General features: G+C 57.1%; 55 protein-coding genes and 1 pseudogene (2 of these 56 cut by a window edge). 27 read left to right on the plus strand and 29 right to left on the minus strand.

Annotated elements, in window-relative coordinates:
- The 4 genes from AC4LF3_RS03070 to AC4LF3_RS03085 form a co-directional block, all read right to left on the minus strand.
- Positions 1-836, minus strand: the 5' portion of a protein-coding gene (locus tag AC4LF3_RS03070; protein WP_491834747.1) for a complex I 51 kDa subunit family protein. Its footprint begins 409 nt before the window's first position; only the first 836 of its 1,245 coding nucleotides appear in the window; the start codon lies at positions 834-836; its stop codon lies beyond the left edge, outside the window.
- Positions 837-847: 11 nt separating this feature from the next.
- Positions 848-2,503: an FAD-binding protein gene (locus tag AC4LF3_RS03075; RefSeq protein ID WP_491834748.1), complete on the minus strand. Its 1,656-nt coding sequence runs from the start codon at positions 2,501-2,503 to the stop codon at positions 848-850.
- A gap of 10 nt (positions 2,504-2,513) precedes the next feature.
- Complete coding sequence (locus AC4LF3_RS03080; protein WP_491834749.1) at positions 2,514-3,149, minus strand: 4Fe-4S dicluster domain-containing protein; 636 nt, start codon at positions 3,147-3,149, stop codon at positions 2,514-2,516.
- 175 nt (positions 3,150-3,324) lie between these two features.
- Positions 3,325-4,587, minus strand: coding sequence for a cation:proton antiporter (locus AC4LF3_RS03085; RefSeq protein WP_312270567.1), 1,263 nt, complete (start codon positions 4,585-4,587; stop codon positions 3,325-3,327).
- Positions 4,588-4,866: 279 nt separating this feature from the next.
- On the opposite strand from AC4LF3_RS03085, the gene AC4LF3_RS03090 reads away from it, so the two are divergent.
- The gene (locus AC4LF3_RS03090) at positions 4,867-5,253 is read left to right on the plus strand and encodes an MAPEG family protein (RefSeq protein ID WP_010796965.1); all 387 of its coding nucleotides are present in this window, start codon (positions 4,867-4,869) and stop codon (positions 5,251-5,253) included.
- Between the two features lie 62 nt (positions 5,254-5,315).
- On the opposite strand, the gene AC4LF3_RS03095 is transcribed toward AC4LF3_RS03090, so the two are convergent.
- The 5 genes from AC4LF3_RS03095 to AC4LF3_RS03115 all read right to left on the minus strand — a co-directional run bounded on the left by AC4LF3_RS03095 (position 5,316) and on the right by AC4LF3_RS03115 (position 10,770).
- Entirely contained in the window at positions 5,316-6,845 is a 1,530-nt protein-coding gene (locus AC4LF3_RS03095) for a DHA2 family efflux MFS transporter permease subunit (RefSeq protein WP_491834750.1), read from the minus strand.
- Between the two features lie 11 nt (positions 6,846-6,856).
- Positions 6,857-8,056, minus strand: coding sequence for an HlyD family secretion protein (locus AC4LF3_RS03100; protein WP_491834751.1), 1,200 nt, complete (start codon positions 8,054-8,056; stop codon positions 6,857-6,859).
- Between the two features lie 10 nt (positions 8,057-8,066).
- The gene (locus tag AC4LF3_RS03105) at positions 8,067-9,533 is read right to left on the minus strand and encodes an efflux transporter outer membrane subunit (protein ID WP_150348070.1); all 1,467 of its coding nucleotides are present in this window, start codon (positions 9,531-9,533) and stop codon (positions 8,067-8,069) included.
- A 4-nt stretch (positions 9,534-9,537) separates the two neighbouring features.
- Positions 9,538-10,008, minus strand: a complete 471-nt coding sequence (locus tag AC4LF3_RS03110) for a MarR family transcriptional regulator (protein WP_491834752.1) — start codon at positions 10,006-10,008, stop codon at positions 9,538-9,540.
- Positions 10,009-10,200: 192 nt separating this feature from the next.
- Complete coding sequence (locus tag AC4LF3_RS03115; RefSeq protein ID WP_010796970.1) at positions 10,201-10,770, minus strand: DUF6436 domain-containing protein; 570 nt, start codon at positions 10,768-10,770, stop codon at positions 10,201-10,203.
- A gap of 114 nt (positions 10,771-10,884) precedes the next feature.
- On the opposite strand from AC4LF3_RS03115, the gene bipL reads away from it, so the two are divergent.
- Positions 10,885-11,829, plus strand: coding sequence for a phospholipase BipL (gene bipL / locus AC4LF3_RS03120; protein WP_491834753.1), 945 nt, complete (start codon positions 10,885-10,887; stop codon positions 11,827-11,829).
- Between the two features lie 9 nt (positions 11,830-11,838).
- Here bipL and AC4LF3_RS03125 read toward each other — a convergent pair whose 3' ends face one another.
- The gene (locus AC4LF3_RS03125; protein ID WP_312270563.1) at positions 11,839-12,570 is read right to left on the minus strand and encodes a DUF2059 domain-containing protein; all 732 of its coding nucleotides are present in this window, start codon (positions 12,568-12,570) and stop codon (positions 11,839-11,841) included.
- A 215-nt stretch (positions 12,571-12,785) separates the two neighbouring features.
- On the opposite strand from AC4LF3_RS03125, the gene AC4LF3_RS03130 reads away from it, so the two are divergent.
- Both AC4LF3_RS03130 and AC4LF3_RS03135 read left to right on the plus strand, forming a co-directional pair.
- The gene (locus AC4LF3_RS03130; protein WP_491834754.1) at positions 12,786-13,424 is read left to right on the plus strand and encodes a 2OG-Fe(II) oxygenase; all 639 of its coding nucleotides are present in this window, start codon (positions 12,786-12,788) and stop codon (positions 13,422-13,424) included.
- On the plus strand, positions 13,425-13,916 hold the full coding sequence (locus AC4LF3_RS03135) for a 2-thiouracil desulfurase family protein (RefSeq protein ID WP_312270562.1): 492 nt from the start codon (positions 13,425-13,427) through the stop codon (positions 13,914-13,916).
- A 55-nt stretch (positions 13,917-13,971) separates the two neighbouring features.
- Here AC4LF3_RS03135 and serA read toward each other — a convergent pair whose 3' ends face one another.
- Entirely contained in the window at positions 13,972-15,201 is a 1,230-nt protein-coding gene (serA, locus tag AC4LF3_RS03140; protein WP_037030737.1) for a phosphoglycerate dehydrogenase, read from the minus strand.
- A 153-nt stretch (positions 15,202-15,354) separates the two neighbouring features.
- Between serA and AC4LF3_RS03145 the strand changes: the two genes are divergently transcribed.
- The 4 genes from AC4LF3_RS03145 to AC4LF3_RS03160 all read left to right on the plus strand — a co-directional run bounded on the left by AC4LF3_RS03145 (position 15,355) and on the right by AC4LF3_RS03160 (position 19,532).
- Positions 15,355-16,746 carry an FAD-binding oxidoreductase gene (locus tag AC4LF3_RS03145; protein ID WP_219650829.1) on the plus strand — a complete coding sequence of 464 codons (1,392 nt, stop codon included), beginning with the start codon at positions 15,355-15,357 and terminating at the stop codon, positions 16,744-16,746.
- Between the two features lie 148 nt (positions 16,747-16,894).
- Positions 16,895-17,560, plus strand: a complete 666-nt coding sequence (locus AC4LF3_RS03150) for a fumarylacetoacetate hydrolase family protein (protein WP_491834755.1) — start codon at positions 16,895-16,897, stop codon at positions 17,558-17,560.
- Positions 17,561-17,630: 70 nt separating this feature from the next.
- Positions 17,631-18,530 carry an SdiA-regulated domain-containing protein gene (locus AC4LF3_RS03155; RefSeq protein ID WP_312270560.1) on the plus strand — a complete coding sequence of 300 codons (900 nt, stop codon included), beginning with the start codon at positions 17,631-17,633 and terminating at the stop codon, positions 18,528-18,530.
- Between the two features lie 84 nt (positions 18,531-18,614).
- Positions 18,615-19,532: an SdiA-regulated domain-containing protein gene (locus AC4LF3_RS03160; protein ID WP_407363340.1), complete on the plus strand. Its 918-nt coding sequence runs from the start codon at positions 18,615-18,617 to the stop codon at positions 19,530-19,532.
- A gap of 15 nt (positions 19,533-19,547) precedes the next feature.
- Here AC4LF3_RS03160 and AC4LF3_RS03165 read toward each other — a convergent pair whose 3' ends face one another.
- Together AC4LF3_RS03165 and rpiA are read right to left on the minus strand one after the other, a co-directional pair.
- A complete protein-coding gene (locus AC4LF3_RS03165) occupies positions 19,548-21,485 on the minus strand; it encodes an autotransporter outer membrane beta-barrel domain-containing protein (protein ID WP_491834756.1) in 1,938 nt (645 codons plus the stop codon).
- 227 nt (positions 21,486-21,712) lie between these two features.
- Positions 21,713-22,384: a ribose-5-phosphate isomerase RpiA gene (gene rpiA, locus AC4LF3_RS03170; protein WP_010796981.1), complete on the minus strand. Its 672-nt coding sequence runs from the start codon at positions 22,382-22,384 to the stop codon at positions 21,713-21,715.
- Between the two features lie 136 nt (positions 22,385-22,520).
- Here rpiA and ilvA point away from each other — a divergent pair.
- The 4 genes and pseudogenes from ilvA to ptsP all read left to right on the plus strand — a co-directional run.
- Positions 22,521-24,053 (plus strand): annotated as a pseudogene (ilvA, locus tag AC4LF3_RS03175) (threonine ammonia-lyase, biosynthetic); the annotation flags it as partial.
- 112 nt (positions 24,054-24,165) lie between these two features.
- The gene (locus tag AC4LF3_RS03180) at positions 24,166-25,680 is read left to right on the plus strand and encodes an MFS transporter (RefSeq protein ID WP_491834757.1); all 1,515 of its coding nucleotides are present in this window, start codon (positions 24,166-24,168) and stop codon (positions 25,678-25,680) included.
- Positions 25,681-25,956: 276 nt separating this feature from the next.
- Positions 25,957-26,430, plus strand: coding sequence for an RNA pyrophosphohydrolase (locus AC4LF3_RS03185; RefSeq protein WP_010796984.1), 474 nt, complete (start codon positions 25,957-25,959; stop codon positions 26,428-26,430).
- A 294-nt stretch (positions 26,431-26,724) separates the two neighbouring features.
- Positions 26,725-29,004, plus strand: coding sequence for a phosphoenolpyruvate--protein phosphotransferase (gene ptsP / locus AC4LF3_RS03190; protein ID WP_074823217.1), 2,280 nt, complete (start codon positions 26,725-26,727; stop codon positions 29,002-29,004).
- Positions 29,005-29,016: 12 nt separating this feature from the next.
- On the opposite strand, the gene AC4LF3_RS03195 is transcribed toward ptsP, so the two are convergent.
- Complete coding sequence (locus AC4LF3_RS03195; RefSeq protein ID WP_491834758.1) at positions 29,017-29,763, minus strand: NRDE family protein; 747 nt, start codon at positions 29,761-29,763, stop codon at positions 29,017-29,019.
- A gap of 94 nt (positions 29,764-29,857) precedes the next feature.
- Here AC4LF3_RS03195 and AC4LF3_RS03200 point away from each other — a divergent pair, with 94 nt between their 5' ends.
- The 3 genes from AC4LF3_RS03200 (at position 29,858) to AC4LF3_RS03210 (ending at position 31,928) form a co-directional block, all read left to right on the plus strand.
- Positions 29,858-30,640 carry a sulfite exporter TauE/SafE family protein gene (locus tag AC4LF3_RS03200; RefSeq protein ID WP_074823211.1) on the plus strand — a complete coding sequence of 261 codons (783 nt, stop codon included), beginning with the start codon at positions 29,858-29,860 and terminating at the stop codon, positions 30,638-30,640.
- Positions 30,641-30,664: 24 nt separating this feature from the next.
- On the plus strand, positions 30,665-31,477 hold the full coding sequence (gene lgt / locus AC4LF3_RS03205) for a prolipoprotein diacylglyceryl transferase (RefSeq protein ID WP_010796988.1): 813 nt from the start codon (positions 30,665-30,667) through the stop codon (positions 31,475-31,477).
- A gap of 88 nt (positions 31,478-31,565) precedes the next feature.
- Complete coding sequence (locus AC4LF3_RS03210) at positions 31,566-31,928, plus strand: multidrug transporter (protein ID WP_074823208.1); 363 nt, start codon at positions 31,566-31,568, stop codon at positions 31,926-31,928.
- Between the two features lie 84 nt (positions 31,929-32,012).
- On the opposite strand, the gene AC4LF3_RS03215 is transcribed toward AC4LF3_RS03210, so the two are convergent.
- The 6 genes from AC4LF3_RS03215 to AC4LF3_RS03240 all read right to left on the minus strand — a co-directional run bounded on the left by AC4LF3_RS03215 (position 32,013) and on the right by AC4LF3_RS03240 (position 37,511).
- Positions 32,013-32,264, minus strand: coding sequence for a YfhL family 4Fe-4S dicluster ferredoxin (locus AC4LF3_RS03215; RefSeq protein WP_010796990.1), 252 nt, complete (start codon positions 32,262-32,264; stop codon positions 32,013-32,015).
- Between the two features lie 116 nt (positions 32,265-32,380).
- Entirely contained in the window at positions 32,381-32,866 is a 486-nt protein-coding gene (gene coaD, locus AC4LF3_RS03220) for a pantetheine-phosphate adenylyltransferase (protein ID WP_010796991.1), read from the minus strand.
- 212 nt (positions 32,867-33,078) lie between these two features.
- The gene (locus tag AC4LF3_RS03225; protein ID WP_491834759.1) at positions 33,079-34,104 is read right to left on the minus strand and encodes a hydrolase; all 1,026 of its coding nucleotides are present in this window, start codon (positions 34,102-34,104) and stop codon (positions 33,079-33,081) included.
- Between the two features lie 10 nt (positions 34,105-34,114).
- Positions 34,115-34,687: a 16S rRNA (guanine(966)-N(2))-methyltransferase RsmD gene (gene rsmD / locus AC4LF3_RS03230; protein ID WP_197872131.1), complete on the minus strand. Its 573-nt coding sequence runs from the start codon at positions 34,685-34,687 to the stop codon at positions 34,115-34,117.
- A 2-nt stretch (positions 34,688-34,689) separates the two neighbouring features.
- Positions 34,690-36,147: a M16 family metallopeptidase gene (locus AC4LF3_RS03235; RefSeq protein WP_491834760.1), complete on the minus strand. Its 1,458-nt coding sequence runs from the start codon at positions 36,145-36,147 to the stop codon at positions 34,690-34,692.
- Complete coding sequence (locus AC4LF3_RS03240) at positions 36,144-37,511, minus strand: M16 family metallopeptidase (RefSeq protein WP_491834761.1); 1,368 nt, start codon at positions 37,509-37,511, stop codon at positions 36,144-36,146. The genes AC4LF3_RS03235 and AC4LF3_RS03240 overlap by 4 nt, the downstream gene beginning before the upstream one ends.
- Positions 37,512-37,663: 152 nt before the next feature.
- On the opposite strand from AC4LF3_RS03240, the gene ftsY reads away from it, so the two are divergent.
- From ftsY to AC4LF3_RS03280, 8 genes are all read left to right on the plus strand, one after another.
- Entirely contained in the window at positions 37,664-39,115 is a 1,452-nt protein-coding gene (ftsY, locus tag AC4LF3_RS03245; RefSeq protein ID WP_491834762.1) for a signal recognition particle-docking protein FtsY, read from the plus strand.
- Positions 39,112-39,783 carry a cell division ATP-binding protein FtsE gene (ftsE, locus tag AC4LF3_RS03250; protein WP_239381985.1) on the plus strand — a complete coding sequence of 224 codons (672 nt, stop codon included), beginning with the start codon at positions 39,112-39,114 and terminating at the stop codon, positions 39,781-39,783. Before ftsY ends, ftsE begins: the two co-directional genes overlap by 4 nt.
- Positions 39,780-40,790 carry a permease-like cell division protein FtsX gene (gene ftsX, locus AC4LF3_RS03255; RefSeq protein WP_010796998.1) on the plus strand — a complete coding sequence of 337 codons (1,011 nt, stop codon included), beginning with the start codon at positions 39,780-39,782 and terminating at the stop codon, positions 40,788-40,790. Before ftsE ends, ftsX begins: the two co-directional genes overlap by 4 nt.
- A 189-nt stretch (positions 40,791-40,979) precedes the next feature.
- The gene (rpoH, locus tag AC4LF3_RS03260) at positions 40,980-41,834 is read left to right on the plus strand and encodes an RNA polymerase sigma factor RpoH (protein WP_010796999.1); all 855 of its coding nucleotides are present in this window, start codon (positions 40,980-40,982) and stop codon (positions 41,832-41,834) included.
- Positions 41,835-41,947: 113 nt separating this feature from the next.
- The gene (locus AC4LF3_RS03265; protein WP_239381983.1) at positions 41,948-42,244 is read left to right on the plus strand and encodes a hypothetical protein; all 297 of its coding nucleotides are present in this window, start codon (positions 41,948-41,950) and stop codon (positions 42,242-42,244) included.
- A gap of 38 nt (positions 42,245-42,282) precedes the next feature.
- Positions 42,283-42,540 (plus strand): hypothetical protein, encoded by a 258-nt coding sequence (locus AC4LF3_RS03270; RefSeq protein ID WP_019363965.1) that lies wholly within the window; start codon positions 42,283-42,285, stop codon positions 42,538-42,540.
- Positions 42,537-43,094, plus strand: a complete 558-nt coding sequence (locus AC4LF3_RS03275; RefSeq protein WP_491834763.1) for a lipocalin family protein — start codon at positions 42,537-42,539, stop codon at positions 43,092-43,094. The genes AC4LF3_RS03270 and AC4LF3_RS03275 overlap by 4 nt, the downstream gene beginning before the upstream one ends.
- 11 nt (positions 43,095-43,105) lie before the next feature.
- Positions 43,106-43,615, plus strand: a complete 510-nt coding sequence (locus tag AC4LF3_RS03280; RefSeq protein ID WP_239381979.1) for a YbhB/YbcL family Raf kinase inhibitor-like protein — start codon at positions 43,106-43,108, stop codon at positions 43,613-43,615.
- Between the two features lie 47 nt (positions 43,616-43,662).
- Here AC4LF3_RS03280 and AC4LF3_RS03285 read toward each other — a convergent pair whose 3' ends face one another.
- Positions 43,663-44,487 (minus strand): cysteine hydrolase family protein, encoded by an 825-nt coding sequence (locus AC4LF3_RS03285; protein ID WP_491834764.1) that lies wholly within the window; start codon positions 44,485-44,487, stop codon positions 43,663-43,665.
- Between the two features lie 67 nt (positions 44,488-44,554).
- Positions 44,555-44,980, minus strand: a complete 426-nt coding sequence (locus tag AC4LF3_RS03290) for a type 1 periplasmic-binding domain-containing protein (protein ID WP_010797005.1) — start codon at positions 44,978-44,980, stop codon at positions 44,555-44,557.
- A 102-nt stretch (positions 44,981-45,082) separates the two neighbouring features.
- Here AC4LF3_RS03290 and pip point away from each other — a divergent pair, with 102 nt between their 5' ends.
- The 4 genes from pip (at position 45,083) to mdoH (ending at position 50,806) form a co-directional block, all read left to right on the plus strand.
- On the plus strand, positions 45,083-46,048 hold the full coding sequence (gene pip / locus AC4LF3_RS03295; RefSeq protein ID WP_010797006.1) for a prolyl aminopeptidase: 966 nt from the start codon (positions 45,083-45,085) through the stop codon (positions 46,046-46,048).
- On the plus strand, positions 46,045-46,482 hold the full coding sequence (dtd, locus tag AC4LF3_RS03300) for a D-aminoacyl-tRNA deacylase (RefSeq protein WP_010797007.1): 438 nt from the start codon (positions 46,045-46,047) through the stop codon (positions 46,480-46,482). Before pip ends, dtd begins: the two co-directional genes overlap by 4 nt.
- Positions 46,483-46,713: 231 nt before the next feature.
- Positions 46,714-48,213 (plus strand): glucan biosynthesis protein G, encoded by a 1,500-nt coding sequence (locus AC4LF3_RS03305; RefSeq protein ID WP_100217696.1) that lies wholly within the window; start codon positions 46,714-46,716, stop codon positions 48,211-48,213.
- Positions 48,206-50,806 (plus strand): glucans biosynthesis glucosyltransferase MdoH, encoded by a 2,601-nt coding sequence (mdoH, locus tag AC4LF3_RS03310; protein WP_491834765.1) that lies wholly within the window; start codon positions 48,206-48,208, stop codon positions 50,804-50,806. Before AC4LF3_RS03305 ends, mdoH begins: the two co-directional genes overlap by 8 nt.
- A 66-nt stretch (positions 50,807-50,872) precedes the next feature.
- Here mdoH and AC4LF3_RS03315 read toward each other — a convergent pair whose 3' ends face one another.
- The 7 genes in view from AC4LF3_RS03315 to ubiB are tightly spaced (at most 55 nt apart) and all read right to left on the minus strand, a layout consistent with a single transcriptional unit that may run on beyond the window.
- Positions 50,873-51,580, minus strand: a complete 708-nt coding sequence (locus tag AC4LF3_RS03315; RefSeq protein WP_491834766.1) for a 16S rRNA (uracil(1498)-N(3))-methyltransferase — start codon at positions 51,578-51,580, stop codon at positions 50,873-50,875.
- Complete coding sequence (gene tatC / locus AC4LF3_RS03320; RefSeq protein ID WP_010797011.1) at positions 51,577-52,368, minus strand: twin-arginine translocase subunit TatC; 792 nt, start codon at positions 52,366-52,368, stop codon at positions 51,577-51,579. The genes AC4LF3_RS03315 and tatC overlap by 4 nt, the downstream gene beginning before the upstream one ends.
- Positions 52,365-52,766 carry a Sec-independent protein translocase protein TatB gene (gene tatB / locus AC4LF3_RS03325; RefSeq protein ID WP_019363974.1) on the minus strand — a complete coding sequence of 134 codons (402 nt, stop codon included), beginning with the start codon at positions 52,764-52,766 and terminating at the stop codon, positions 52,365-52,367. Before tatB ends, tatC begins: the two co-directional genes overlap by 4 nt.
- Before the next feature lie 9 nt (positions 52,767-52,775).
- On the minus strand, positions 52,776-53,018 hold the full coding sequence (locus AC4LF3_RS03330; RefSeq protein ID WP_019363975.1) for a twin-arginine translocase TatA/TatE family subunit: 243 nt from the start codon (positions 53,016-53,018) through the stop codon (positions 52,776-52,778).
- Between the two features lie 19 nt (positions 53,019-53,037).
- Positions 53,038-53,370 carry a phosphoribosyl-ATP diphosphatase gene (locus tag AC4LF3_RS03335; RefSeq protein WP_010797014.1) on the minus strand — a complete coding sequence of 111 codons (333 nt, stop codon included), beginning with the start codon at positions 53,368-53,370 and terminating at the stop codon, positions 53,038-53,040.
- The gene (gene hisI, locus AC4LF3_RS03340) at positions 53,363-53,764 is read right to left on the minus strand and encodes a phosphoribosyl-AMP cyclohydrolase (RefSeq protein ID WP_122043480.1); all 402 of its coding nucleotides are present in this window, start codon (positions 53,762-53,764) and stop codon (positions 53,363-53,365) included. The genes AC4LF3_RS03335 and hisI overlap by 8 nt, the downstream gene beginning before the upstream one ends.
- Positions 53,765-53,819: 55 nt before the next feature.
- Positions 53,820-55,287, minus strand: the 3' portion of a protein-coding gene (gene ubiB / locus AC4LF3_RS03345) for a ubiquinone biosynthesis regulatory protein kinase UbiB (RefSeq protein ID WP_010797016.1). 131 nt of this gene lie beyond the right edge of the window; 1,468 of the gene's 1,599 nt are visible here — the last part of the coding sequence; its start codon lies beyond the right edge, outside the window; it ends in the stop codon at positions 53,820-53,822.

Consider the following 55,287-nt stretch of genomic DNA (forward strand, 5'->3'; position numbering starts at 1 on the left):
GCCTTGAAGGCGCGGCCCTGCAGCATGCCGCCGCCGTGCTCGAAAATGAGCGCGCGCAGCGACGTACCCATCGGCAGTTCGTACAGCCCCGGCTTGAGCACATCGCCGGAAAGCGAGTAGAGCTTGGTACCTGCAGCGCTGCCCATACCCAGATGGCGATACCAGTCTGCACCGTGCCGCAGAATATGCGGGACGTTGGCCAGCGTCTCGGTGTTGTTGATAAGGGTAGGCTTGTTATCCACCCCGCACTCGGCCGGGTAGGGTGGCTTGCGATGGGGGAAGGGAAAGCCTCCATCGAGGGTGGCAATGACGGCTGTTTCCTCGCCTCCAATGTACAGCCCCGAGCTTTCCACTACGCGCAGGTCGATTGGTCGACCCTGCAGGGCTGCCAGCTCTTGAAAGAGCGGCTCTGTCTGCCATTGCTGTACGGCCTGTCTCAATGACGCGACGGACGCGTTCTGATGGGGATTCACATAGAGCAGTACATGGTTGGCCCCAATGGCCGTGGCGGCAATCAGCGCACCTTCGATAACTTGATGCGGAGATTTTTCCAGCAGTACGCGATCCTTGAAGGTGCCGGGCTCATCTTCATTGCCGTTGCAGACGACGTATTTATCCAGGTATGACGGTTGCGCAGCCGCAGGTGCCCATTTGCGATGGGTAGGAAAGCCGGCACCTCCCATACCCCTTAGGCCGGCTTCCTCCAGAAGGGGGATGATGGCGTGTGGCGCGGCCAGTGCCTGACGTAATCCCTGGCCGCCGCCCTGAGCAAACCAGGCTTGCAGATTGGCTCCGACCTGGGCTGAGGGTGAGAGCAGAACAGGTGTGAAACTCATGACGGTACTCCTCAGGACGGCGTCATGCCGGCCAGCATGGCCTGAACGGCACCGGGTGCGCTGGCACGCAGGGCCACATCGCGGCGCAGATCGAAATTGCCGTAATCAGGAAACAGACAGGGGCCGCAGACATGGGTGGGCAGCCCTGCCAATGTGATTTGCCGCTGCCAGTCGTACAGGTGATACAGACCTACCTTGGGGGCGGGTTTCGGACTGGCTGTCGCGCCTGCATGCTGCCCCGCCCGGCGGCCGAACGCGATGATTTCCAGCAAGGCATTGCCCATCATGCGGTTACGGCCGTGGATGCCACCGCTGATTTCGCCTGCGCAATACAGGCCGGGTATGGCTGTCGCGCCGTGTTCGTCGATTTCCACACCGCCGTTCTGGTAGTGCAGGGTAGGCCGTACCATCATGGGCTCGATCTTGGGATCGATTCCGCAGCGATGGGCCAGATGCCCCAGACTGACCAGTCGCTCTTCCAGGATGCCCGGATGCCTGCGCTCAAGACCGGGGGTATCCAGGAAGACGCCCAGATTACCGTCACGCTCCACCCCACGGCCCTCTGCGCACTCCTTGAGAATGGCAGCGGCCACTACATCGCGTGGTTGCAGCTCATCAACAAAGCGCCTGCCTTCACCATTGATCAGCCAGGCGCCAGCAGAGCGCGCCGCCTCGGAAATCAAGCCGCCAACCAGGTGCGAAGGCCAGGCCAGGCCGGTCGGGTGGTACTGGAACGAATCCAGCTCCCGCAGTCGAGCGCCCATCCTATAGGCGAGCACCAGTCCGTCTGCGGTTGCACCGTAGTGGTTGGATGTTGGGAAGTCGTTCAGGTGCAGCCGTCCCGCGCCGCCTGTCGCCAGGATTACCCGGCTGGCGCGTACCAGAATGAACCCATGCCAGTCGAGGTTGTACAGCACGGCTCCTACGCATTGGCCGCTCTCGTCGGAGAGCAGCTCTACCAGCGGGCAGCGATTCCACAGCGAGATACGGTCATCCAGCTCCACGGCCTCACGCAGGACGCGCATCAGCTCAAGGCCGGTATAGTCGCGGTAGGAAAGGATGCGGGCGCATGTTGCACCGCCGGGTTTCTTACGTAAGAGTTTGCCACCTACCGGGCTGCCTTCGGCCAGGTCGAACAGCATGCCGCGGCTAATCAGCCAACGAATGCAATCAGGTCCCGACTCTGCCAGGCGAGCCACCAGCGTACGGTCTGCACACAGGTGGCCGGCGCGCAGGGTGTCCTCGAAGTGACGCTGCAGGCTGTCCTCTTCACCGACAGCGGCCTGGATCCCGCCTTCCGCCATGACGGTATTGCTGTCACCCAGGCGTAGCTTGGTCGCCAGGATGACGCGTCGCCCCTGTTCGGCGGCTGTCAGCGCGGCCGCACAGCCCGCACCGCCGCCTCCGATGACCAGTACTTCGGTATTGATGACCGGTGCACCTGCCAGATCGGCATCACTGATCTGCGCATTGCTCTGCAGTAGGGCGGCCAGCCGGGAGGGGCATTCATCACCGCGGTTGGCCCCGATGCTCAGGCGAGTACGAGTACCCTCCTGGTAATCCGGGTGATAGCGTTGCAACAATGGTGTTTTGTCCACTGCCGGGGGCGCCATGCCGTCGCACCGGCTCAGGTTCGCCAGGGCAAGTTCGTAGGCAATTCCGCTCATGGCCAAATCCTCAGGTGAGCTCGACGTTTGGATCGACCGGCATGACGCCCAGGTCGATCTGACGTAGTCGCAGCAGCAGGTCGGAAGGACGCAACATCACGGATGCCGTCATCCGGCGAATGTACAGCCCCAGGTGGTTGGGCGAGATGTGTTCCGGGCAGGCAATGGTGCAGAGGTTGCACATGATGCATTCATCGAACACCTTGGTTGCGCTCAAATCGCCCGACGCGGCCAGGTTTACGCCTTTCTGGACTTCAAGATGCTTGGGACAGGCACGGTCGCATCCGCCGCAGTGCCGACAGTGGCTGGCTTCGGGAAAGGCGCTGTTGATGCGGTCCAGCAGGTTCCAGGTATCGTCCCAGTCATTGGTGGTGTAGGTGTGATGGCGGTTCATCGGCAGGTGATCCAGAAAGCTGACCTGCATGCCGTCCTCCACGGCGGTTTCACAAGCCAGGGCCGTCGTGACTTCACGCGAATCCTTGCGGCGCAGCAGCACGCGGCAGGAGCCGCATACACCTTGGCCCATGCAGCCGACACCATCGGTGAGCGGCTGTCCGGAGTCGATCACCGCCTCTAGAAGCGAGCGGCTGGTTGAAGTCTCAATACTGTGGCCGTTGATGGTCACGCGGGCGCTGAGGTCTGTCATAACACCTCCCTGACAGTCAGTGCGGGCGCGGAGTACGCCTTGATTAGCGCAAGGATAGACAGGCAGCCGTCAGTGCATACTGACCTGGCTCAATAGGCGGGAGGAATGGCTGGGTGACCGACGAAAGGCCATCCGGGCGGTGCTACGGTCAGGACGGCCGTAGCACCGGTGACGCTTAGTGCCCGTGCTGATCAGGCTCCGAGGGAGCGTTACCTGTCACGCGACGTACGACGCGTCCGATGGTCAGGCCCTGCATGAGAATCGAGAACAGCACCAATATGTAAGTGATGGTCAGGATCAGGTCCCGCTCCGGACCTACCGGTAGCGACAGGGCCAGCGCCACTGAAATCCCGCCCCGCAGTGCGCCCCAGGTCAGAATGCCCATGGTGCCCTTGGCCATGTGTCGCCAGTGCGGCGTCAGCATCACGACCGGTGTCACGCTGATCCAGCGGATAAGCAGGATGGCCAGGGTAAAGGCCACAGCGGCGGCCAGGTGCAGTCCTGTCACAGGCAGTAGCAAAAGCTCCATGCCGATGAGCACGAACAGCATGGCATTGAGGATCTCGTCGATCAGCTCCCAGAAGCCGTCCACATAGCGGCGTGTGGTATCGGACATCGCTTTTTCACGGCCACGATTGCCGATGAACAGGCCGGCCACGACCATCGCAATCGGACCGGATACATGCAGGTGGGGAGCCACGGCAGCGCCGCCAATAACCAGCGCAAGCGTCAGGAGTACCTCGATCTGGTACTGATCGATGCTTTTGAGCATCCGGTAGGTGACATAGCCGATCACCGAGCCGAACAGGATGCCGCCCAAGGCTTCCTCGACAAACAGCATGACGGCGTGCCCGGCGGAGGGTGTCTCGCCGGAGGCGAGAATGCCGAGCAGCACGGTAAACACCACAACGGCAACGCCGTCATTGAACAGGGACTCACCCACGATGGTGATTTCCAATGACTTTGGCGCCTTGGCTGAACGCAGGATTCCAAGAACGGCAATCGGGTCGGTTGGAGAAATCAGCGCGCCAAACAGTAGGCAATACACCAGGTCTACATGCCAGCCCAGCAAGGGAAAGACGTAATAGGCCGTTCCGCCGATCAGGGCGGTAGAAACGAGAACGCCCAGGGTAGCCAGAAGGCCGATCGGCCAGCGGTAGCTGCGAAGATCCTGAACATTGACGTGCAAGGCACCGGCAAACAACAGGAATGACAACATCCAGTTCATCAATAGTTCGTTGAAGTCGATTCTCTGGATCAGCTGTTCAATGGTTTCCTCCAGCATGGGAAACCCCAGCGCCGACGCAATTTGCAGCAGCACACTGAACACCAGTGCGATCACCATGACGCCGATCGTGGGCGGCAGACCGACGAACCGGTAGTTCACATAAGTGAGCAGCGCAGTAAAACAGATAAAGGCAGCGGCGAGTTCAAGCATTGAACATCCTTTCAGTACAGCGATAGAAAGTAGAGGCCATGATGGCCATTAGGTAATTCTCATTAAGAACACCTATAGACGCGGAAAGTTACAGTTTTTTAGGGCAACGGCTGCGGACAGAAGTCACAACGGTAGCCAAGGCCATGAGGGTGCCTGGATCATCTTGTTGATATGTCCGTCTCGCTGGAAAGCAGATATCAAGCGTGCAGAGTCTGGAAAAGCTCTAACCTTTGGCTTATAAACAGGTCACTATCAGGTCTGCCAATTCAAGGAATTCCCATGACGTTCGGCTACTGGTGCATCCTATTCGCCTACCTCATTCCCTATGGCGCCGCGGCGTACGCAAAATTTACCGGCAGTGGCTTTACGCCGGACAACAACCGGCATCCACGTGATTTCCTTGCCAAGCTGGAAGGGCCCCAGGCGCGTGCCAACGCAGCGCAGCAGAATGCGTTTGAAATTACACCGCTGTTTGCCGCTGCCGTGATCGTGGCGCATGTCACCGGAGGTGCGGCTCAGGGAACGATCAATTTCCTGGCGCTCCTGTTCGTAGTCAGCCGTATCATTTATACCTGGCTGTATATCAAGGACCGTGCTACCCAGCGCTCCAAGGTATGGGCCCTCGGCATGCTGTGTATTGTTTTTCTTTTCTTCGCTGCGGTCTGATTTGCGTCGACTGATCAATCGCCAAAATAAAAGGCCGGCATGTTTCCATGCCGGCCTTTTTGTCAGTGATCGCCGCCAGCAGGGGCGGCGCCCTTGGCGCCAAAGGGTGGTTTGGCCAACCAGATGATCAGGAACAGGCCCATGAACATCCAGCCGAGCAGCGTGAAATAATCAATAGTGGACAGCATATAGGCCTGACTTTCGACCACGCGATCGAGCTGGGCGTACGTGGCGTGAGAGGGGCCCCCCAGCATCGAAATGTAGTCCCGTGTCGCTGGGTCGTACACCGTTACCTGCTCGGTCAGCTGAGCATGGTGGAACGTGGCGCGGCGTGCCCAGATCCAGGTCGTCAGTGACGACGCGAAACTACCGCCCAGTACCCGTAAAAATGTCGCAAGCCCGGAGCCGTCCGCAATGTCTTTAGGCGGCAGGCTGGACAACAGAATGCTGGTCGTAGGCATGAAAAACAGCGCAATTCCCAGCCCCATGAACATCTGCACTTCGGCGATATGGCGATAATCAACCTCGGTATTGAACGTGGCACGCATGAAGCACGAGGCACCGATCACCAGGAAGGAGCCCCCGGCAAGCAGGCGTAGGTCTGTCTTATGGGCGAACCGGCCAACCAGCGGCGACAGGAACACAGGCAAAAATCCCATCGGCGCAGCGGCCAAACCTGCCCAGACCGGTGTATAACCCAACTGAGTTTGCAGCCACTGGGGCAGAAGCAGGTTGATGCCAAAGAAGCCTGAATAGCCCAGTACCAGGGCCAGCGTTCCGAATGTGAAGTTACGGTATTTGAATAGCCGCAGGTTCACGATGGGATGCTTGTCGGTCAGCTCCCAGATTACACAGGCTATCAACGCGATGACGGCAATCAAGCTACCAATGACAATGAAGTTTGATTCGAACCAGTCCAGGTCATTGCCTTTATCCAGTACAACCTGCAGGGCACCGACACCGATTACCAGAAGCGTCAGGCCGACATAGTCGATCGGCTGCCGAATGATCTGCTCCGGCTTTTTGCCCAGCTGTGCCCAAACCACCAGGGTGGCAAAGATACCGATGGGAACGTTGATAAAGAAAATCCAGGGCCAGGTGTAGTTATCCGTGATCCATCCACCGGCAATCGGGCCAATGATAGGAGCCACCACCGTGACCATGGCCAGGAGCGCCAGGGCCATCCCTCGCTTGGCGGCCGGAAAGATTGATAGCAGCAGCGTCTGGGCCATGGGATATAGCGGCCCGGCCACGAACCCTTGCAGCGCCCGGAAAAATACCAGTTGTGGCATTGATTGCGCGATGCCACACAGGAACGAAGTGATAACGAATAGCACCACCGCAGCAAGGAACAACTTTACCTCACCGAAGCGACGTGCCATCCAGCCGGTCAGGGGCAGGGCAATCGCGTTGCTGACAGCAAACGATGTGATTACCCATGTACCCTGCTCGGAGCTTACGCCTAGATTGCCTGAAATCGTGGTCAGGGCCACGTTGGCAATGGTGGTATCCAGCACCTGCATGAAGGTGGCCAGCGACAGGCCGACCGTGGCGAGCACCAGGCTCGCCGGGCGGAATGCAGAATCGCTCATGTGATCTCCGATTAGCGCTTGGCTACATCACGGGAGGCCGGGCCGTTCTCGTGGATCAGACGCTCGATCAGGCGATCGGCATCCTCCAGCTGGCGGGTATAGACGTCGGTAGCATAACGGGGCTGGGCCAGCGACTTCTGCGCCAGTACCGGGCCGTCCAAGTCATGCAGGTCGACGTCGACGTTCATCGACAGGCCAATGCGCAGCGGGTGCTTTTCCAGCGCATCCTGATCCAGGCGAATCCGCACGGGTAGGCGCTGCACGATCTTGATCCAGTTGCCGCTGGCATTCTGGGCAGGCAGCAGGGAAAACGCGCTGCCGGTGCCGACCCCCAGGCTCTCTACCGTACCGTGATACTTCACATCTTCACCGTACAGGTCGGAATGAATTTCCACCGGCTGACCGATGCGCATGTCGCTGAGCTGGGTTTCCTTGAAGTTGGCGTCGATCCAGATCTGATCCAGCGGCACCACGGCCATCAGTGCTGTGCCCGGTTGTACACGGCTGCCAACCTGTACCGAGCGCTGGGCTACATAGCCTGTCACCGGTGCAATGATGGTGCTGCGGGCATTGTTCAGATAGGCCTGACGCAGCTGGGCGGCGGCGGCTTTCACATTGGGATGTGACGCGATCACCGTATCGTCTACCAGTGCACGGCTGGTACTGAGTTGTTGCTCGGCGCTGGTCAGTGCATTTTCAGCTGCGTTCAGCGTATCACGGGCATGGGACAGTTCTTCCTGCGAGATCGCACCGCCGCGTGCCAGGTCCTGGCGACGCTTGTAGTCGGATCGTGCACGTTCCAGCTCGACCTTGCGTGAAGCTACCTGGGCCTTGTAGCTGTCCACGTTGCTGTACAGGCCGCGGACCTGACGAACCGTCTTGGCCAGATTGGCCTCAGCGCTCTGCAGCGCGACTTCGGTGTCGCTCGGGTCGAACTTCACCAGGACCTGACCCTCATGCACCAAGTCACCATCGTCAGCGGTAATGCTGACAACCGTACCGGTCACCTGCGGCATGATCTGGACAACGTTGCCGCTCACATAGGCATCATCGGTGCCCTCATGAAAACGGCCATAGAGTGTGTGATAGAAGTAAGCGCCCACTGCTCCCAGGATGACGAGCAGAAGCAGGAGCAAAAGAAAGAACTTGCGCTTGCCGGATTTGGGCTTGCTGTTCTCGTTAGTGGCGGTTTGTGCGTTTGATTCAGCCATGTCTTACGTCTCAGCGATCCGAAGTTACACGTGGGCCCGGTTGCAGCGCCGGTGTGTCAGAAGAGGGTTCAAAGCCACCGCCCAAGGCCTGCATCAGCAAAACGGAGGTATCGATACGCTCCGTCGCGAGGCTGGCCAGCTGGCGGTCTGCTTGAAGCAGTTGTTGCTCGACGCTCAGCGCGTCGAGATAACTGCCGATACCGGCGCCGTAACGCTGCATCGCGATGTCGAAAGACGCCTGAGCAATGTCGCGGGCACGCTGCTGTTCCTGAATCTGCTGATTCAGCGAGCGCAGCCGGGAAATACTGTCGCCGATATCACCAAGGGCATTGACCAGCGTCTGGTTGTACTGGGCGACAGCCAGGTCGTAATCGGCGTTGCGGCTGGCCAGGTCAGCCCGGCGGCGACCACCGTCAAAGATCGGCAGCGACAGGGCTGGACCGATATTGAAGAAGCGGCTGGGTGCTCCAAACAGGGCGTCGCCCAGCAGGGCATCGGTACCGGCCGCGGCGACCAGGTTGAGGTTTGGATAGAAATTGGTCCGGCTTGAATCAATGTCCTGCGAAGCGGCCTCCACACGCCAGCGTGCGGCTACCAGGTCGGGACGACGACCGATCAGCTCGGCAGGCAGTTGGCTGGGCAGTGCGATTGTCTTGGGTGCAATCAGTTGTGGACGACCAATGCTGGCACCCCGGTCAGGACCTTTACCCAACAGGACGGCCAGACGGATCTGCGCACTTTCTACAGACTGCTTGGCAGCGGTGAGCTGCGCCTCCGAGGCGGCCTCCAGGCTCTGGGTCTGTTGCAGCTGGAACTCACTGTCCAGGCCCGCCGAGACACGCCGCTGGGCAAGATCGAGCATGCCGCGGGTACGCTTGAGGTCTTGCTCGGCCAGGTCGAGCATGACGTAAGCCTGACCCAGTTGGTTGTAGGCGCGTGTAACGTTGGCGGCCACGGTCAGCTCAGCGGCCTTGCGGTCTACCTCGCTGGCGCGGGCGCGGCCCAAAGCGGCTTCCCAGGCGGCGCGTTGGCCACCCCAGAGGTCGAAGGTATAACTGCCGTTAATAGATAGCTCGCGCAGCGTGCTATAGCGCCCGCCCTGGCCGGTCGGATCATCGCGACGTGACAGCCGGGAGCGGGTTATCGAAGCGTTGCCATCGAGCGTCGGCTGGCGATCGGCGTTTGCCGCAATCACCGCTGCATTGGCCTGACGGGAGCGGGCATCGGCCACCTGGAGGTCCGGGCTCGATTGCAGCGCTTCACGGATGAGGCTGTCGAGTTGGCGATCTCCCAAGGTGTTCCACCAGTCGCTTTTCGGCCAGGCAGCCGGTGACAGGGCAGAACCCGCAACGGTCTGCTCGCTGTGCAGGCTCGCTGCGTCAAGCGCCCGGCCTTCTGTATGCAGGCCTGTGGGTGACGCGCAACCCGACAGCACCAAGGCAATGGCCAGGGCTGAGAGAGGGTATTTAAGGCACATGGCGTTATTGTTCTCCTTCATTGGCCGGGACCAGACCGGCCGGAACCAATATCTTCTTGAGCAGGCGCTCCAGCTCATCGGTCTCGGAATGGGTCAGCTCGCCGGTCAGGTCGTTCATGGCGTCAGCTGCAATCTGCGGGATCTGTTTGCTCAAGCTGTGGCCCTGCTCGGTGAGCTCGAGGCGAACCTGTCGTCTATCGGTGGTGCTGCGCACGCGAGCAATCAGGTCCTTGCTTTCCAGCCGGTCGATCATGCGGGTCATGGCGCCACTGTCGAGGGACAGGCAACGGCACAGCTCTGCAGGCGTATCCGCCGTATTGCGTGCCAGCATCAGCAACACCTTGAACTGGGCAGCCGTGATGTCATAAGTGACAAGGTGCTTGTCCAGCAGGCGATCCTTGAGCGAATTGACCAAGTGGATCAGATGGCCGAGCGAGTAACGCAGCGAAAAATTATCTGGTTTGAAACGTGTCATGGCAGTATCTGCCCAGGCAGCTAAGTCTGAGTAGAATACTGCCTAGGCAGCTATCTGTTTAGCAATATTTTGCAAAAGTCTATGTTGCTAAGAGCGCAACAATGATTAGAAGTGCCTGAGAGGAAGAACAGTGAAAACGAAAAGGCCGGGCAGTCGATGCGATGCCCGGCCTTTGGCGTTACTAGAAAAGGGTCAGCCCTGCCAGTTGCAATAGCAGCCTACCGACAAGGTATTGGTCGACCGTACGCTGCGCCCTGACACGAGCGCTTCGAGAATAGGCTCGATAAAGCTGTTACCAGCTGTACAGATCATGCCCTCGCTATAGGGGCCGACATAAGCCAGCTTGCCAGCATTATCCCAGATGGCCACGGCCGGGCTGGCGGGCAGCGTATCGGCTCCAGGAATCGTCGATAGGGCCTTCAGACGTCCATCCAGCATGGACGGCAGCTTTCCTTCGCTCCCTGGTTTCTGCACGCTGTAGAACTCGACGCCCCGATCACCAAAGCGCGCCGTCAGGTTACGCAGGTGCGCCTGGTTGCCTTCGTTGCATGGGCAGTCCGGGTCCCAGAAGTGCACCAGCCGGATCGGTCCCGGGCCCGCAAGCTCGGGCGGGAGTTGTAGATGACTGCCATCAAAAAAGGCGGTCTGCTCGGCAAACGACCGTAAATAGCGCAGCTCGAACCACCAGTAGGCAGCACCCGAACCAGCAATGACAAGGATGGTGAACAGGCAGAGCAGAATAGTGAATCGACGAGAGGGCATGGCATGACTGTTAATGCAAAAGAAGACATAGCTTGCCACGCCAGGGCGTGAAGCAGAACATGATTAAGTGTCCAAGCTTTACATGGGCAGGCCTCTCTTTTTAGTGTGACGACCATGACCACGCCGTTTCATCCAGAACAACTGCGACCGCTATTGGCGGAACTGTCCCTCGATCCTGGCGAGTCTGGCCCGGCCATTCTGGCGTATCAGTCCTTTTATGGACTCGACATGAGCCAGCAGCACCCAGGCGTCCAGGCTCGCCTGGGCTGCATGCGCGTGGCTGATTACGAGATCGCCGTGCAAGGGTGGTGGCATGACCAGCCGCGGGCCACGTTTCTGGTGCTCCATGGCTATTACGACCACATGGGGTTGTATCGCCATGCAATCGACTGGGCGCTGTCGATGAATTTCGCCGTGCTGTCTTGCGACCTGCCGGGGCACGGGTTATCCAGCGGTCCGCGCGCAAGTATCGATGATTTTGCCGAGTATCAAGCGGTATTAAAGGCTCTGCTCGATCAGGCCAGACGCCTTGATCTGCCGCAGCCCTGGCATCTGCTGGGGCAGAGCACGGGAGGTGCGATTGTACTGGACCATTTGTTGAACGGGCAGCCCGGTGCGGAGATAGGCGAAGCGATTCTGCTGGCGCCGCTGGTTCGCCCCTGCAGCTGGAAGATGTCTCATCTGACCTACCGGCTGGTTGGCCCCTTTGTCCGGGCATTGCCCAGGCGGTTTTCGGCCAACTCTGGTGACGAAGCGTTTCTTACCTTTCTACAGCATCATGATCTGCTGCAACCGCGCGAGCTGCCCAGTCGCTGGGTAGGAGCGCTAGCCCGCTGGATTCCACGTATTGAAAAGGCTTCGCCCAGTCTGCATCGGCCCATCATCATCCAGGGTGAGCAGGACTTCACTGTGGATTGGCGACACAATCTGCAGGTGCTGGAACAGAAGTTCGACAAGCCAGAGGTGCTGCGCCTGCCTGAAGCGCGGCACCATCTGGTCAACGAAACCGAAGCGTTACGCCAGCGCTACTTTGATTTTCTAAGGGAGCGGCTGGCGTAGAGGAAGGGTTTAGTTGCTGCCTGAGCCAAGGCCTGCTCGCAGCGCGGCCAGGGCGGCCTGGTAATAGCGATGGCCCTCAGGCGAGCTGGCAAAGTCGGCAAACTGGGTCAGCTCGTTGTCGGAAAGGGTGCGATAAACGTAGAGCAACGTGTTTTCCAGGTCGCCATTGTTCATCTGCTGCATGATGCGCTCGCGCTGCTGGCCGATCATGCCCTGCGCTTGGCCCATGAGTCCCGGCAGCATCTGACTCAGACTGTCGGCAGCAAGACCTGCCAGCGCCATGCTGACTTCGGCGCCGGCTTCACGAGCTGGAATCACTGCAGCGATTCGTTTGATCTGTGTCTGACGGGCGGCGCTGGCCTGGATCTTGGGCAGGCCACCCGAGCTGCGGGCGATCTGATCGCTACGGGTGGCGCTGACCTCCGCCGCGACGACCTTCTGGCCTACAGGCGATTGGAAAAACTGCAAGGCAGGATTGATCTCCGGCAGCGACTGGCGCAGTTGACCAATGGCACGCTGGTCGATGGCATCGGCCGAGAAGCGGCGGTTACTGTTATCCACCAGCGTCTGGTACAACGCTGGCGGCAGGCTGTTCTGGTAGCGCTGCTGTGCCGCTTGCAGCGCATCGCGGAAGTGGCTGCGCTGTTCGGGCCAGCCCGCGGTCTGGTAAAGGGTTTGATAATTATCGGCCAGCGCGGGAAGACCGATGGCGAGTAGCAGACCAGCAATAAAAACGCGCATGAACTCTCCTGCAAGGGCATGCCTTGAGCTGCAGCATGCCAGAAAAAAGACAGTATTCTGGGTAGGTATCACGTTGCTGTCGAGGTTGGAAAGGGCCGATTCGTCGGAGCGTATAAATTTGAGCAGAAGCGTTGACGACTTATTACAATGCCGACGCCGCCAGCCGCTCTTGTCTATGCTGGTTATCTCGTTGCGATGTCTCGCAGGAATTCGATATGCCCATTCGCCCTGATCATCCCTTGTTGCAGCGTATCGTCGATGATCTGGCCGATGTCGGCTGGTCCCATCAGACTGTGTTTCTACCCGATGATCTGACCCGTGCGCTGGCGCAAGAGTGCCACAAACGTGCGCAGCACGGACTGTTGGCCCCAGCCGCTATCGGGCGTGGCGACAGCCAAGTCATTCGCGAAGGTGTCCGTGGTGATCAGATTGCCTGGTTAGAGGGCGATGAGTCTTCGCCTGCTATTGCCCGCTATCTGGCGCTTATGGATGCGCTCCGGCGGGCCTTCAATCAGAGCCTCTTCATGGGTCTCGAAGACTATGAAAGCCATTTTGCAATGTATCCGCCAGGGGCTTTTTATGCCACTCACCTGGATCGCTTCAAGGATGACGACAGGCGTATGGTGTCTCTGGTGTTGTACCTGAATGAGGCGTGGCTGCCCGAGCATGGGGGCGCACTGCGCATGCACCTGCCTGACGGACAGACCCGCGATGTATTGCCGGCTGGTGGCAGCCTGGTCTGCTTCATGTCTGGCGATTTGCCCCATGAAGTCCTGCCTGCGACGCGTGAGCGTATGTCATTAACAGGCTGGTTTCGCCGGCGGGGTGAAAACGTACTGGAAAACGTTTTGTAAATGGAAAAGATACTGATCAGCCGCTGCCTGCTGGGCCACCGGGTCCGCTATGACGGGGGCGCTCATGGCCCCTATGATCAGTTGAGTTCCTGGCTGGCGGAAGGACGTATCGTCGCTGTGTGTCCGGAGGTTGCCGGTGGCCTGCCTACACCTCGGCCACCGGCTGAAATCCCTGGTGGACAAGGCGCTGCCGTACTGGACGGCTACCAGCCCGTGATGACCGATACCGGTGAGGACGTCAGTGCGGAATTTCTGGCTGGAGCCTGTCAGGCTGTTGAGCTGGTCAGGCAGCATCGTATCCAGATAGCGGTGCTCAAAGCGCGTAGCCCCTCGTGCGGTAATCATGAGAATTACGATGGCACCTTTTCCGGACGTAGAGTCTCCGGCGAGGGCGTAACGGCTGCAGCCTTGCGGCGTGCCGGTGTAAAGGTCTTCAATGAAAGCGAGCTGAACGAGGCTGTAGCCTACCTGCAGGCGCTCGAAGCGAAATAGTATTCATGTACAAAACAAAAAGGAGGCCAAAGCCTCCTTTTTGTTGGATGAACGCTTAGAACAACACGCGGCAGCGAATGGTGCCCTTGACGTTCTGCAGCTTCTCCTGAGCCATGTCAGAGTAGGCGGCATCTACGTCGACTACCACATAACCGACTTTTTCGTCCGTCTGCAGGTACTGACCGGAAATGTTGATGCCGTTTTCGGACAGCACACGGTTGATCTCAGACAGTACGCCCGGCACATTCTGGTGAATGTGCAGCAGACGATGTTTGCCCGGATGAGAGGGCAGCGCCACTTCCGGGAAGTTGACGGAGGATACGGACGTACCGTTGTCGCTGTACTTCACCAGCTTCTCGGCCACTTCCAGACCGATGTTGGCCTGGGCCTCCATAGTGGAGCCGCCTACATGCGGGGTCAGGATGACATTGTCCAGGCCGCGTAGCGGACTGACGAACTCGTCATTGTTGGAGCGCGGCTCGACCGGGAACACGTCGATGGCAGCACCCAGCAGATGTTCGTCTTTGATGGCTGCTGCCAGCGCTTCAAGATCAACTACAGTGCCACGTGCAGCGTTAAGCAGGATGCTGCCTTTTTTCATGGCGCGGATTTCACGTTCGCCAATCATCAGTTTGGTCGAGGGCGTTTCCGGTACGTGAAGCGTTACGATGTCGGCCATGCCGAGCAGCTCGGTGATGGAAGCAACCTGTTGTGCATTACCCAGCGGTAGCTTGGTGACAACGTCATAGAAGTAGACCTGCATGCCCAGGCCTTCAGCCAGAACGGACAGCTGCGTACCGATGGAGCCGTAGCCGATGATGCCCAGCTTCTTGCCGCGAATTTCAAAGGAATTGTTGGCACTCTTGAGCCAGCCGCCACGGTGGCAGGAAGCGTTCTTGGCAGGAATGCCACGCAGCAGCAGAATGGCTTCAGCCAATACCAGTTCAGCGACCGAACGGGTATTGGAGTAGGGCGCATTGAACACGACGATACCGCGTTCACGGGCGGCGTTCAGGTCCACCTGGTTGGTACCGATGCAGAAGCAGCCAACGGCGATCAGCTTCTTGGCGCAGTCGAACACTTCTTCGGTCAGTTGAGTACGGGAGCGAATGCCCACAAAGTGCGCATCGGCGATCTTCTCTTTGAGCTCAGCCTCGGGCAGCGCTTTGGAGATGTACTCGATGTTGGAGTAGCCAGCCGCTTTCAGCGTGTCTACTGCCGATTGGTGTACGCCTTCGAGAAGAAGAAATCTGATCTTGCTCTTGTCGAGTGAGGTCTTGCTCATCTGCGTTGAACCCGTAGTCCCGAGGAAGTGTGAATCGGCTGCCGGCTGGCGTCGCCGAAGGGTAGGCATATGCTAGCATGTTCTCCCTTTTCCTTGCCCGGATACGACCTGAGCGGTTCTCAGGACGACCATGAATGCCACGAGAGTTTCAACATGATTGACGCTGCTTTGATCGAATCGCTGAAAACCCTGGTCGAGCCCGGAAAGGTGCTCACGGATGCGGCCTCGCTGGAGTCTTACGGCAAGGACTGGACCAAGCACTTTGCCCCGGCACCGTCTGCCATTGTCTTTCCCAAGACGATAGAAGAAGTGCAGGCCATTGTGCGCTGGGCCAATGAACATCGGGTGGCCCTGGTGCCTTCTGGTGGCCGTACCGGTCTTTCGGCGGCAGCGGTCGCAGCTAATGGCGAAGTCGTCGTGGCATTCGATTACATGAACCGGATTCTCGACTTCAACACATTCGATCGTACCGTGGTCTGCCAGCCGGGCGTGATCACCGAGCAGTTGCAGGCCTTTGCTGAAGACAAAGGTCTCTATTACCCCGTCGACTTTGCCTCGGCCGGCTCCAGTCAGCTGGGTGGCAACATCGGTACCAATGCGGGTGGCATCAAGGTGATCCGCTACGGCATGACCCGTAACTGGGTAGCCGGCCTCAAGGTCGTGACCGGTACGGGCGAGCTGCTCGAGCTGAACAAGGGCCTGATGAAAAACGCGACCGGCTATGATTTCCGTCATCTTTTCATTGGTGCCGAAGGCACGCTGGGTTTCGTCGTCGAGGCTACGATGCGGCTGGAGCGTCAACCGACCAACCTGACGGCCCTGGTGCTCGGTACGCCGGATTTTGATTCGATCATGCCGGTACTGCATGCCTTCCAGGACAAGCTGGACCTGACGGCCTTCGAGTTCTTTTCCGACAAGGCCATGGACAAGGTCCTGGCCCGTGGTGACGTGCCTGCGCCGTTCGATACCCGCTGCCCGTTCTATGCACTGCTGGAGTTTGAAGCGACAACGGACGAGCGCGCCGATCAGGCCCTGGCTACCTTCGAGCATTGTGTCAATGAAGGCTGGGTGCTCGATGGCGTCATGAGCCAGAGCGATCAGCAGTTGCAAAACTTGTGGCGTCTGCGAGAAGACATCTCCGAGACGATTTCCCACTGGACACCCTACAAGAACGACATCTCTGTAACGGTTTCGAACGTACCATCCTTCCTGCGTGATATCGACGACATCGTGGGCGAGCACTATCCGGATTTCGAGATCATCTGGTTCGGCCATATCGGTGACGGCAACCTGCACCTGAACATTCTCAAGCCTGATGATCTCTCCAAGGATGAGTTCTTTGACAAGTGCAAGGTCGTGAACAAGTGGGTATTCGAGACCGTTGCGAAATACAACGGCTCCATTTCGGCCGAGCATGGCGTGGGCATGACCAAGCGGGATTACCTGACCTACTCCCGCTCAGAAGCCGAAATCGCCTACATGAAAGCTGTCAAGGCAGTCTTCGACCCCAATAACATCATGAATCCGGGCAAGGTCATCGCCTGATAGCCCTTGAGGATCAGGCGATAAACCGACCGTTCCGCTAACGTTCAGGTTCGTGTCGTTATGCTTGGCCGCCTGCCTTGGTAATGCGGCCAAGCTTTTGGTTATAAAGGATTAAACGGGACTTTTCCTCTTTCGGAGTCGGTTCACCATGAGCTACCAACACCAGTACGTCGATGGTACGAAGATCCACTTCCCGCTGGGCAAGGTGGTCTGTATTGGCCGCAACTATGCTGAGCATGCCAAGGAACTGAACAACCCTGTACCCACCGAGCCGCTCATCTTTATCAAACCGGCCAGTTCGGTCGTGCCGATTGAAGGTGGCTTCAGTATTCCTGAAGACCGTGGTGCGGTGCATTACGAGGCGGAAATCGCCGTATTGATCGGCAAGCCCCTGTCACGCACGCCAAGCGAAGAAGAGGTCCGGGATGCTATTTCGGGTTTCGCGCCGGCGCTGGACCTGACCTTGCGTGATGTGCAAGCCCGCTTGAAGGAAAAGGGTTATCCCTGGGAAATCGCCAAGGGGTTCGACGGCGCCTGTGTCCTGGCGCCTTTCGTGCCGGGTGATGCCTACAGCGATCTGGCTAATATCGATGTTCGCCTCACCATCAATGGCGAGGTACGCCAGGACGGTAACAGCCGTGACATGCTCAACCCGATCATCCCGTTGATCCAGCACCTGTGCACACACTTCTCCCTGCAACCCGGCGATGTGGTACTGACCGGTACGCCCAAGGGAGTCGGCGCGTTGAACAAAGGTGAGGAACTGGTCCTGGAGTTGCCTGGCAAAAGCCGCTTTACGAGTCGTGTTCTCTAACATCCACCCTTGAGTAATCCGGAAGCATCAGGCGACGGATCCAAACCGCTAAGCAGTCGAAACCGTCGTCATGGCAAAAGTATTACAACGTCGATCCCTCAAATGGTGGCTGGCCGGCTTCGTGCTGGTCGTCGCCGCCACGCTCACATACCTGTTTCACTGGGACCAGCGTGCCCGGCTCTGGTGGCAGGAACGTAACACGCCTGCCAACCAGCATGCGGACAATATCTGGCTTCCAGGCTATACCGCGGTCATTCAGGCCAAGCCCTTGCCCGGCATGGAAAAGGCCGAGGCATCGGACATCGCCTATAACCCGGCGACCGGCACCCTGTTCATTGTTATGGGCAAGGAGCCTTTGCTGGTGGAAACCAACCTGAGCGGTGATATTCTCAGGCAGATTCCCATAACCGGGCTTTCCAACCCTGAGGGCCTAGTGGTCCTGGATGGAAATCGCATGGGTATTGTCGATGAGCGTCAGCGTACGCTGGCCCTGTTCAATCTGACCCCCGAGACCCGCCAGCTGCAGCCCGCAGATTTCCAGTTTTTCGACCTGGGCTTTGCCGATGCCGGCAACAAGGGGTTCGAAGGCGTTGCTTGGGATGCACGACAGCAACGTCTACTGCTCAGCAAGGAGCGAGATCCTGCAGCACTGTTCAGCCTGTCCAGCGATGGTGATCAGATCCTGGGTGAGATGACGGATCTTCCCGATCAGCCCGACCTGATGAATGATTATTCTGCGCTAAGCGTCGATCCCCGTACCGGCCATACGCTGGTGCTCTCGGATGAGTCGCACCTGTTGCTTGAACTGGACGAAAGCGGAAAGCCGGTCAGTTTCATCAGTCTGATCGGGGGGCTCAATGGACTCAGTAAAAACATCCCTCAGGCTGAAGGTGTTGCGATTGATGAAGAAGGAACCGTTTACATCGTGAGCGAGCCTAACCTGTTCTATGTCTTCCGGAAATCTGACTGACATAAAATATCCGTAGGCTTGTCGTCGAGCGCGGGCATGCAGGTCGCCCGGATGATCGATCCCTCGACGGCAACGGGCCTACCCATGCAGCGTATCTATCCTTACCGCATTCCTCTGGCTGGCCTGCTGATGGCAGTGCTCATCGCAACCATAGCCAGCCAGCAGACCCCGCTCCTGGCGCGTCTCTGGTATGGCGTTCAGCAGCACTGGCATGCCGATGAGCGCCGTGAGGTCTCGGTTTGGCTTCCTGATTATCATGTCGATATCGAGGCCAAGCCTGTGCCAGGGCACGCGGATTTGTCGGCGCTGACCTATGACCCGAGCCGGGGCACGCTTGCGAGCCTAACCAACAAGTCATCCCATTTCATCGAGCTATCACTCGACGGTGAAATTCTTCGGCAAATCCCTATGCAGGGATTCGATGACCCCGAGGCGATTGAGTACATTCGCCCGGGCGTTTTCGTCGTGGCAGAAGAGGGCCGGCAACGGTTGGTTCAGATTCATGTCGATGACACAACGCGCGTCATCGATGCGAATGACCCTCGCAATCAGACACGTCTCTCTCTGGAATTGGCTGCGTTCGATAATCGGGGTTTCGAAGGGCTCGCCTATGACAGTCGACACAAGCGACTCTATGTAGCTAAAGAAAAGGACCCTGTGCAGATCTATGAGGTCGATGGTTTTGCCGATCCTGAGCCCGGCGCACCGGCCAATATTACAATCAGGTCCAATGTGCTGCGTGACAGGGGCCTGTTTGTCGACGATCTGTCGAGCCTCCACTTTAGTGCCAGCACGAATCACCTGCTGGCGCTCTCGGATGAGTCGAGGCTGGTTATTGAGCTGGATAGCGAGGGGAAGCCCTTGAGCACCCTGCCGCTCGATGCCGGGCGGCAGGGTCTGACGAAAAGCGTGCCGCAGGCCGAGGGCCTGGCCATGGACGACCAGGGCACGCTGTATATCGTGAGCGAACCGAACCTCTTTTATCGATTCAAGCGTAACTAAACTGCGTTATACGGATCAGAACCGCCACTGGGCACCCAGGCTGTATCCGGTCTGGCTGCCCTCGGAATGGCCCAGGCGACTGTTGACCTCGGCATAGACGCCAATCTCCGGTGTGATCGCCCACTGAGCCCCGATCTGAGCGCGGGCAAAGTGCTTGTCTACCGAGTCCAGCGCTGCCGTACGCAGCCGACCATCTCCACGGCTGATAACATCCAGCCGACTCTCGCGGCCATCACCCAGTTCTTCGACCCAGGCGACATGAGCATAGGGTTGTAGGGCCATGCCACGGCTCATGGGGAGATCGCCATAGACCCGCCAACCCAGGCTTGCCTGAATGGAGTCATAGGTCTGATCATCAAATGACATGGCGGTCCGGCGGCTGTCGTCTTCATCGAAGCTATCGATGTGGTAACGGGTATAGTCCAGTCCCAGCTGAGGACCGGTTCGCAACTGACCGACCGTCATGTCGTAGCCCCCGGTCAGGCGAGCACCGAAGAAGCGGGCCCTGGTATCGCCAGATAACGTCTGGCTCAGAAGAACCGGCCCGCCACTGGCCTGAAGGAACACGGAGCGATCCGTATCGAAGCGGGTGTGACCCGCGCTCAGCTCACCTGCAGCCCAAAGCGGCCCGCCGTTGCTGACCAGACCATACAGCCCGGCCTGCCATGTCTCGTTACGAACCTTGCCAGAATGCTCCAGGTCATCCTTGCCACGCTGAATGCTCAGGCTACCGCCTACGGTCAGCCATTCACTGGCCCGATAATCGCCAATGGCATAAGCGGTGGCCCGCTTGGAGCGCTGACTTGGATCTACATCAAATCCACGCTCAGGCTGGTACTCCCCCTCGATTCCCACGCTGCCAGTGAATTGGTTGAGTGCAAGTGGAGCGAGCTGAAGGCCCAGCCAACGGCGGTCATGCAGCCGAGTAAGGGTTTCATGCTGGCTGCGCAGGTTGTCCTCCATGGCCCGTGCCAGCGCACCGCTGGAGGCGGTGGATGCGAGCAGGTCGGCATTTGTCAGCTCCAGCAGGAGACGTGTCAGCAGACGTGAATAATCACGAAGGCGCTGCTGGATGCGCTCTGCACCCAAGGCGCCGGTCAGCACCGTCTCGTTGTCCAGTGATGGTGTATGCCAGGTGGCGCCGCCAGGAATGGCTGGATTGGTGGTCTGCTCATAGCCGTCCAACTCGCCGATTTCCCAGTTGGTCGCTTCGACGAACAGCACCGGAATACCGAGCGCCTCGAAGCTTGCTGCATCACTGCAACAGCCGGTGCCGGCAGGGTATTCCGAATTCAGCCCGGGATTCGTGCGTAGATCGATCCCCAGTTCCTGTGCGATACGAAGCGTCTGCTCGCGTATGGACGCCAGGGCGGGATTATCGACGCTGTTGGCACCGGCATGGGCATACATCAGGTCGCCCGTGATCAGGCTGTCGAGGTTGATCATGCCCAGCAGGCTGGCCCGCTCGCTATCGCTCAAGCCGGCTACATAGGCGCGTGAGCCGCGCAGGCCTTCCTCTTCAGCTCCGAAGGCAACCACATTGATACCATTTTCCAGCGCGATCCCGCTGAGGTTGCGCGTGATCTCCGTAAGGACGGCGGCACCGGAACCGTTGTCATCCAGGCCTTGGAGTGTCGGGCGGCCAAAGTAGGTATCAAAGTGTGCCCCTAGTACAAGGGTGTTGCCGCTGGTGCCTGCCAGCTGAGCCACTACGTTCTGTGAGTTCCGGTTTCCGTTCCAGGTGAAGGACTGGAGAGTGGCGTTGTTACCTATACGCTGCTGCATCCAGGCCGAGGCGCCCTCAAAACTCGTAGTGCCTCGATAACGACCCGGATACTCATTGATCAGAACGTCCAGTGTCTCGTCGGCGTATTCACCAAAATCATAGGCACCCGCGGTACCCCCTATCAAGATACAGCCGACTGCAAGCGCTAGTTTGGAAAAGGAATGCACAAGCGATCCTCATTGTTATGGTTTGTTGTGTTGTAGTTATGGGTAGTGCGGAGCTGCATGGAGCAGATAGCGTGCCGACTTGAAAAGCGGACAGGCAGGCGACGCCTGGCAGACTGACAGCGCTGCCTGGGCGTAACTATAGATGGGGATGGAAAAAATGCCGGGCAGGCTGTGCACTGTGATCGTGCACAGCCTGAAGTGCGTGTCTCGTCGTGGGACGTAGGTGCTTAACGCTTGAGCGTCTGAACGCCTTCGGCGGTTCCCAGCAGCAGGACATCCGCCGAGCGAGCCGCGAACAGGCCAACCGTGACTACGCCGACGATGTTATTGATCTTGGACTCCAGATCGATCGGGTCAAGGATATGCATGTTATGCACGTCCAGGATCACGTTGCCGTTGTCGGTTTTAACACCTTCACGGTAGACCGGATCGCCGCCCAGCTTGACCAACTCGCGGGCTACGTAGCTGCGTGCCATGGGGATGACCTCGACGGGGAGCGGAAACTCGCCCAGCACATCCACGCGTTTACTGCCGTCGGCAATGCAGATAAAGGTCTGTGCCACGGCCGCTACGATTTTTTCACGCGTCAATGCTGCACCGCCCCCTTTGATCAGTTGCAGGTGCTCATTGGCCTCGTCGGCGCCATCGATGTAGAACTCAAGATAGTTGACGCCATTGAGGTCATACACCGGAATGCCATGTTTCTTGAGTCGCTCGGCCGTTGCCTCGGAGCTGGCTACTGCGCCGTCGAATTCCATTTTGTGTTGGGCCAGCAGGTCGATGAAGAAGTTGGCGGTGGAGCCGGTGCCGACCCCAATGACGCTGTCACGCGAGAGGTGCGGGAGAATATAGTCCACCGCGGCCTGCGCCACGGCTTGCTTGAGCTGATCCTGGTTCATGATCGATTCCGGCAAAGGAGAAGTAGAGGTTCGATTATAGCCGGGCTGACCCTATCAGCGGTGAACAGGGTGGTTGACGCATTGTGGGTGGCTTGTCGTGCTGCTTGCGCAGTAGACTGACTGTTCCCCGCAAAAGCCCTGCCGAGAAAAGTCGATGCTCGAACAGTACGTCAAGAAAATGCTGACCTCGCCCGTCTACGACGTGGCCGTCGAAACACCCCTGCATCCCGCACACAGCCTGTCGGAGCGTCTGGGTAACCGGATTCTGCTCAAGCGCGAAGACCTGCAGCCCGTCTTCTCGTTCAAGATTCGGGGCGCCTACAACAAGGTGGCCCAGCTCACCGACGAGGAAAAGGCTCGCGGCGTGATCGCGGCATCCGCCGGCAACCATGCCCAAGGCCTGGCCTTAGCTGCTCAGAAGCTGGGTATCAAGGCCGTTATCGTCATGCCCAAGACGACGCCAGAAATCAAGATCAAGGCGGTACGTGCCCGCGGTGCCAAGGCTGTCCTGCACGGCGATGCCTTTCCTGAGGCGTTGGCTCATGCGCTGAAACTGGTAGAGGAAAAGGGATACACCTTTATTCACCCGTACGATGATCCGGATACGATTGCCGGGCAGGGTACTGTCGCCATGGAAATCCTGCGCCAGCAACCAGGTCAGCTGGACGCCATTTTCGTGCCGGTAGGCGGTGGAGGGCTGATCGCGGGGATCGCCGCCTACGTCAAGTACCTGCGTCCTGACATTAAGATTATTGGTGTTGAACCAGACGACTCCAATTGCCTCCAGGCCGCCATGCAGGCAGGTGACCGGGTGGTGCTGAGTCAAGTGGGTATCTTTGCCGATGGCGTGGCGGTCGGGCAGATCGGTCATCACACCTTCGAGATCTGCCGACACTATGTGGATGACGTGATTACCGTCAGCTCCGATGAGATCTGCGCAGCTATCAAGGACATCTACGACGATACGCGCTCCATCACCGAGCCGGCTGGTGCCCTAGGCGTGGCGGGGATCAAGAAGTATGTCGCTACCCGCGGCGTAAAAGGGGAGACCCTGGTAGCCATCGACTCGGGTGCCAACGTCAACTTCGACCGCCTGCGTCACGTGGCAGAGCGTGCCGAGCTGGGGGAACAGCGTGAGGCTATCATCGCCGTGACCATTCCTGAGCGTCCCGGCAGTTTCAAAGCGTTCTGCGAGGCACTGGGCAAGCGCCAGATCACCGAATTCAACTATCGCTATAACACGGATAGGGAAGCCCATATCTTTGTCGGCGTACAGACTCATCCGGAAACCGATCCACGCGGCAAGCTCATCGAAAGCCTGCGTGAGCAAGGGTTTCCCGTATTGGATCTGACCGACAATGAGCTGGCCAAGCTGCACATACGGCACACTGTAGGTGGACATGCGGCCCATGTGGATACCGAGCAGGTCTTCCGCTTCGAGTTTCCCGAGCGGCCTGGCGCATTGTTCAACTTCCTCAATCGCCTGGGTGGGCGGTGGAATATCACCATGTTCCACTATCGCAATCACGGCTCGGCTGATGGCCGCGTATTGGCGGCGCTTGAGGTTCCGGAAGAGGAGCGGCACCGTGTGCCCGAAGCGCTGGCAGAGATCGGTTATCGCTATTGGGATGAGACCAATAACCCTGCGTATAAACTGTTTCTGAGTTGACGCTTAGGGTGGCGGCGGGCGTCTGGTAGGGAACCAAGCGCCCGGGCCGTGTTCGATGAAAGGCTGGCCACGTTTACTGGCCAGCTGATACCAGTCATCGAACCGAGTCGGAATGTCTTCACCTACGTTTCCACATCACCGTGGCCTGCTGATGCTCAGCATCACGCTGATGGTCACCGTCTATTTTCTCGACAGCCTCTCCATCGCGCTGGCCAACCGCTATGTATCCGGCGGCCTGGGTGCTGATCAGCGCAGCTATGTGTATGCCACGGCAGCCTATAGCGTCGCGGTCATCGTCTTCACGGCGCCTCACCAGTGGTTTGTGCAGCATCTGGGGTATCGGCACCTGATGATGGCGGCGACAGTTGTCCATACCATAGGTCAGCTGCTCTGCCTGGCCGGCGACCACCTGTGGGTCTTTGCCACGGGCAGAGTCTTCATGGGGGCGGCCGCCGCGACCTTTTTTGCCGGTGCGCGGGTGCTGGTGCTCATGTTCTTCCCCGGGCCGCAAACCCCCTCAGGCATACGAGCCTTTGCCAGCGGCGTGCCGCTTGGCGCGGCGATGGCTTCTTTTTGTACGGCGCAACTGCTGGCGCATGAGGAGTGGCGCGGTATCTTTGCCGTGCCGCTGGTGGTCTGTCTGGTCATGGCCGTGTGCATCTGGATGGCCATTCCCTCACGCGTCATACCCGAAAAGCTATCGGCCAGACCAGCACTGCTGCCCATGGCTATCCTGCTGGTTGGAAGCATCATTGTCGAAACCACTATCCAGCGGATGAGTTTTGATTTCTACAGCGATACCTGGGAGCTGCTCGGACTATTTCTGCTGGGTATCTGCCTCATGGCCGTCTTCATCTATTGTGAGCGGCAGCGGGAGCGGCCAACCCTCGACTTTCGTAACGCCATCAATCCGGCCTTTCTGCTCGGCATGCTGTTCATGATGCTGAACTACTTCATGCTCGGTGCCTATAACTACGTTATTCCCCAATATGTCCTGAACGCCCTGCAGGTACCGATCTACACTGCTGGAACGGTCATGGCTATCGGCTGGCTGTGTGGGATAGTGCCGCTCATGGCCATTACCTCTGGCACGCTCAAGCGGTATTTCCCGTGGGGTGGCTTCAAGAAGTTTCTGGTGCTCGGCTATTCGCTGCTGGCCGGCTATGGCTTCTGGATGTCCAGCCAGAATGGCGAGGTGCCGCTTGTGCAGCAGCTTCAGCCTGCGCTCATGATGCATGGTGTGTTTCTGATCTCGACCTTTGCGGTGATCATCATGTACACCTTCATGACCATTCCTCCGCGTTATTTCAGCCAGGCATATCAGATCAAGAACATGACGCAGCAGATCGTCATGCCGCTGGGAATCGTCATGGCCAACGTCTTTCTGCAATGGCGCGATGCGTTCCACGCCAATGTCCTGCGCAGTCACATCACCTCATTCAATCCGCTTTATCAGCAGTATAGAGAACAGCTGAACGAGGCGATGGGGCATGCCTCCATGAGCCAGATGGCCTCGCTGGTCAATCGCCAGGCTGCGATCCTGGGCTTCCTGGACTATTTCTACCTGATCGGCTGGGTAGGTGTAATTCTGGCTATCTACATGCTTCTGCAGCGGCACTTTCGCTGATAGGAGTGGGAAACGGGTCATGCTTTACCCGTCAGAATCCATTGATTGCTTGGCTATGTAAGCTTTTGTTCAGCAAGGGCTGAGGATACTGCTCGCGGATTCTCAGGCGCTCCGGCGGGATTACCCCAATGTAATGTCCATATGGACGAGCAGGCAGGAGTGGCACTTGCCAGCGTATTGCCACAGACGGCAAAAATACAGGCAGGGAGCTGCGTTGCCGCTCCAACAAGCTTTATGGAACAATGCAAGTCTATTGACTTTCCAGGGGTGTCAGCCGTGATCGATTCTGATGGTTTTCGCCCGAATGTCGGCATCATCCTCGCGAATGACGCTGGCCAAGTGCTGTGGGCTCGGCGCATCAACCAGGACGCCTGGCAGTTTCCACAGGGAGGTATCGATGATCGTGAAACGCCGGAAGAAGCGCTTTATCGCGAATTGAACGAAGAAGTGGGTCTGAGTCCGGATGATGTCCGGATTTTGGCCTGTACGCGGGGTTGGTTGCGTTATCGCTTGCCCCAACGCATGGTGCGTACGCATAGTAGGCCCCTGTGCATCGGTCAAAAGCAGAAATGGTTTCTGCTCCGGCTGATGTCTGAGGATCAGAGGGTACGCATGGATGTAACAGGCAAGCCGGAGTTCGACGGTTGGCGCTGGGTCAGCTACTGGTACCCATTAGGGCAGGTGGTGACGTTCAAGCGGGAAGTGTATCGTCGAGCCCTCAAGGAGTTGGCCCCGCGCCTGCTCGCCTGATCGATATGTTAAGCCTGTACCATACGTGTACGTATGGAAGACGGAAGAGGCACCGTTTACATTGCCTCACCGGCCCGCCCGGTTATGCCGGGCCTGCCGTGGACGGAGGAAATGCTGTGGCCATGCTGGATGAACGATTTGTGACGTTGAGTGGCAATACGCTGTCAGATAGGCGTTGCTGTCCACCTTCATCGATCGTGGCTATCAGGTCGGTGACCGGAACTCAATTTGCTCGCGCCTCGAAATCCTTTACCAGGATGTCGTCCAACGTCACCAGAGCCCAGGGCTTCTAGCATGCTGAATACGCTGCGTAAGGTCGTTCAAGAAGTAAACGGCGCCAAGGATCTCAAGACAGCGTTATCGATCATCGTTCAGCGCGTTCGGGCGGCCATGGGCACTCAGGTGTGCTCGGTCTATCTGCTGGACCCTGAAACCAATCGATTTGTTCTCATGTCGACAGAGGGCCTGAACAAGCGCTCCATCGGGCGTGTCAGCATGGCGCCCAATGAAGGCCTGGTCGGCCTGGTCGGCACGCGCGAAGAGCCGCTCAACCTTGAGGATGCCTCCAGTCATCCGCGTTTTCGCTATTTCGCCGAAACGGGCGAGGAGCGCTATGCCTCTTTCCTGGGGGCGCCAATCATTCACCATCGTCGTGTGATGGGGGTTCTGGTTGTTCAGCAAAAGGAGCGGCGCCAGTTCGACGAAGGTGAAGAAGCCTTCCTTGTGACCATGAGCGCCCAATTGGCCGGCGTTATCGCACATGCTGAAGCCACGGGTACCATTCGTGGGCTCGGACGGCAGGGTAAGGGTATCCAGGAGGCTCGTTTCGTAGGTATTCCCGGTGCTCCCGGTGTTGGTGTGGGTACGGCTGTAGTCGTGCTGCCTCCAGCTGATCTGGAAGTCGTTCCTGACAAGACCGTTACGGACATCGAGGCAGAATTGGCCTTGTTCCAGCACGCGCTGGAGTCTGTACGTGAGGACATGCGCCAGCTGTCAGAGCGTCTTTCGACCCAGCTGCGCAAGGAAGAGCGCGCCCTGTTCGACGTCTATTTGATGATGCTCGACGACGCGGCATTGGGTAACGAGGTTACTCAAATCATCAAGAAAGGGCAGTGGGCACAGGGGGCACTGCGTCAGGTCGTGACCGAGCATGTTCGTCGTTTCGAGATGATGGACGATGCCTATCTGAGCGAACGTGCCGCTGATGTGAAGGACCTTGGCCGTCGATTGCTGGCTTATCTGCAGCAGGCACGGCAACAATGTCTGGTCTATCCCGACCAGACCATCCTGGTCAGTGAAGAGCTGTCACCCGCCATGCTGGGCGAGGTGCCTGAAGGCAAGCTGGCCGGCATGATTTCCGTGCTCGGCTCTGGCAACTCCCACGTTGCCATCCTGGCGCGCGCGATGGGTATTCCCACCGTCATGGGCGCGGTAGACCTGCCTTATTCAAAAGTCGATGGCATTTCGTTGATTGTCGACGGCTATCACGGCGAAGTCTTTACCAACCCATCACCTCAGCTGCTCAAGCAGTACAGCGCTGTGGTCGAGGAGGAGCGTCAGCTGACCCAGGGGCTGGAAGCCCTGCGCAGCCTGCCGTGCGAAACCCTGGATGGCCATCGTATGCCGCTCTGGGTGAACACGGGGCTGCTGGCCGATGTTGCCCGGGCGCAGCAGCGTGGCGCGGAAGGCGTGGGGCTGTATCGGACTGAGGTCCCGTTCATGATCAACGACCGCTTCCCCAGTGAGAAGGAGCAGCTGTCCATCTACCGGGAGCAACTGGCGGCGTTCCATCCCCAGCCAGTCACCATGCGCATGCTGGATATCGGCGGAGATAAATCCCTGTCCTATTTCCCCATCAAGGAAGACAACCCCTTCCTGGGATGGCGCGGGATTCGTGTCACGCTGGACCATCCGGAAATCTTCCTGGTACAGGCGCGAGCCATGCTCAAGGCTAGTGAAGGTCTGGATAACCTGAGAATTATGCTACCCATGATCTCGGGGGTACACGAGCTGGACGAGGCTCAGCATCTCCTGCATCGCGCTTGGTGCGAAGTGCGTGATGAAGGGGTCAATATCCCCATGCCGCCTGTCGGTGTGATGGTAGAGGTGCCTTCGGCGGTCTATCAGGCCCGGGATCTGGCCCGTGAGGTGGACTTTATCTCGGTGGGCTCCAACGATCTGACCCAGTATCTGCTGGCGGTAGATCGTAATAACCCACGCGTGGCTGACCTGTATGACTACTTCCATCCAGCCGTGCTGCAAGCACTCAAGAGCGTGGTGGAGGATGCTCATGCGGAAAACGTTCCGGTGAGTATCTGTGGCGAGATGGCAGGCGATCCGGCCGCAGCGGTATTGCTCATGGCCATGGGATACGACTCCCTTTCCATGAATGCAACCAACCTCCCCAAGGTGAAGTGGTTGCTGCGTCAGATGAGCCTATCCAAGGCAAAGGAGCTCCTGGATCAGCTGCTCAAGATTGACAATCCGCAAGTGGTGCACAGTGCGCTGCATCTGGCCTTGCGTAACCTGGGGCTAGGGCGCGTCATCAACCCGGCTTCCACCGTCCAGAGCTGACAGCACGCCGGACTACAGCGTCCGGCGGCTTTCTCCAAGCGACTTGCCGTAGGCTCCAAAGCGACGTTCCGTAATGACGGTCTGTCCGTCTACCTGTTGCCGCAGCACAGTGCTGGCCCGTGTGCCGTAGTGTTCGCTGGAGATGAAAACGCTGGACAAGAGCATTTCCAGTTCATGGCTGATGCCGGTATGCGGAAGCGTTACGGGATCAGGTCGCCAGGTGTCGGCCAATAGTGCAAATAAAGCCTCGTCCGAAGGGGTTTCCAGGGCCTGTTCGAGACTTGCTCTGGCTCTGAGCAACTTGGGCCATGGCGTGTTCAAATCGGCATTGGATACGCCGTAAACGCCCGGCGGCAGTCGATGCGGTTTTCGGCTGCGAGCATTCAAATGCCATAACGACTGGCTATCGCCTAGAAGCAGGTTGAACCCTGTGTATTCATCGCTACGTTGAGCCACTTCATGTACATACTCTTCGGCCGAGATATCACGTTCCAGAAAGCGTACAGGCAGTTCGCCCCGTGAGCGGTCGGATACCGGCTGACCAGGATCCCTGATATTGGTCACGGTGGCAAAGCGACCATCCCTTCCTACCGCGAGCCAGGTCCCACCTGCGGTCAGGTCTCTTCCTCCAATAATGTCTGGTTGATCGTCCCATGTATCCAACGGAGCGCTGGGGCGTGCATAGAACTCGTCACGGTTGGCGGCCAGGATAAGTGACTCGTTATCTTCAGGGCGCCACGCAAAGACAATCAGACACATCAGTTGGGCTCCGTAAGGCCTTGATCATTGAGGGTTCGCTCGTTTGCGTTGGCCGATTGGGCTACCATTGCCGTTTTGTTCGGCAGGATTCGATATGGAATTCGTGCTCTATCTGATTCTTGGCGCATGTGCAGGCGTTCTGGCGGGTCTGTTCGGCGTCGGGGGCGGATTGATCATCGTACCGGTTCTGGTGTTCAGCTTCACTGCCCATGGAATGGATACCGATGTGCTGACGCATCTGGCCGTCGGTACTTCACTGGCAACAATCGTCTTTACGTCAATCAATTCCATTCTGGCGCATCATCGCCAGAGAGCGGTCCAGTGGCCACTCGTGGTGTGGATGACGGTTGGCATCATCCTGGGCAGCTTTGTCGGCGGGGTTACGGCATCTTATATTCAGGGGCCAATTCTGCAGAAAATAATCGGTACCTTTGCCATCCTCGTGTCGCTACAGATGGTGCTTGACCTTCGTCCCAAAAGCAGCAGACCGGTACCGGGCAAGCCGGTTCTAACGCTCGCCGGTGTGGTCATTGGCTGGGCGTCTGCCATTTTCGGCATCGGAGGCGGCTCGCTGACTGTGCCTTTCCTGACCTGGCGAGGCGTCAGTATGCAAAGGGCGGTGGCAACCTCATCTGCGTGTGGGTTGCCGATCGCGCTCTCCGGAGCCCTTTCGTTCATGGTGGTGGGCTGGAGTGAGCCTGGCTTGCCTGAGTGGAGTCTGGGATATGTCTACCTGCCGGCCCTGGTAGGTATTGCGCTGACCAGCATGTTCTTTGCCCGTTTTGGTGCGCGTTTGGCGCACACGCTTTCTCCACGGCTGCTCAAGCGGCTATTTGCGTTGTTGTTGTTCAGTGTAGGGCTCAGCTTTCTGGTCTGAGAACCCTTTTATCAAGGAGTCGTAATGCTGCCTTATCCACAGATCGACCCGGTAGCGGTCGCGATCGGTCCACTCAAGATTCATTGGTACGGTCTGATGTACCTCATTGGTATTGGCGGGGCTTGGCTGCTGGCCTCACGTCGCTTGAACCGATTCGATCCCACCTGGAACAAAGACAAACTTTCGGATCTGGTCTTCTGGGTGGCGTGCGGCGTCATCATCGGGGGACGGTTGGGGTATGTCCTTTTCTATAACCTGGATGAGTACCTTGCCAATCCCACGCTGATCTTTGAGGTCTGGAAGGGCGGCATGGCCTTTCATGGCGGCCTGCTGGGCGTAATTCTGGCGGTGTGGTGGTTTGGTCGCCGCAACAACAAGAGCTTTTTCGAGCTGATGGATTTCATCGCCCCGCTGGTTCCAATCGGCCTGGGCGCCGGGCGGATTGGTAACTTCATCAATGCCGAACTGTGGGGCAAGCCGAGCGATGTGCCGTGGGCAATGATTTTTCCGCCCTTCAGCGATCCGGCCCAGTTGCCGCGCCATCCTTCCCAGCTCTATCAGTTTGCGCTGGAAGGAGTCGCCTTGTTCGTTATTCTCTGGTTCTTCTCACGCAAGCCACGTCCAACAATGGCGGTATCAGGGCTTTTCGTCCTGTGTTACGGCATTTTCCGTTTCCTGGTGGAATTCGTCCGCATGCCGGATGCGCAGCTGGGTTATCTGGCCTGGGGCTGGCTCACGATGGGACAGGTCTTGTGCGTACCGATGATTCTGGGTGGGGCCTTCCTGATGGTTCTGGCCTATCGGCATCAGGGAAAGACCAGAACTCTGACGGAATGACCTGATCTTCAGGTGAAAGGTCACTGACAAGTCGAGAGGTGGTGCTTATAGTTAATGGTTAATCGCCTCTCACTTAAAGGACAGAAGTATGAGCCCGTTCCGCGCATTGGCCACCACGTTGGCCTTCTCCATGGCTTTATGGAGTGCTGCCGCACCGGCACTAGCCGATTCGGGTTATGAGACGGAAACCGTTAACAATGTCAGTGGCGATCCGAACTACCAAGCTAATGCACCAAAAGCCTTTTCGATGATCGGTGATCTGCTGATTGCCCGGCCGCTTTTGATTGCTGCCACTGTTATTGGCGCGGGTGCCTTTGTGGTCAGTCTGCCCTTTACCGCTGCAGGCGGTAATGTAGGCGAGGCGGGCAGGGCCTTGGTCGTTGAGCCGGGTAAGGCTGCTTTTGTTCGTTGCCTGGGCTGTACCCGTACAGGATATGGCCAGTCGGACTGAATCCCATAAAAAAGCCGGTCAATTGACCGGCTTTTTTATGGCGCCTGTAAATACCTGATAGTGTCGCGCTGCCAATAGCCTGGATCAGGCCTGACCGCTGATTTTCAGATACTTTTCGTGCAGTTTTTCCTTGCTCTCGACGTTTTCCGGGTCGAGCGGGATGCAATCCACCGGGCAAACCTGCTGACACTGCGGCTCGTCGTAATGACCTACACACTCGGTACAGAGATTAGGGTCGATCACATAAATCTCTTCGCCCTGGGAGATGGCACCATTAGGACACTCAGGCTCACATACATCGCAATTGATGCAGTCTTCAGTAATCTTGAGGGACATGAATTGCTCCCGCCGCTCACGGATGACGGCGATACAGAAAAGGTAAACGCGAATTGTGCCTTATCGGCGCGCGTGGTGCACGTCTGCGCCGATATATGTGCCCTAACGGCAAAATTTCAAGGGGCTGGCTTGAAACGTTCAGCCAGCGCTTCCTTGACAAGCGGGTGCACGAACTTGGTGACGTCGCCACCCAGTGCTGCAATTTCACGTACCAGCGTCGAAGAGATGTAGGAGTAATTTTCCGACGGAGTAAGAAACATGCTTTCTGCGTCAGGCGCCAGCACACGGTTCATGTTGGCCAACTGAAACTCGAATTCGAAATCCGAAACAGCACGCAATCCTCGCAGGAGGATCGTGGCTTTCTGCTCCTTGACGAGATTGGCCAGCAGGCAAGAAAAGCCAATGACCTCGACATTAGGCAGGTGTGCCGTAACCGCTCGAGCCAACTCTACCCGCCTTTCCAGCGGAAACAGCGGATTCTTCTTCGGACTGGCCGCTACGGCGACGACGACATGCTCAAACAAACGTGAGGCGCGTTCGACGAGATCACCATGACCCCTGGTGATCGGGTCGAAGGTTCCCGGGTACAGCACTCGATTCATCGCGGCGTCCTTACGGTCCGTGGGGGCTTGGATGGTAGCTCAGCCAGATCAGATGTCCAAGTCGAAAGGTGGATAAGCGGCCTGGTATTCATCAAAGGTGAGCTTTAAGCGTTGAGGAGTGTAGAAAAAATTGTCGAAAAACGCAGCCTTCTCGGGTTGCCTGTTTTCATCTGACGCGGATAGCGTTCGCTGATCGGCTATAGCCGCCACGTCTATGTCAGTCTCTCCTGCTGCCACAAGAGCCACTGCGGTATGCGGCGCTCCAGGTAGTAATCAGGGTTTCGCCATGTACCTGCGACAAAGCCTACATGCCCTCCATGAGCATGGCGCTCGAAGCATATCGTATTGGATAGCTCTCCTGGTGTTGGCAGGCTTTCACGTCCAATGAAAGGATCATCTTCCGCTTGAATCATAAGGGTCGGTATTCGGACGTCTTTCAGGTAATAACGGCTTGATGCCTGCCGGTAGTAATCGTGAGCATCCTTGAATCCGTGGAGCGGGGCGGTGATGCGCCCGTCAAAATCCCAAAAGCTCTTCATGTCCTCCAGGCTACCCAAGGCATCCAGCGAGGCTACATGGTCGTGTTGCTGGCGCTGCTGCAAAGCCTCTCGCTTGCGCTTTACATAACTCACCAGCTCTCGCATGAAGTGCGCCTGATACACACGGGAAAACCCAATGGCGATACGGTCTGCGCAAAGGTCGAGCCGGAAAGGAACCGACACGGAGGCAGCCGCCTGGAGTGGGCAATTCAAGCCTGCTTCGCCCAGGTACTTGAGCAGCACGTTACCGCCAAGCGAGTAGCCAACAGCATAGAGCGGTGCCAAAGGGCGCTTGGCCTGAAGGTGGGCGATAACGGCGGCAAGGTCTTCGGTGACGCCTGAGTGGTAGCCCCGCGGTAACAGGTTCGGCTCGCCTGAGCACCCTCGCCAGTTCAATCCAACGCTGGCCCAGCCATGCTCGGCAAGGGCCAGTTGCAAACCCAGAATATAGTGTGACGAAGAGCTGCCTGTCAGTCCGTGGATAGCTAGTACCAGCGGCGCATAAGGATCTTCCGGTCCGTACCAGTCAAGGTCGAGAAAATCACCGTCGTCTAGCCAGATACGCTCGCGTGGGCGCGTCATCAGGGGAAGACGACGCCAGAGTGACCCCCATAAGGTCTGCAGGTGAGGACTTGGCAGCCACCAAGCGGGCCGGAAAGCATCTGTCTGAGCTGATAGGTCCTCCACGATAGGGTGCATGGGCATCCCGTTACGCGGTTCGATGCCAGAGCGCGTAATGTACGCTTCCCGCCTTCTTTTCCCTGTGCAGGTGCCAGTTGGCGGACATGGGAAGCGATGAGGGCTGACTTTCGCTTTCAGTGTAAATCCATGCATCCCTGGCCAGCCAGCCTTGCTCCTCGAGCAGTTGGCAGGCGGGCTCCAGCAGACCTTTCTGGAAGGGAGGGTCAAGGAACACTACGTCAAAAGGCGTGGCCTCATTGTGCTGAAGGTAGTGCAGTGCATCGTTCTGTACGACCTGAGCATTGGTGCATCCAAGTGACGCCAGATGACCGCGCAGCGAGCCTACCGCTGCAGGGTTCAAGTCCAGCCCCAGCGCTTGACTGGCACCCCGGGACAGCGCTTCAAGCAATAGCGCACCACTGCCCAGGAACGGATCCAGTACCCGTGCGCCGGGTACATGGGGCATCAGCCAGTTGAACAGCGTCTCGCGGACCCGGTCAGGGGTTGGTCTGAGCCCTGGTGCTTCTGGAAAGCTGAAGCGTCGGCTGCGCCAGTCGCCTCCAATGATACGCAGCTGGCTGCTGCCTTTACTCTGCGCCATGCTCAATGCTCCGGTACGCTGGGAGGCGGTGTATTGCCGCGCTCAACCGGCGCTGGCAAGGGTTGCTGGGCAACGGTTGGGCCTGCCGTCACGATGACAAAGCCATCAGGATTCAAATGCCGGGCCATGGCTTCGCGCACCTGATCCGTAGTCACGGCTTGCGTCTGCTTCATGAAGGTGTCCAGAAAGTCGAGTGGCAGGTCGTAGAAGCCAATCATGCCGAGCTGGGCGACGATCGCACTGTTACTGGCGGTCGAGAGCGGGAAGCTGCCTGATATTTCACGCCTGGCATCATCCAGCTCCTTCTGTGTCGGCCCTTCCTTGAGGTATTGGCGGACAATATTTTGCACAAGCCCCAATGTATTCTGGCTCATCTCGGCTCGGGTTTGCAGGCCGATCGTGAAGGGCCCCGCGACCTGCATCGGCGTAAAGCCGGAATAAACACCATAGGTCAATCCGCGCTTTTCGCGGACTTCGGTCATCAGGCGAGTGCCGAACCCGCCCCCACCCAGGATCTGGTTGCCCAGATATAGCGCGGCGTAGTCAGGGTCCCGGCGGTCGATTCCCTGCTCGGCCAGCATAAGGTGCGTCTGCTGCGAGGGAAACTCGATATGCGTAACGCCCGGTTTAGGTGGTTGCGGCTTGGCTACCGACGGCAGGGCAGGGCCCTTGGGTAGAGCACGGGATACCTTGGCGGCAATGGCTTCGGCCTGGGGGCGGGTCAGATTACCTGTCAACGCGATGACGACATTGCCTGCTGTATACGCACGCTGATGAAAGGCGCGTAACTGAGCAGGTGTGATCGACCTCAGTGATTCAGCTGTGCCCATGCTGGGGTGCGCATAGGGATGACTGCCGTAGAGCTGTTTCATCAGCGCATCACCCGCTTGAGCACCGGGGTCCTGTTTCTTGTATTCGATGCTGGTCAACAATTGATTTCGAATACGCTCCAGCGGGGCGGCAGGAAACGTAGGATGACCTACCACCTTGGTGAAGAGATCGAGCGCCGGGTCACTTTTAGTCGGGTCGGACAGGGTACGCAGCCCGGCAACGGCCATGTCGCGATAGGCACCGTTTGAGAAATTGGCACCCAGATTTTCGAAGCCAATGGCTATCGCGGTGGTGTCCATGCCGGCAATGCCTTCGTTGAGCATGCCATTGGTCATCGTGGCGATGCCTGGTGTGTTGCCGTCCTGGCTGCTACCGGCTGCAAATGTCAGGCGGAGGTCATACATGGGTAGCTCATTGGCTTCCACAAACATGACGCGCGCGCCTTCTAGAGTTCTCCAGCTTTGGATATCGAGCTTGCGGGTAACCGGAGCTGTCTTGCTCAGCGCCTGCAGTGATTCCAGTTTAGGATGGGCCGCTGCACTGTCCGCCACGGGGGAAGTGTTCTGGCAGCCGCCAAGCAGCGTCAGGCTGAGCAAGGCGCCCCATGCATAAGAAAAACGGGCGTTCATGGACGAGCCTCCTGCTGCGTTTGGGTCTCGGGAATCACGTGAGCAACTGTCAGGCGATCGCGAGTGAAGTAAGTGCGTGCAACACGCTGTAGATCAGCCGGAGTGACAGATTGCAAATCTGCAAGCTCGTTATCCATCTCGTGCCAGGACAAGCCGATGCTTTCCAATTGACCAATATTGCTGGCCTGGGCTGTAATTGAGTCGCGCTCATAGACAAGGCTGGCGATCACCTGCGCTCTGACGCGCTCCAGTTCGGCGGTGCTCGGTGGCGTTTGCTTGAGCGCATCCAGTTGCGCCCAAAGGCCGGCTTCGACATCTGCCAGGGTCTTGCCCTTTTGCAGGTTGGGCATGGCGCTGAGCATGAACAGACTGTCGCCGCGAGTGTAGGACTCGTATGAGGCCGAGGCGCCGGTAACCAGCTCCTGCTCACGCTCCAGTTGAGTGGAGAGACGGGCGCTGTAGCCACCATCGAGCAGCGCTGAGATCAGGCGCAAGGCATGCACATCCCGTTGATTCTCTGCACTGGCAAAACCGGGCACGTTGAATCCCATCATGAGGCTGGGGATTTGCGTACGAACGGGAAGAATCAGACGGCGTTCACCTGGTGCCTGGAGTTCAAACGGGCGCTTGGCAGGTGGCAGGTCCCGCTTGGGAATCTGGCCAAAGTACTGTTGAGCCATCTGTCTTACGTCTTCCCCGGTCACATCGCCCACTACAACCAGGGTCGCATTGTTGGGCGCGTACCAGGATTGATACCAGTGCCGCAGATCGTCGATGTTCATGCGTTTAAGATCAGCAGGCCAGCCAATGGTTGGCGTACGGTAGCCACTGGCAGGATAGGCCGCCGCGCTGAAACGCTCGTAGGCCAGTGCCATTGGCTGATCGTCAGTGCGCAGGCGACGCTCCTCCTTGATGACTTCTATCTCGCGGCTGAATTCATCGGCAGGTAGGCGTAAGGTGGCCATGCGATCGGCTTCGAGCTCAAGCGCCACAGGCAAACGATCCTTGGCCATCACCTGGTAATAGGCCGTGTAATCGTCCGTGGTGAAGGCATTCTCGGTGGCTCCGAGATCACGCAGAACCAGGGAGGCCTCTCCAGGACCCATCTTGCTGCTGCCCTTGAACATCATGTGTTCCAAGGCATGGGAAAGGCCGGTCGATCCGGGCGTCTCGTAGCTTGAGCCGATCTTGTACCAGAGTTGTGAAACCACGACAGGAGCACGATGATCTTCCCGAACAACGACTTTCAAACCATTATCGAGTGTGTATTCGTGCGTGGGTTGGGTCTCGGCGGCCAGGACGGTAAGCGGCGCGCAGAGCAGGCTGAACAGCAGACCAGTAGTACGTCGAGAGAAGACTGTCATCAATCTATGAACTCATTCCAGGGCTTGCCGGTCTTTAGCGCCAGCAAGCGATGAGGTGCTAGGATACGCATCCCTTTTCATGCCGGCCACGCCTGGCAGCACATCTTTATGGATTTGCCACAGCGTGCCCGCCCCTTGAGATAGACCTTTGCATGTTTGGTTCCGACGATAAAAAGTCCCCTCCCGCAGGGGAAAAGAAAGGGTTCTTCAGTTGGTTTCGCAAGAAGCCGCAGGAGACAACCGAGGCTAAGCCGGAAACGGCTGTCGAGCCGGTAGTACACCCGGAGCCGGTCCCCGAGCCGGCTGACGCTATTCCTTCAACCCAGCTGCCGCCCGCTGAGGAGACCGAAGCGCCCGCACCGGTAGCCGAGCAGGACGAAAGCGTAAAAACCCTTCAGCCGGAGCCGATTCAGGCGCAGCCGGTCGAGCCGCCACGCCAGCCTGAAACGGTGCAGCCTTCTTTGCAAGCGCCTGCAGTTGAGCCAGAGCCTAAGCCTGCTATGCTGGCGCCTGTTGAGCCTGTACTCATTGAGCCCGAGCGGCTGGACGAATCGAGGACGGCCGAGCTCCAGCCTGTTGCTGAGCCTGAGCCTGAGCCTGAGCCTGAGCCAGAACCAGGAGTAGACGCAGAACCGGAACCGGAGCAGGCACCACAGCCCGCGGCACCGACAAAACTGGGCTTCTTTGCTCGCCTCAAGCAAGGGCTGAGCAAGACCAGCGCCAGCATTGGCGAAGGGATGGCCAGCCTGTTTCTGGGCAAGAAAGCTATCGACGATGATTTGCTCGATGAGCTGGAGACCCGGCTATTGACGGCGGATGTGGGTGTCGAGGCGACGACCACCATCATGAAAAACCTCACCCAGCGGGTAGCGCGTAAACAGCTTGCTGACAGCGAGGCGCTTTATCAGGCATTGCAGGAAGAGTTAACTGGCTTGTTGACGCCTGTTGAGCAACCGTTGGTTATCGATAAGGCTACTCAACCCTTCGTCATTCTGGTTGTTGGCGTGAACGGTGTTGGCAAAACCACGACCATCGGCAAGCTGGCTAAAAAGCTCCAGCTTGAGGGCAAGAAGGTCATGCTGGCCGCTGGCGATACGTTCCGTGCCGCAGCGGTCGAGCAGTTACAGGTCTGGGGGGAGCGTAACCGCATTCCAGTGATTGCACAGCATACCGGCGCTGACTCCGCCTCGGTGATCTATGACGCTGTACAAGCTGCCAAGGCTCGCGGTGTCGATGTTCTGATTGCCGATACGGCCGGTCGTCTGCACACCAAGGACAACCTGATGGAAGAGCTGCGCAAGGTGCGCCGCGTCATTGGCAAGCTGGACGAATCCGCCCCGCATGAGACTTTATTGGTGCTGGATGCAGGTACCGGCCAGAATGCCATGAATCAGGCCAAGCAATTCCATGCTGCCGTTCCGCTCTCCGGCCTTGCGCTGACCAAGCTTGACGGTACTGCCAAGGGTGGCGTCATTTTCGCGCTGGCCAAGCAGATGAGCCTGCCTATCCGTTACATCGGTGTCGGTGAAGGCATTGACGATCTGCGTGAGTTCGAAGCCAAGCCCTTCGTTCGAGCGTTGTTCGCTGAGCGGGAGACGACATGATTCATTTCGATCGGGTCAGTAAACGTTACCCGAACGGGCATATCGGTTTGCATGAGTTATCGTTCCGTGCGGAGCGCGGGGAGATCCTGTTCATTACCGGTCACTCCGGTGCCGGCAAGAGCACCCTGATGCGCCTGATCCTGGCGATGGAGCGACCCACCAGTGGTAAGCTTTCGCTGGCTGGACAGGATATTTCGCGGATCAGCAATGCGCAGATTCCATTCCTGCGTCGTCAGATTGGTGTGGTGTTTCAGAACCACCAGCTCCTGTTCGACCGTACCGTGTTCGACAATGTAGCCTTGCCTCTACAGATCCTGGGGTTGTCCAAGGGCGAGATTGCCAAACGTGTGACCATGGCGCTGGAGCGGGTCAGCCTGAAGGACAAGCTCGAAGACTATCCGTCGGACCTGTCTACCGGGCAGCAACAGCGCGTCGGGATCGCGCGGGCTGTCGTACATCGACCAGCCTTGCTGCTGGCGGATGAGCCAACCGGTAACCTCGATCCGCGGCTTGCCTCCGAAATCATGGGTGTGTTCGAGGACATCAACAGCCTTGGCACCACTGTACTGATTGCCAGCCACGACCATGCCCTGATCGCACGCCTGCGTCATCGTATGCTGACGCTGCAGCGTGGCCGTCTGATCGGGGATGAGGAGAGTCCTACATGAGTGCCAAGGAACTTCCACGCGGCGACGTACAGGGTGAAAAACCGGAAAAGCCCAAACGTCGCAAGACAGCCAAGCCGAAGCAGGATTGGCGCAGCCCGTTACATGCCTATTTCGAAGCGCATCTCATTGGCTTGCGTGACAGTCTGTGGCGGATGGGCCGACAGCCGATCGGAAGCTTTCTGACCTGCTTGGTTATGGGAATTGCCCTTGCGTTGCCGATGGGTGTATCGCTGCTGCTGAACAATGTGGAGCGGCTCGGCGGCTCATGGCAGCGCGCGGCCCAAATTTCTGTCTTTCTTGACCTTAACCTGGACGAAGCTCAAGGCAAGCAATTACAGGAACAGATTGCAGCGCTACCTGATGTCAGTGAGGTGCACTGGATCGGACGTGACGAGGCTCTGCAAGAGCTTCAACAGCAGGCTGGTCTGGGCGAAGCCTTGAAGGAACTGCCAGAAAATCCGTTGCCTTCGGTGATCTCCGTGACGCCGCAGGAGATTGATAAAGGTCGGCTGGACATGCTGCGCAGTCGTCTGGCTGAGCTATCTGGCGTACAGCAGGTACAGCTCGATATGCAATGGGTCGAGCGACTGACCGCCATTCTGAAGCTGGGTGAGCGGTTCGTGTTTGGGCTTACAATCGTTCTGATCGTAGCCCTGCTACTCGTCATCGGGAATACAATTCGTCTGGCCATCGAAAACCGCAGGACCGAAATCGAGGTCATAAAGTTGGTAGGCGGTACTGACGGTTATGTGCGGCGACCTTTCCTGTACATGGGCGCCATGTATGGGATAGGCGCCGGTATTGCAGCCTGGGCACTACTGGCTTTTGGCTTGAACTGGCTTAACGAGGCTGTCATCGAGCTGGCCGGTCTTTACGGCAGCGATTTTGCGCTGGCCAGCGTGTCCATGGATGAAGGCATCCAGTTACTTATTGGTGCAATACTGCTGGGTTACATTGGCGCTTGGTTGGCGGTGGCTCGCCATCTGAGAGAGTTGGCGCCCCGATAAGGGCGCCGATTCATGAATCAAACAACTGTCTCAAATTATGATGTAAAGCTATCGATTTGATTGATAGTGACTATTTAAGTGATTGATTTTAAAGGCTATAGGTTCTTTTTTAGGGAACTGTTAGTCTTGTTTTCTGTCTGATTCTTCAGTGATACACTGCCCTGTGCATAAGTGAATCGGAGGATTCGCATGACCAATTCTCTGCAACCTGTTCCAACATTGGTTCCTGGCGCTAGCCTGGAGGCCTATGTCAACTCTGTGAACAGCATTCCCATGCTGACGCCGGAGCGGGAGCGCGAACTGGCCGAACGCCTCTTCTATAACCAGGATTTAGAGGCGGCACGGCAAATGGTGCTCGCGCACCTGCGTTTTGTCGTACATATTGCCAAAAGTTATTCGGGCTATGGTTTGGCCCAGTCAGATCTGATCCAGGAAGGTAATGTCGGCCTGATGAAGGCTGTAAAGCGTTTCAACCCTGAAATGGGTGTTCGTCTCGTATCGTTTGCCGTCCACTGGATCAAGGCTGAGATACACGAGTTCATCCTGCGTAACTGGCGCATCGTAAAAGTGGCTACCACCAAGGCCCAGCGCAAGTTGTTCTTCAACCTGCGTAGCCAGAAGAAGCGTCTTGCCTGGCTGAACAATGACGAGGTTCAGGCGGTTGCCAGCACGCTGGGCGTCGAGCCGCGTGAAGTACGCGAAATGGAAAGTCGTCTGACGGGCCAGGATATGGCTTTTGATCCGGCTTCCGATGCAGACGACGATACGGCGTTCCAATCGCCCGCGCAGTATCTTGAAGATAATCGCTACGATCCGGCTCGTCAGCTGGAGGAGTCCGACTGGAGCGATAACTCTTCGGCCAATCTGCATGAGGCGTTGGAAGGCCTGGATGAGCGTAGCCGTGACATCCTTTACCAGCGCTGGCTGGCTGAAGATAAGGCTACACTGCACGAGTTGGCTGCCAAGTACAACGTATCGGCTGAGCGGATTCGTCAGCTCGAAAAAAATGCAATGAACAAGCTCAAGGGCAAGATCGCTGCCTAAGGGTTGATTCAAAAGCGAACCCCGCCTCAAGCGGGGTTTTTTATTGCCCGGAAATACCGAACCCCTTGTATAAGGTTAGGTTCTAAATGCTGCTAAGGGAGATGGGGACTGCTATGAAATCATTTTTAGTGATGCTTTTTACATCGGTTCTTCTCGCCGGTTGTGGCAGTCATGACGATTTTGAAGGCAAGTGGAAAAGTCTCAATACAGGTCAGGTCAAGTTACAAATCGCGCCGGAGGAAGTCGCATGGCGTGTGACGGTCACGGGCGATGCGCTTTCCCCACAAACCTATGGTGCTACCCTGGTCGATGAGGGGCTGCGCGTCGACATGCCGCCTACTTCTGAAGTCTGGACCATAGATGATAACGGGCATTTGAAAGGGCTCGGTCAGGAGTTCATCAGAGAGTGAGGATGGTGTCAGCCCTCCGGTCCAGGTTAGGAGTCAGAATGAAGTTTCGCGTGTTTGCAGTGATGCTGAGTTGCTTGTGGCTGATCAGCTGCAGCAAGATCAATCAGGAAAATTACAATCGGCTCAAGGCTGGCCAAACCAAGGCCGAAGTCGAAGAACTATTGGGCAAGCCTACAGAGTGTTCCGGTGCGTTGGGGTTATCAAGCTGCACATGGGGTGATCAGTCTTCCGCGTTCATCAGCGTGCAGTATGTCAACGACAAGGTTGTCATGTATGCAGGACAGGGGTTGCGATGAAAACATCTACCAAGCTTTTACTACTGGCTGGCGCAGCAGGATTGTTGGTCGCCTGTGCCAGTTCGACCAAGACACCACCGCCTGAAACCGTCGGTTCGCTTGATCTGAAGCGCTATCAGGGGACATGGTATGAGCAGGCGCGCCTGCCCATGTTTTTCCAGCGCAGTTGCGTTCAGTCCGAGGCGCATTACCATCTGCTTGACGATGGAAATGTTGCGGTGCTCAATCGCTGTCTGACGAAGTCTGGCGACTGGGATCAGGCGACCGGTGTTGCCTCGCCAATGAAGCCTGGTGTAACGGACCGACTGGAAGTGCGCTTCGATACTTGGTTCAGCGGCGTATTTCCCAATATAGCCAAGGGCCCTTATTGGGTCTTTTATATTGACCCTGAATACCATAATGCCGTGGTAGGGAGCCCTGATCGCAAGTATCTCTGGTTCCTATCTCGCTCAGCCGAGATCACCCAGCAGCAGCGCGATACCTTTCTTGGCATCGCTAAAGCCAAAGGATTTGATACATCCAGGCTGGTCTGGCGAGGCCAGCCATCCAACTAAAGGGGGCAAGCATGGCCGATTCGGAGTTTCGCCTGTGGACCGATGCGTTCGCTGATAATGGTTTGATGTCAAAGCGCCAGGAATTTGATGTTGAGGCCTTTGGCGTATCGGGTGAAAATATTTCACCCGCGCTCATGTGGGAGAATCCTCCGCCGGGAACCAAGAGTTTCGCCTTGACGGTGTACGATCCCGACGCTCCAACCGGCAGCGGGTTCTGGCACTGGGTTGTGGTGAACATACCTGCCGATGTCAAAAACTTGCCGGAAGGCGCAGGCTACGCAGATGGAAGCCTGCTGCCAAAAGGGGCTCTACAGTTGCGCAATGACTATGGAACCGTTGGATTTGGTGGTGCCGCGCCGCCAAAAGGCGATAAAGCGCACCGGTATATCTTTCAAATCCATGCGCTGGCAGTCGAAAGCCTGCCTGTGCCAGCAGAGGCTACCAATGCAGTAGCACGGTTCATGACGCATCTGAACCAGATCGCCTCCGCAACTTATACCGGTCTGTATGAGTTGAAATAAAGCGTATCGGCCATTGCACGAAGCGATGGCCGATCGTTATGTACGCTTTATGACTCGGCGAGTAGGGGCTCAACCTCTTTGCTGGTCAGGCACCTGACGCCCTTTGCCTTCATTTCTTCAATAAAGCGTTCCGCCAGATGTTCGAAACCGGGTACTGCATGTGAGCAGTCGGTGAGCAGCACGAGGCGATGAAGACTGGTCTCGCCCAAGTGATCCGCGATATCTCTAACGGTTCCTGCGACGCAGTGAGAGAGGGCTTCGCCGGCGATCAGTACAGTCTGAGCCTGTTCCAGTTGATTCAACAGATGGGTATTGGATCGTGTACCTGGATCGTCAGGATCTGGCACTTCAGCGGCAATGGCGGAGTAATGCTCTGTGTTGGGATTGTTGCCCTTCGGAATGTAATGGACCGTCTTCAAGCGCGTCCTGCCCCATTCGTTGAGTGCATCGAGCAGGGGCGTATAGACATTATGACCCCAACTTCCGACCAGGCAGTGCTCCGGCCATATGGTCAACTGATATCGCCCACGCTCGGCCAGAGCTTTCACATATTCAAGACTATAGCTCTGCTTTTCCGGCACGCAGGCTGTCCAGCGGCCCTGCTCGATATCATCCACAGAAATAACCGTGAACGGAGGAGGGGAGTGCCCTTCGGCATCCTGCCACCAGGACGGATGCGCTATGTGCAAAGGTTGGTGAGAATCCAGCGTGACGTGAATGGCGTCCAGTCTGTGTCCCCACATGTGTATCAAGCTGGCAACCTTTCGGAGATCAGCACTTGCCTCTGGGACAGGAAGCGCAGCATCCGCAATATCACAAAAGTCATTTTGTGGATCGATAATCAGCAGGTGTACAGAGTCGGCTGAAGACATGGAAACGTTCCGATCAGAGAATGAGTGTGTCTCGTACGTGAGTGTACACGTGGGGTATAACAATCATTTACTGCCAATCCGCTCGCGCCAGCTTCCAGTCGTCGCCTTCTTTCCACCACTCCAGCCTTACACTGTAGTGGCGGGCCGCATCAGGCAGAAGGCCTTCAGCCCCTGTCATGCCTACCTCGGCATCCGTATAGCCTTTGTTCTGGTAAGTGGCATCGATCTGACTGTGTTTGCGGAAGGTAACAATATGGATATTGCGATATTTTAGAAACATACCTGCCATGGTTTGGCGGGCCCACGCACGATCGTTCTGTTGCTGGGCCAGAAACTGTGGGTGCAGTTGTTCATATACCGCTCCGGTTTTCTTGGCTTCCAGGCTGGCTTGCAATTGATCAGCTGCCTTGTCGAGTGCTTGCTGAGGATCGCTTTTGCAGCCCACGATAAATAACGGAAGTGAAGAAATGAGTAGACAGGTGGTCAAACGCATCACGAGAATTCCTTTTCCTGGTTAGGTTAGCGCTATGATGGCTATAGCACGGACAAATACGACGATGCTTTATCGCCACTGACAAGCCCGAAGGGGAGTAACATGCACAGCCTCTATCCGGAAATCAAGCCATACGCCCGCCACACACTTGCTGTAGATGATCCTCATGTCCTTTATCTGGACGAAAGCGGTTCACCGGATGGCCTACCTGTGCTGTTCATTCATGGAGGACCCGGTGCAGGCTGCGACGCGTTGAGCCGGCGGTTCTTTGATCCAGGCCTTTACCGGATTGTCACATTCGATCAGCGTGGGTGCGGGCGCTCAACCCCTTATGCCAGTCTGGAGCGCAATACAACCTGGGACCTGGTTGCTGACATGGAACGTATCCGTGAGCATCTGGGAATTGAAAAATGGGTACTTTTCGGCGGCTCCTGGGGATCGACTCTGGCGCTGGCCTATGCGCAGACGCACCCGGATCGTGTACATGCCCTGATCCTTCGAGGCATCTTTCTATGTCGTCCTGAGGACTTCCACTGGTTCTATCAGGATGGGGCGAGCCGTCTGTTCCCCGACTACTGGCAAGACTATCTCGCACCGATTCCTGAACAGGAGCGAGGCAACCTGATGCAGGCCTATTACAAGCGGCTCAGTTGCCCTGATGAAATTGCCCAGATGGGCGCTGCCAGAGCCTGGTCCTGTTGGGAGGGGCGTACGGCGACGCTTCGACCAAATCCTGATGTGGTCGAGCGATTTTCAGAGCACGCATTGTCCATTGCGCGCATAGAGTGCCACTACTTTGTCAACAATGCGTTTCTTGAGCCCAACCAATTGATCAGGGATATGCCCAAGATCGCCCATATTCCCGGTGTCATCGTTCATGGCCGATATGACGTGGTCTGTCCGCTGGATAATGCCTGGGCCTTGCACAAGGCCTGGTCTAATAGTGAGCTGCAAATCGTGCGCGACGCAGGTCATGCCGGTGGCGAACCGGGCATCTGTGATGCCTTGGTACGTGCAACCGATGCCATGGCACGACAGTTGCTCGATGTTCCCCCGGAGGCTGAATGAAAGTCCTTATACAGCGCGTCACGCAGGCGCGTGTAGAGGTAGACGGTGAGATAGTCGGTGAGATCAACCAGGGGCTTCTGGCCTTGGTGGGCATAGAACCGACGGACAATGAAGTAACTTGCGAAAAAATGCTGCACAAGGTTCTTAATTACCGGGTTTTTTCGGACGCGGAAGGGCGAATGAATCGCTCGCTTACGGATGCAGGAGGTGGGTTGCTACTGGTTTCGCAGTTTACGCTGGTGGCAGATACGCAAAGTGGTTTGCGTCCGAGCTTCTCGACCGCAGCGCCGCCTGCACAGGGCGCAGCGGTGTTCTCGCATCTGGTAGGGCTTGCGCGTTACCGCCATGCCCATGTGGCAACAGGTCGTTTTGGGGCCGATATGCAAGTTTCACTGACCAATGATGGTCCGGTAACATTTTTATTATCTATTTGAGCAACAGACTCTTACAGGTTTTCTGGAAGTGTCTATGATTGCGCAGTTTGGAACGACCGACACGCTTTGTGCGGAATCATTCGCGATCTTGTCAGTCCGACGACTGCTTATCCGTGAATGGCCATGCGTCGTTCAACGATTCGTACGCTGATTAAGGGGGCTGCGTTGTATTTGAATACTAATTCCAAGCCAGGTAAGGCTAAGGCCATCGTGCTGAGTTTTACGGCCATCATGGCAATGTTTGGGGCCAAGGCCTGGGCGTTTAGCCTCGATGACGTATCAGTGCAGGCCAAAAGCCTTGCCGAACAAAAATTCGCTGCGCCCAAGAGCAATCTGCCTGCCGTTCTCCGTGACATGAAGTTCGCTGATTACCAGCAGATCCGTTTCCGCCAGGACAAGGCGCTCTGGTCTGGAGAGAAAACACCGTTCCAGCTGAACCTCTATCATCAGGGCATGCATTTCGACGTGCCAGTGAAGATCAATGAAGTCACGGCAACGGGTGTCAACGAGGTCAAGTACGATCCATCCTATTTCGATTTCGGCAATCTGCAGCTGGATCAGGCTGCCCTCAAGGATTTGGGATTTGCCGGTTTCCGCATAACCTATCCGCTGAACAAGCCCGACAAGCAGGATGAGTTTGTGACCATGTTGGGCGCCAGCTATTTCCGTGTAGTAGGCAAGGATCAGGTGTATGGCCTGTCTGCGCGTGGCCTGGCGATCGATACCGCCCTGCCGTCCGGCGAAGAATTCCCTCGCTTCCGTGAGTTCTGGGTCGAGCACCCACAGCCGGACCGCCGTAATCTGGTGATTTACGCCTTGCTGGATTCTCCCCGTGCTACGGGTGCCTACAAGATGGTCGTTACCCCTGGTAGCGACAGCACAGTTGATGTGCAGGCGCGCGTTTACCTGCGCGATAATGTAGGCAAGCTGGGTATTGCGCCACTCACCAGCATGTACCTGTTCGGACCCAATCAGCCAAGCCCGCAGGTCAACTATCGTCCAGCCCTGCACGATTCCAATGGCCTGGCCATTCATGCGGGTAATGACGAGTGGATCTGGCGTCCGCTGAATAATCCCAAGCGTCTTTCCATCAGCACCTATACAGTCGAAAACCCCAAGGGCTTCGGTCTTCTACAGCGCGGCCGTGAGTTCAGCCGTTACGAAGATCTGGATGATCGTTACGATCTGCGGCCAAGCGGTTGGGTTGAAACCAAGGGTGACTGGGGCAAAGGCAAGGTCGAGCTGGTCGAAATACCGACACCAGACGAAACCAACGACAACATCGTTGCCTTCTGGACACCAGACACCATACCTCAGGCCGGTGAGCCGATTGATCTGAGCTATCGTCTGCATTTCACCATGGACGAGCCTGCTCTGCACTCGCCTGATGTGGCCTGGGTTCAGCAAACTCGCCTCTCGACCGGCGACGTCAAGCAGCCCAATCTGGTTCGCCAGGCAGATGGAAGCACCGCCTTCATCATTGACTTTGAAGGCCCGGTTCTCAAGAACCTGCCGGAAAGTGCACAGGTGGCCTCGCAGGTCAGTCTTAACGACAATGGTGATCTGATTGAAAACAATGTTCGTTATAACCCTGTCACCAAAGGCTGGCGTTTGACGCTGCGTCTGAAGGTCAAGGACGCTACCAAGCCCGTAGAAATACGTGCTGCGTTGGCGGAAGGCGATAAGACGCTGACCGAAACCTGGAGCTATCAGTTGCCTGCCAATGAATAACCGTAAAGAAACAACACCCGTTCAGGACTACCTCGAGCGCTTGCCGCTCGGGGAGGCCGAGCGGCAGCAACTCGCGAGCGGTGTAGGCAGTACCGACGCTGAGGGCTTGGCTTCCCTGCACGGAAAGCTTGCGTCCACTGAGTCTGTTAGAAATGATCCTGCACTGAGTTCTGTAGAAGCACGCTTGAAAATGGGTTGGGGTGATGCCCTGTCCGAAGGTGACCTGCTTACCGTTGATGCTCAGGGGCGGACCAATATCCGTACCATGCCTGCCATCACGCGGTCCCAGATGTTGCCGGAGCCATGGCGTACCAATCCCGTAGTACGTATATGGCATCGTCTGCTGGGTCGCAAACAGGAGGCTCGTCAGGTACCTGATGAGGAGGCGGACGCACACGCTCACTGGCGCAAAGTAGGGGCTTTCCGTCGTTTCATCCTGCTGGTGCTCATGCTCCTTCAAACAGGTATCGCTACCTGGTACATGAAAGCTGTTCTGCCCTATCAAGGGTGGTCACTGGTCGATCTTGGAGAGGTCTGGGATCAAGGGCTTCTGGAGTCTGCCAGGCAGGTGCTTCCCTATGTGTTGCAGACCAGTATCCTTCTGCTGTTTGCAACCTTGTTCTGCTGGGTTTCTGCCGGTTTTTGGACGGCCCTGATGGGCTTCTGGCAGCTACTGACCGGACGGGATAAGTACAGTATTTCCGCCAGTACTGTCGGGGACGAAGTGATTGCGCCTGAGGCGCGTACCGCCATTGTCATGCCGATCGCCAACGAAGACGTCGCTCGGGTGTTTGCCGGTTTGCGTGCGACCTATGAGTCTGTAGCAGCGACCGGGCAGCTTGAGCATTTCGACTTCTTTATCCTGAGTGACAGTAACAATCCGGACAAATGTGTTGCCGAGCAGAAGTCCTGGCTTGAGCTCTGCCATGCGGTAAAAGGTTACGGCAAGATTTTCTATCGCCGTCGCCGCCGCCGTGTGAAGCGCAAGAGCGGTAATATCGATGACTTCTGCCGCCGTTGGGGCAGCCAGTACCGCTATATGGTCGTGCTGGATGCTGATAGCGTCATGAGCGGTGAATGTCTCACAGGCCTTGTGCGCCTGATGGAAGCTAATCCGCGAGCAGGTATCATCCAGTCCGCACCCAAAGCTTCAGGTATGGATACGCTCTATGCGCGTCTCCAGCAGTTTGCTACCCGGGTGTACGGGCCGCTCTTCACGGCGGGCCTGCATTTCTGGCAGCTGGGTGAATCCCACTATTGGGGACATAACGCAATCATTCGCGTGAAGCCGTTCATCGAGCATTGCGCATTGGCGCCTCTACCCGGTAAAGGCTCGTTTGCAGGTGCCATCCTTTCCCACGACTTCGTTGAGGCTGCATTGATGCGTCGTGCAGGGTGGGGAGTCTGGATTGCATACGACATGCCCGGTAGCTACGAAGAGCTTCCGCCTAACCTGCTGGATGAGCTCAAGCGTGACCGCCGTTGGTGCCATGGCAACCTGATGAATTTCCGGCTGTTCCTGGTAAAGGGTATGCACCCGGTACACCGGGCCGTGTTCCTGACCGGTGTGATGTCTTATTTGTCGGCACCGCTCTGGTTCCTGTTCCTGGTGCTATCCACTGCACTTCTAGCCGTACACAAGCTCATGGAGCCGCAGTACTTCCTGCAGCCAAGGCAGTTGTTCCCAGTCTGGCCACAGTGGCATCCCGAGCAGGCAATTGCCTTGTTCTCGACCACGTTGATTCTGTTGTTCCTGCCAAAGCTGCTCAGCGTCATCCTGATCTGGGCCAAGGGGGCAAAAGAATTCGGCGGCGGTTTCAAGTTGCTGTGTTCGATGCTCTTGGAAATGCTGTTCTCGGTTCTGCTGGCGCCTGTACGCATGCTGTTCCATACGGTATTCGTGACTGCTGCCTTCCTGGGCTGGTCAGTGCAATGGAATTCGCCTCAGCGTGACGATGATGCCACGCCTTGGAGCGAGGCCTTCAAGCGTCATGGCTCACAAATGCTGCTAGGTATTATCTGGACGGCCGGTGTAGCCTGGTTGGACCCACGTTTCCTCTGGTGGCTATCGCCTATTGTGGTGTCACTGATGCTTTCCGCTCCGGTGTCAGTCATCTCAAGCCGTACCAATTACGGCATGGCGGCGCGTCGTTCCAGCTTCTTCCTGATTCCGGAAGAATACAATCCGCCTCGTGAGCTGGTGGCGACCGACGAGTACTTGCAGCAGAACAACCAAACCGTTCTTCGTCATGGTTTCCTGCAGGCCGTAGTCGATCCGCTGATCAACGCACTGGCATGTGGAATGGCCAAGGCAAGACATGCCAAGGTTGTGCCTCAGGCCGAAGCACTACGTCAGCAGCGCCTGGAAAAAGTGCTAGCAGACGGCCCCGAGAAGCACTCGGATGCACAGTGGGCTATCTTGAGCGATCCTGTTGGAATGTCGCGTCTGCATCTGCAGGTGTGGCAATCAGATGAAGCACGTGATCGTTGGGTGGAGGCGTACCGACGCATTCTGCCCGTACCTGCATTTGCCGAAACAAGTGCGCTTCCTGACGCAGACAGTGCTTCACTTGCAGTGAATCCTGCTCGCTAAGGTTGAGAAGGCATATGAAAAGCCCCAGTCAGAATATGGCTGGGGCTTTTTTATTGGCGACAGAAGTTAGAACAGGCGGGCCAGGAGCGCTGTAACGGCTGTTTCTACACGCAGGATACGTTCACCCAGTTGAACAGGGTCAAGCCCTGCCTCTTGCAGCTTATCCACCTCATAAGGGATCCAGCCGCCTTCCGGGCCGATTGCCAGCGTTACGGGGCCTTTTACTTCACGAGGGCAGGGTGGGTAGTTGCCAGGATGGCCTGTCAGCCCAATCGTCCCTTTCGCCAATGATGGAAGACGATCCTCGACAAAGGGCTTGAACCGTTTCTCTATGATGACTTCAGGTAAAACGGTATCTCGTGCTTGCTCCAAGCCAAGAATCAGCTGCTCTCGAATAGCGGAGGGGTCAAGAAAGGGGGTTTGCCAGAAGCTCTTTTCAACCCGATAGCTGTTGATAAGAACCAACCGGGCTACACCCATGGAGGAGATGCCTTGCAATACTCGACGCAGCATCTTGGGTCGCGGCAGCGCCAAAATGAGTGTTATGGGCAGTTTAGGCGGGGCAGGTTGGTGCAGCTGGAGTTTGATGCGCGCTGAATCAGGCGTGAGGTCAAGAATTTCGCCTTCGCCCATCAAACCATTCAACATGCCGACCCTCAGTGAATCACCACGCTCAGCTTGGTGAATGTCTTTCAGGTGGGCAAAGCGCCGGTCTTTAAGGAGGACTTCATTGTCTCCGACGAAGTCCTCCTGTTCTAGCAGCAGCAGATTCACGAATGAGTCGCTGGTGGCTGATCCTCGTGCGAGGTCTTTTCTTCGTGTGGCTCACGTTTTCGAACGAAGCGTCCAAACAGGAGGCCAATTTCAAACAGGAGCCACATGGGAATCGCCAGCATGGTCTGGGAAAGTACATCCGGTGGCGTCAGGATCATGCCTACTACGAAGCATCCGATAATGACGTACGGACGTACCTTCTTGAGGTAGGCCACATCGACGATACCGATCCAGATCAGCAGAACGGTTGCGACAGGGATTTCAAAGGCAGCGCCAAATGCAAAGAATAGCGTCAGTATGAAATCCAAGTAGCTGTTCAGGTCCGGCATCATCATGGCGCCTTCCGGCGTGATGCTTGAGAAAAAGTGGAAAATCAGCGGGAAGACCAGGAAATAGGCAAACGCCATTCCAGCGTAAAACAGCAAAATACTTGAAATCAGCAAGGGAAGCGCGACGCGCTTTTCATGCTTGTAAAGACCTGGCGCAATGAATCCCCAGACCTGATAAAGGATGACGGGCATGGCCAGAAACAGGGAAACAATAAGCGTCAACTTGAAGGGCGCAAGGAACGGCGACGTGACGTCTGTCGAGATCATCGTGGCGCCTTCGGGCAGAAACCTGCGGATAGGTTCCGACGCGAAAGCGTAGATCTTCTGGGCGAAGTAGAACAGACAGGCGAAAATCAGGAACGTCGCCAGCACACAGCGCAGCAAACGTGACCGCAGTTCAGTCAGGTGAGAGACCAGAGGCATTTCCTGGTCTTCATATTCAGGTTTTTTTTCGCTCATGGGGCTCGCGGTGGAGAAGGCTGATCCTTTGACTCGCTGGGGGGCGGAGTCACGTTACTGGGCGGAGCCGATTTGACGACAGGTAAGTCATCCTTGACGACAGATGAGTCATCGCTGGGCGGCGTAGGTGTTTCAGCCGACGGTGCTGGATTACCTGTCTCCTGGCGGGCCTTGTCGCGTTGCTCCCAGGACAAGAGATTCTCAGTGTGAAGCTGGCGCCGTATTTCGTCGGCACCAATTTCACGTTCCACCTCTTGCCGTATGTTATTGAAGCTACGCTTGAGACGACCGATCCACAGGCCTGCAGTGCGTGCAGCGCCTGGCAGGCGCTCTGGGCCTAAAACCAGCAAGGCGACCAGGCTTATCAGGGCTAACTCACTGAAGCTGATGCCAAACATAATAGGTACTCAATCCTTACGGACGGGCTCTTCAACCTTGTGGTGTTGAGCGTCAATCGTATGGGGCTGATTGAGTGGAGGCTTCTGCTGATCTTGCGCAGGCTTCTCCTCTTCTTCCGTATTCATCGCCTTACGGAAGCCCTTGATCGACTCGCCTACATCGGTGCCTAGGGTTTTAAGGCGTTTGGTACCAAATACCAGTACCACAACGATCAGGATGACGATCCAGTGTTTCCAGTCAAAAATACCCATAACATTACCTCATCAAGAATCAGGATTCGGATCGAGCAGCTTTTTCAGCGTGTCCAGATAGCCCAAAGCGGCGATCCAATTCATCAAGCACTGCCTGCGGATGTTGGCCTAGCGCAGCCAGCATGACCATACTATGAAACCAGAGATCTGCCGTTTCATAGATAAGGTCCGTCGAGTCTCCATTGCTGGCCGCATCTTTGGCCGCCAGGATGGTTTCTATGGATTCTTCTCCTACCTTTTCAAGGATCTTGTTCAGCCCCTTGTGGTAAAGGCTGGCGACATAGGAGCTTTCAGGCGCTGCGCCCTTGCGGGATTCAAGCACCTCTGCAATTTTGTTTAGCGTATCACTCATGGCTATGACCTGGCGTGTATATCGCGTCGGGATCTTTCAGAACCGGATCAATCGTTTTCCAGGCTCCCTCTTCAAACCGACGATAAAAACAACTTTCACGTCCTGTGTGACAGGCAATACCACCTAACTGCTCAACTATGAGGATGACGACATCAGCATCGCAGTCCAGACGCAGCTCATGCAGCTTCTGTACATGACCCGAGTCCTCCCCCTTACGCCATAGCTTACGCCTTGAACGTGACCAATAGATGGCACGATTCTCAGTTACAGTCAAAGCGAGGGACTCACGGTTCATCCAGGCCATCATCAAGACGCGCCCGCTCTGATAATCCTGAGCGATTGCCGGTACGAGTCCGTCACTGTTCCAGTTGATTTCTTCAAGCCAGTCTTTCATGGTCTACCCGGCAAATTACACACATTATTAGTCTGACAGCGCTGGCACGACCTGCCTAGCCACGAATGACCAGATAGATGCCTGTTACCAGCATGATCCAGGCGGGCCAGCCTTCAGGCGTGGACTGAAATCCAGTCTGGAAGGCACCGCCAATCAGCAGGACTCCAAATAGCCGGGGCAACCAGGCGTTGTCTCGTCTTCCCCACGGGTTGGGTGGATCATTGCGGTGGGGTTGGGTGATTCGCTCCAGTGTGTCACGGGTCATCTGGGCCAGGTGCGGGATCTGCTCGATCTGCTGCTGGATATTGCGTAGTACCTGGGTAGGTCCCATGCGCTGGCGCATCCAGCGCTCAAGATAGGGTTTGGCTGTCGCCCACAGGTCCAGGTCAGGATAAAGCTGGCGTCCAAGCCCTTCAATATTCAGCAGCGTTTTTTGAAGCAGTACCAGCTGAGGCTGAATCTCCATGTTGAACCGGCGTGCCACTTGGAACAGACGCAGTAGCAATTGGCCAAACGAAATATCTTTCAGTGGTTTTTCAAAAATCGGCTCGCACACAGTTCGAATCGCTGCTTCGAACTCGTTGACCTGTGTAGTTGCCGGCACCCAGCCTGAATCGATATGGAGCTGGGCCACCTTGCGGTAGTCGCGCTGAAAGAACGCCATCAGGTTTCTGGCCAGATAATTCTGATCCTCAGGTGTAAGGCTCCCGATGATGCCGCAGTCTACCGCGATGTATTTCGGATCCCAGGGGTGCGCCGTACTGACAAAGATATTGCCAGGATGCATGTCCGCGTGGAAAAAGCTGTCGCGAAACACCTGGGTAAAAAAGATCTCGACCCCTCGCTCGGCCAGGAGCTTGAAATCTGTGCCTTGGTCTCGCAGGGCATTCAGGTCAGTCACAGGGATGCCATAGATGCGCTCCATGACCAGTACTCGAGGGCGGCACCAGTCCCAGTAAACCTGCGGAACGTAAAGCAGAGAAGAGTCTTCGAAGTTTCTTCTGAGCTGACTGGAGTTGGCTGCTTCACGTAAGAGATCGAGCTCATCGTAGATGGTCTTCTCATAATCCGTGACGACTTCGACGGGGTGCAGACGGCGCGCTTCGGCCGAAACGCGTTCTGCCATACGTGCCAGCAGAAACAGCCAGGCCAGGTCTTGAGAAATGACAGGCTTCAGGCCTGGTCGCACGACCTTGACGACTACCTCTTCACCTGTTCGGAGCTGTGCTGCATGTACCTGAGCGACGGAAGCGGAGGCCAGCGGCGTGATATCGAAGCGGCTGAAAACCTGGGCAATGGGCGCGCCCAGTTGAGACTCGATCAGCGCAATGGCTTTCTCCCCAGGAAAGGGAGGAACCTTGTCCTGGAGAAACATAAGCTCATTGGCCACGTCTTCCGGCAAAAGATCGCGGCGCGTAGAAAGAATCTGGCCAAACTTGATGAAAACAGGGCCCAGACCTTCTAGCGCAAGGCGCAACCGAGCACCTCGGGACAGCGACTTGCGAGGGCGAGGCAACCAACGC

This window comes from Pseudomonas sp. C2.3V (assembly GCF_058536325.1).

Coding starts and splice junctions, on each gene's coding strand:
- AC4LF3_RS03075 (WP_491834748.1), bottom strand. CDS start 2,503: ATGAGCGGAATTGCCTACGAACTTGCCCTGGCGAACCTGAGCCGGTGC.
- AC4LF3_RS03080 (WP_491834749.1), bottom strand. CDS start 3,149: ATGACAGACCTCAGCGCCCGCGTGACCATCAACGGCCACAGTATTGAG.
- AC4LF3_RS03085 (WP_312270567.1), bottom strand. CDS start 4,587: ATGCTTGAACTCGCCGCTGCCTTTATCTGTTTTACTGCGCTGCTCACT.
- AC4LF3_RS03090 (WP_010796965.1), top strand. CDS start 4,867: ATGACGTTCGGCTACTGGTGCATCCTATTCGCCTACCTCATTCCCTAT.
- AC4LF3_RS03095 (WP_491834750.1), bottom strand. CDS start 6,845: ATGAGCGATTCTGCATTCCGCCCGGCGAGCCTGGTGCTCGCCACGGTC.
- AC4LF3_RS03100 (WP_491834751.1), bottom strand. CDS start 8,056: ATGGCTGAATCAAACGCACAAACCGCCACTAACGAGAACAGCAAGCCC.
- AC4LF3_RS03105 (WP_150348070.1), bottom strand. CDS start 9,533: ATGTGCCTTAAATACCCTCTCTCAGCCCTGGCCATTGCCTTGGTGCTG.
- AC4LF3_RS03110 (WP_491834752.1), bottom strand. CDS start 10,008: ATGACACGTTTCAAACCAGATAATTTTTCGCTGCGTTACTCGCTCGGC.
- AC4LF3_RS03115 (WP_010796970.1), bottom strand. CDS start 10,770: ATGCCCTCTCGTCGATTCACTATTCTGCTCTGCCTGTTCACCATCCTT.
- bipL (WP_491834753.1), top strand. CDS start 10,885: ATGACCACGCCGTTTCATCCAGAACAACTGCGACCGCTATTGGCGGAA.
- AC4LF3_RS03125 (WP_312270563.1), bottom strand. CDS start 12,570: ATGCGCGTTTTTATTGCTGGTCTGCTACTCGCCATCGGTCTTCCCGCG.
- AC4LF3_RS03130 (WP_491834754.1), top strand. CDS start 12,786: ATGCCCATTCGCCCTGATCATCCCTTGTTGCAGCGTATCGTCGATGAT.
- AC4LF3_RS03135 (WP_312270562.1), top strand. CDS start 13,425: ATGGAAAAGATACTGATCAGCCGCTGCCTGCTGGGCCACCGGGTCCGC.
- serA (WP_037030737.1), bottom strand. CDS start 15,201: ATGAGCAAGACCTCACTCGACAAGAGCAAGATCAGATTTCTTCTTCTC.
- AC4LF3_RS03145 (WP_219650829.1), top strand. CDS start 15,355: ATGATTGACGCTGCTTTGATCGAATCGCTGAAAACCCTGGTCGAGCCC.
- AC4LF3_RS03150 (WP_491834755.1), top strand. CDS start 16,895: ATGAGCTACCAACACCAGTACGTCGATGGTACGAAGATCCACTTCCCG.
- AC4LF3_RS03155 (WP_312270560.1), top strand. CDS start 17,631: ATGGCAAAAGTATTACAACGTCGATCCCTCAAATGGTGGCTGGCCGGC.
- AC4LF3_RS03160 (WP_407363340.1), top strand. CDS start 18,615: ATGCAGCGTATCTATCCTTACCGCATTCCTCTGGCTGGCCTGCTGATG.
- rpiA (WP_010796981.1), bottom strand. CDS start 22,384: ATGAACCAGGATCAGCTCAAGCAAGCCGTGGCGCAGGCCGCGGTGGAC.
- AC4LF3_RS03180 (WP_491834757.1), top strand. CDS start 24,166: ATGTCTTCACCTACGTTTCCACATCACCGTGGCCTGCTGATGCTCAGC.
- ptsP (WP_074823217.1), top strand. CDS start 26,725: ATGCTGAATACGCTGCGTAAGGTCGTTCAAGAAGTAAACGGCGCCAAG.
- AC4LF3_RS03195 (WP_491834758.1), bottom strand. CDS start 29,763: ATGTGTCTGATTGTCTTTGCGTGGCGCCCTGAAGATAACGAGTCACTT.
- AC4LF3_RS03200 (WP_074823211.1), top strand. CDS start 29,858: ATGGAATTCGTGCTCTATCTGATTCTTGGCGCATGTGCAGGCGTTCTG.
- lgt (WP_010796988.1), top strand. CDS start 30,665: ATGCTGCCTTATCCACAGATCGACCCGGTAGCGGTCGCGATCGGTCCA.
- AC4LF3_RS03210 (WP_074823208.1), top strand. CDS start 31,566: ATGAGCCCGTTCCGCGCATTGGCCACCACGTTGGCCTTCTCCATGGCT.
- AC4LF3_RS03215 (WP_010796990.1), bottom strand. CDS start 32,264: ATGTCCCTCAAGATTACTGAAGACTGCATCAATTGCGATGTATGTGAG.
- coaD (WP_010796991.1), bottom strand. CDS start 32,866: ATGAATCGAGTGCTGTACCCGGGAACCTTCGACCCGATCACCAGGGGT.
- AC4LF3_RS03225 (WP_491834759.1), bottom strand. CDS start 34,104: ATGCACCCTATCGTGGAGGACCTATCAGCTCAGACAGATGCTTTCCGG.
- rsmD (WP_197872131.1), bottom strand. CDS start 34,687: ATGGCGCAGAGTAAAGGCAGCAGCCAGCTGCGTATCATTGGAGGCGAC.
- AC4LF3_RS03235 (WP_491834760.1), bottom strand. CDS start 36,147: ATGAACGCCCGTTTTTCTTATGCATGGGGCGCCTTGCTCAGCCTGACG.
- AC4LF3_RS03240 (WP_491834761.1), bottom strand. CDS start 37,511: ATGACAGTCTTCTCTCGACGTACTACTGGTCTGCTGTTCAGCCTGCTC.
- ftsY (WP_491834762.1), top strand. CDS start 37,664: ATGTTTGGTTCCGACGATAAAAAGTCCCCTCCCGCAGGGGAAAAGAAA.
- ftsE (WP_239381985.1), top strand. CDS start 39,112: ATGATTCATTTCGATCGGGTCAGTAAACGTTACCCGAACGGGCATATC.
- ftsX (WP_010796998.1), top strand. CDS start 39,780: ATGAGTGCCAAGGAACTTCCACGCGGCGACGTACAGGGTGAAAAACCG.
- rpoH (WP_010796999.1), top strand. CDS start 40,980: ATGACCAATTCTCTGCAACCTGTTCCAACATTGGTTCCTGGCGCTAGC.
- AC4LF3_RS03265 (WP_239381983.1), top strand. CDS start 41,948: ATGAAATCATTTTTAGTGATGCTTTTTACATCGGTTCTTCTCGCCGGT.
- AC4LF3_RS03270 (WP_019363965.1), top strand. CDS start 42,283: ATGAAGTTTCGCGTGTTTGCAGTGATGCTGAGTTGCTTGTGGCTGATC.
- AC4LF3_RS03275 (WP_491834763.1), top strand. CDS start 42,537: ATGAAAACATCTACCAAGCTTTTACTACTGGCTGGCGCAGCAGGATTG.
- AC4LF3_RS03280 (WP_239381979.1), top strand. CDS start 43,106: ATGGCCGATTCGGAGTTTCGCCTGTGGACCGATGCGTTCGCTGATAAT.
- AC4LF3_RS03285 (WP_491834764.1), bottom strand. CDS start 44,487: ATGTCTTCAGCCGACTCTGTACACCTGCTGATTATCGATCCACAAAAT.
- AC4LF3_RS03290 (WP_010797005.1), bottom strand. CDS start 44,980: ATGCGTTTGACCACCTGTCTACTCATTTCTTCACTTCCGTTATTTATC.
- pip (WP_010797006.1), top strand. CDS start 45,083: ATGCACAGCCTCTATCCGGAAATCAAGCCATACGCCCGCCACACACTT.
- dtd (WP_010797007.1), top strand. CDS start 46,045: ATGAAAGTCCTTATACAGCGCGTCACGCAGGCGCGTGTAGAGGTAGAC.
- AC4LF3_RS03305 (WP_100217696.1), top strand. CDS start 46,714: ATGGCAATGTTTGGGGCCAAGGCCTGGGCGTTTAGCCTCGATGACGTA.
- mdoH (WP_491834765.1), top strand. CDS start 48,206: ATGAATAACCGTAAAGAAACAACACCCGTTCAGGACTACCTCGAGCGC.
- tatC (WP_010797011.1), bottom strand. CDS start 52,368: ATGAGCGAAAAAAAACCTGAATATGAAGACCAGGAAATGCCTCTGGTC.
- tatB (WP_019363974.1), bottom strand. CDS start 52,766: ATGTTTGGCATCAGCTTCAGTGAGTTAGCCCTGATAAGCCTGGTCGCC.
- AC4LF3_RS03330 (WP_019363975.1), bottom strand. CDS start 53,018: ATGGGTATTTTTGACTGGAAACACTGGATCGTCATCCTGATCGTTGTG.
- AC4LF3_RS03335 (WP_010797014.1), bottom strand. CDS start 53,370: ATGAGTGATACGCTAAACAAAATTGCAGAGGTGCTTGAATCCCGCAAG.
- hisI (WP_122043480.1), bottom strand. CDS start 53,764: ATGAAAGACTGGCTTGAAGAAATCAACTGGAACAGTGACGGACTCGTA.